At 41.9% G+C, this 56,576-nt stretch carries 65 protein-coding genes (1 of these 65 running past the window's edge); 13 read left to right on the forward strand and 52 right to left on the reverse strand.

Going from position 1 to position 56,576, the window contains the following annotated elements; all coding sequences use genetic code 11:
- Positions 1–585 precede the first annotated feature (585 nt).
- Together pssA and rlmJ are read right to left on the reverse strand one after the other, a co-directional pair.
- Positions 586–1,458: a CDP-diacylglycerol--serine O-phosphatidyltransferase gene (gene pssA, locus Q0895_RS02710; protein WP_299185355.1), complete on the reverse strand. Its 873-nt coding sequence runs from the start codon at positions 1,456–1,458 to the stop codon at positions 586–588.
- 10 nt (positions 1,459–1,468) lie between these two features.
- Positions 1,469–2,353, reverse strand: coding sequence for a 23S rRNA (adenine(2030)-N(6))-methyltransferase RlmJ (gene rlmJ, locus Q0895_RS02715; RefSeq protein ID WP_299185356.1), 885 nt, complete (start codon positions 2,351–2,353; stop codon positions 1,469–1,471).
- A gap of 130 nt (positions 2,354–2,483) precedes the next feature.
- On the opposite strand from rlmJ, the gene Q0895_RS02720 reads away from it, so the two are divergent.
- Positions 2,484–3,236: a 2OG-Fe(II) oxygenase gene (locus Q0895_RS02720; protein ID WP_299185357.1), complete on the forward strand. Its 753-nt coding sequence runs from the start codon at positions 2,484–2,486 to the stop codon at positions 3,234–3,236.
- Between the two features lie 106 nt (positions 3,237–3,342).
- Positions 3,343–4,548, forward strand: a complete 1,206-nt coding sequence (gene dapE / locus Q0895_RS02725; RefSeq protein ID WP_299185358.1) for a succinyl-diaminopimelate desuccinylase — start codon at positions 3,343–3,345, stop codon at positions 4,546–4,548.
- A gap of 180 nt (positions 4,549–4,728) precedes the next feature.
- On the opposite strand, the gene Q0895_RS02730 is transcribed toward dapE, so the two are convergent.
- From Q0895_RS02730 to Q0895_RS02760, 7 genes are all read right to left on the reverse strand, one after another.
- The gene (locus Q0895_RS02730) at positions 4,729–5,871 is read right to left on the reverse strand and encodes a hypothetical protein (protein ID WP_299185360.1); all 1,143 of its coding nucleotides are present in this window, start codon (positions 5,869–5,871) and stop codon (positions 4,729–4,731) included.
- A 26-nt stretch (positions 5,872–5,897) separates the two neighbouring features.
- Positions 5,898–6,392 carry a GyrI-like domain-containing protein gene (locus tag Q0895_RS02735; protein WP_299185361.1) on the reverse strand — a complete coding sequence of 165 codons (495 nt, stop codon included), beginning with the start codon at positions 6,390–6,392 and terminating at the stop codon, positions 5,898–5,900.
- Positions 6,393–6,457: 65 nt separating this feature from the next.
- A complete protein-coding gene (iscX, locus tag Q0895_RS02740) occupies positions 6,458–6,667 on the reverse strand; it encodes a Fe-S cluster assembly protein IscX (protein WP_071003236.1) in 210 nt (69 codons plus the stop codon).
- A 149-nt stretch (positions 6,668–6,816) separates the two neighbouring features.
- Entirely contained in the window at positions 6,817–7,356 is a 540-nt protein-coding gene (locus Q0895_RS02745; protein ID WP_299185365.1) for an acyl-CoA thioesterase, read from the reverse strand.
- 142 nt (positions 7,357–7,498) lie between these two features.
- Positions 7,499–8,899 (reverse strand): NAD(P)(+) transhydrogenase (Re/Si-specific) subunit beta, encoded by a 1,401-nt coding sequence (locus Q0895_RS02750; protein ID WP_299185367.1) that lies wholly within the window; start codon positions 8,897–8,899, stop codon positions 7,499–7,501.
- Positions 8,896–9,243, reverse strand: coding sequence for a proton-translocating transhydrogenase family protein (locus tag Q0895_RS02755; protein ID WP_299185758.1), 348 nt, complete (start codon positions 9,241–9,243; stop codon positions 8,896–8,898). Before Q0895_RS02755 ends, Q0895_RS02750 begins: the two co-directional genes overlap by 4 nt.
- A gap of 97 nt (positions 9,244–9,340) precedes the next feature.
- Complete coding sequence (locus Q0895_RS02760; RefSeq protein ID WP_299185368.1) at positions 9,341–10,498, reverse strand: Re/Si-specific NAD(P)(+) transhydrogenase subunit alpha; 1,158 nt, start codon at positions 10,496–10,498, stop codon at positions 9,341–9,343.
- A 497-nt stretch (positions 10,499–10,995) separates the two neighbouring features.
- Between Q0895_RS02760 and yaaA the strand changes: the two genes are divergently transcribed.
- The gene (yaaA, locus tag Q0895_RS02765; protein ID WP_299185369.1) at positions 10,996–11,796 is read left to right on the forward strand and encodes a peroxide stress protein YaaA; all 801 of its coding nucleotides are present in this window, start codon (positions 10,996–10,998) and stop codon (positions 11,794–11,796) included.
- Between the two features lie 420 nt (positions 11,797–12,216).
- Here the strand turns inward: yaaA and groL are convergent, their stop codons facing one another.
- Both groL and groES read right to left on the reverse strand, forming a co-directional pair.
- Entirely contained in the window at positions 12,217–13,869 is a 1,653-nt protein-coding gene (gene groL / locus Q0895_RS02770; RefSeq protein WP_299185370.1) for a chaperonin GroEL, read from the reverse strand.
- Positions 13,870–13,958: 89 nt separating this feature from the next.
- A complete protein-coding gene (gene groES, locus Q0895_RS02775; RefSeq protein ID WP_057758860.1) occupies positions 13,959–14,249 on the reverse strand; it encodes a co-chaperone GroES in 291 nt (96 codons plus the stop codon).
- A gap of 414 nt (positions 14,250–14,663) precedes the next feature.
- Between groES and Q0895_RS02780 the strand changes: the two genes are divergently transcribed.
- Entirely contained in the window at positions 14,664–15,434 is a 771-nt protein-coding gene (locus Q0895_RS02780) for a DUF3108 domain-containing protein (protein WP_299185371.1), read from the forward strand.
- 155 nt (positions 15,435–15,589) lie between these two features.
- On the opposite strand, the gene Q0895_RS02785 is transcribed toward Q0895_RS02780, so the two are convergent.
- Positions 15,590–16,078: a hypothetical protein gene (locus Q0895_RS02785; protein ID WP_299185372.1), complete on the reverse strand. Its 489-nt coding sequence runs from the start codon at positions 16,076–16,078 to the stop codon at positions 15,590–15,592.
- 55 nt (positions 16,079–16,133) lie between these two features.
- On the reverse strand, positions 16,134–16,751 hold the full coding sequence (gene wrbA, locus Q0895_RS02790; protein WP_299185373.1) for an NAD(P)H:quinone oxidoreductase: 618 nt from the start codon (positions 16,749–16,751) through the stop codon (positions 16,134–16,136).
- 269 nt (positions 16,752–17,020) lie between these two features.
- On the opposite strand from wrbA, the gene Q0895_RS02795 reads away from it, so the two are divergent.
- The 3 genes from Q0895_RS02795 (at position 17,021) to Q0895_RS02805 (ending at position 21,641) form a co-directional block, all read left to right on the forward strand.
- On the forward strand, positions 17,021–18,547 hold the full coding sequence (locus Q0895_RS02795; RefSeq protein WP_299185375.1) for a YihY family inner membrane protein: 1,527 nt from the start codon (positions 17,021–17,023) through the stop codon (positions 18,545–18,547).
- 91 nt (positions 18,548–18,638) lie between these two features.
- Positions 18,639–20,261, forward strand: a complete 1,623-nt coding sequence (locus tag Q0895_RS02800; protein ID WP_299185377.1) for a DUF2254 domain-containing protein — start codon at positions 18,639–18,641, stop codon at positions 20,259–20,261.
- Between the two features lie 114 nt (positions 20,262–20,375).
- Positions 20,376–21,641, forward strand: a complete 1,266-nt coding sequence (locus Q0895_RS02805) for a sodium:proton antiporter (RefSeq protein ID WP_299185379.1) — start codon at positions 20,376–20,378, stop codon at positions 21,639–21,641.
- A gap of 165 nt (positions 21,642–21,806) precedes the next feature.
- Here the strand turns inward: Q0895_RS02805 and Q0895_RS02810 are convergent, their stop codons facing one another.
- From Q0895_RS02810 to Q0895_RS02820, 3 genes are all read right to left on the reverse strand, one after another.
- A complete protein-coding gene (locus Q0895_RS02810) occupies positions 21,807–22,373 on the reverse strand; it encodes a DUF2127 domain-containing protein (RefSeq protein WP_299185381.1) in 567 nt (188 codons plus the stop codon).
- Entirely contained in the window at positions 22,366–23,547 is a 1,182-nt protein-coding gene (locus tag Q0895_RS02815; protein ID WP_299185771.1) for a dihydroorotase, read from the reverse strand. Before Q0895_RS02815 ends, Q0895_RS02810 begins: the two co-directional genes overlap by 8 nt.
- A gap of 117 nt (positions 23,548–23,664) precedes the next feature.
- Complete coding sequence (locus Q0895_RS02820; protein ID WP_299185382.1) at positions 23,665–24,759, reverse strand: aspartate carbamoyltransferase catalytic subunit; 1,095 nt, start codon at positions 24,757–24,759, stop codon at positions 23,665–23,667.
- A 387-nt stretch (positions 24,760–25,146) separates the two neighbouring features.
- Here Q0895_RS02820 and Q0895_RS02825 point away from each other — a divergent pair, with 387 nt between their 5' ends.
- Entirely contained in the window at positions 25,147–26,130 is a 984-nt protein-coding gene (locus Q0895_RS02825; RefSeq protein WP_299185384.1) for a class 1 fructose-bisphosphatase, read from the forward strand.
- 128 nt (positions 26,131–26,258) lie between these two features.
- Positions 26,259–27,053 (forward strand): RNA methyltransferase, encoded by a 795-nt coding sequence (locus Q0895_RS02830; RefSeq protein ID WP_299185385.1) that lies wholly within the window; start codon positions 26,259–26,261, stop codon positions 27,051–27,053.
- A gap of 104 nt (positions 27,054–27,157) precedes the next feature.
- Here the strand turns inward: Q0895_RS02830 and Q0895_RS02835 are convergent, their stop codons facing one another.
- The 8 genes from Q0895_RS02835 to Q0895_RS02870 all read right to left on the reverse strand — a co-directional run bounded on the left by Q0895_RS02835 (position 27,158) and on the right by Q0895_RS02870 (position 34,662).
- Positions 27,158–28,090, reverse strand: a complete 933-nt coding sequence (locus Q0895_RS02835) for an FAD-binding protein (RefSeq protein WP_299185386.1) — start codon at positions 28,088–28,090, stop codon at positions 27,158–27,160.
- A 94-nt stretch (positions 28,091–28,184) separates the two neighbouring features.
- Positions 28,185–28,934 (reverse strand): electron transfer flavoprotein subunit beta/FixA family protein, encoded by a 750-nt coding sequence (locus tag Q0895_RS02840; RefSeq protein ID WP_299185388.1) that lies wholly within the window; start codon positions 28,932–28,934, stop codon positions 28,185–28,187.
- Positions 28,935–29,260: 326 nt separating this feature from the next.
- Positions 29,261–29,845 (reverse strand): YetF domain-containing protein, encoded by a 585-nt coding sequence (locus tag Q0895_RS02845; protein WP_299185390.1) that lies wholly within the window; start codon positions 29,843–29,845, stop codon positions 29,261–29,263.
- A gap of 242 nt (positions 29,846–30,087) precedes the next feature.
- Complete coding sequence (locus Q0895_RS02850; RefSeq protein WP_058025376.1) at positions 30,088–30,300, reverse strand: cold-shock protein; 213 nt, start codon at positions 30,298–30,300, stop codon at positions 30,088–30,090.
- Positions 30,301–30,569: 269 nt separating this feature from the next.
- Positions 30,570–30,998, reverse strand: a complete 429-nt coding sequence (locus tag Q0895_RS02855; protein WP_299185392.1) for a hypothetical protein — start codon at positions 30,996–30,998, stop codon at positions 30,570–30,572.
- Between the two features lie 319 nt (positions 30,999–31,317).
- On the reverse strand, positions 31,318–32,334 hold the full coding sequence (gene ilvC, locus Q0895_RS02860) for a ketol-acid reductoisomerase (protein WP_299185394.1): 1,017 nt from the start codon (positions 32,332–32,334) through the stop codon (positions 31,318–31,320).
- Positions 32,335–32,455: 121 nt separating this feature from the next.
- A complete protein-coding gene (ilvN, locus tag Q0895_RS02865) occupies positions 32,456–32,950 on the reverse strand; it encodes an acetolactate synthase small subunit (RefSeq protein ID WP_058368293.1) in 495 nt (164 codons plus the stop codon).
- Positions 32,950–34,662 (reverse strand): acetolactate synthase 3 large subunit, encoded by a 1,713-nt coding sequence (locus Q0895_RS02870; protein WP_299185773.1) that lies wholly within the window; start codon positions 34,660–34,662, stop codon positions 32,950–32,952. The genes ilvN and Q0895_RS02870 overlap by 1 nt, the downstream gene beginning before the upstream one ends.
- Before the next feature lie 839 nt (positions 34,663–35,501).
- Between Q0895_RS02870 and Q0895_RS02875 the strand changes: the two genes are divergently transcribed.
- Positions 35,502–36,005, forward strand: a complete 504-nt coding sequence (locus Q0895_RS02875; RefSeq protein ID WP_299185397.1) for a DUF4124 domain-containing protein — start codon at positions 35,502–35,504, stop codon at positions 36,003–36,005.
- A gap of 66 nt (positions 36,006–36,071) precedes the next feature.
- Here Q0895_RS02875 and Q0895_RS02880 read toward each other — a convergent pair whose 3' ends face one another.
- Positions 36,072–37,826, reverse strand: coding sequence for an NAD(P)H-hydrate dehydratase (locus Q0895_RS02880; RefSeq protein ID WP_299185398.1), 1,755 nt, complete (start codon positions 37,824–37,826; stop codon positions 36,072–36,074).
- 194 nt (positions 37,827–38,020) lie between these two features.
- On the opposite strand from Q0895_RS02880, the gene queG reads away from it, so the two are divergent.
- The gene (gene queG, locus Q0895_RS02885; protein WP_299185400.1) at positions 38,021–39,223 is read left to right on the forward strand and encodes a tRNA epoxyqueuosine(34) reductase QueG; all 1,203 of its coding nucleotides are present in this window, start codon (positions 38,021–38,023) and stop codon (positions 39,221–39,223) included.
- Between the two features lie 169 nt (positions 39,224–39,392).
- Here queG and lysM read toward each other — a convergent pair whose 3' ends face one another.
- From lysM to Q0895_RS02915, 6 genes are all read right to left on the reverse strand, one after another.
- Positions 39,393–39,902: a peptidoglycan-binding protein LysM gene (gene lysM, locus Q0895_RS02890; protein WP_299185402.1), complete on the reverse strand. Its 510-nt coding sequence runs from the start codon at positions 39,900–39,902 to the stop codon at positions 39,393–39,395.
- Positions 39,903–40,262: 360 nt separating this feature from the next.
- A complete protein-coding gene (acpP, locus tag Q0895_RS02895) occupies positions 40,263–40,499 on the reverse strand; it encodes an acyl carrier protein (RefSeq protein WP_058368288.1) in 237 nt (78 codons plus the stop codon).
- 275 nt (positions 40,500–40,774) lie between these two features.
- Complete coding sequence (gene fabG / locus Q0895_RS02900; RefSeq protein ID WP_058368287.1) at positions 40,775–41,503, reverse strand: 3-oxoacyl-ACP reductase FabG; 729 nt, start codon at positions 41,501–41,503, stop codon at positions 40,775–40,777.
- Complete coding sequence (gene fabD, locus Q0895_RS02905) at positions 41,500–42,468, reverse strand: ACP S-malonyltransferase (RefSeq protein WP_299185405.1); 969 nt, start codon at positions 42,466–42,468, stop codon at positions 41,500–41,502. The genes fabG and fabD overlap by 4 nt, the downstream gene beginning before the upstream one ends.
- Positions 42,469–42,883: 415 nt before the next feature.
- Positions 42,884–43,066, reverse strand: a complete 183-nt coding sequence (gene rpmF, locus Q0895_RS02910) for a 50S ribosomal protein L32 (RefSeq protein ID WP_058368285.1) — start codon at positions 43,064–43,066, stop codon at positions 42,884–42,886.
- Between the two features lie 359 nt (positions 43,067–43,425).
- Entirely contained in the window at positions 43,426–44,016 is a 591-nt protein-coding gene (locus Q0895_RS02915; RefSeq protein ID WP_299185407.1) for a YceD family protein, read from the reverse strand.
- A 157-nt stretch (positions 44,017–44,173) separates the two neighbouring features.
- Here Q0895_RS02915 and Q0895_RS02920 point away from each other — a divergent pair, with 157 nt between their 5' ends.
- Complete coding sequence (locus Q0895_RS02920; RefSeq protein ID WP_299185408.1) at positions 44,174–44,971, forward strand: elongation factor P hydroxylase; 798 nt, start codon at positions 44,174–44,176, stop codon at positions 44,969–44,971.
- A gap of 223 nt (positions 44,972–45,194) precedes the next feature.
- A complete protein-coding gene (locus Q0895_RS02925) occupies positions 45,195–45,815 on the forward strand; it encodes an L-threonylcarbamoyladenylate synthase (RefSeq protein ID WP_299185409.1) in 621 nt (206 codons plus the stop codon).
- Positions 45,816–45,893: 78 nt separating this feature from the next.
- Here Q0895_RS02925 and rplQ read toward each other — a convergent pair whose 3' ends face one another.
- From rplQ to rpsC, 21 genes are all read right to left on the reverse strand, one after another.
- Complete coding sequence (gene rplQ, locus Q0895_RS02930; protein ID WP_021813387.1) at positions 45,894–46,253, reverse strand: 50S ribosomal protein L17; 360 nt, start codon at positions 46,251–46,253, stop codon at positions 45,894–45,896.
- Between the two features lie 19 nt (positions 46,254–46,272).
- Positions 46,273–47,280: a DNA-directed RNA polymerase subunit alpha gene (gene rpoA / locus Q0895_RS02935; protein WP_299185410.1), complete on the reverse strand. Its 1,008-nt coding sequence runs from the start codon at positions 47,278–47,280 to the stop codon at positions 46,273–46,275.
- An 81-nt stretch (positions 47,281–47,361) separates the two neighbouring features.
- Complete coding sequence (gene rpsD / locus Q0895_RS02940) at positions 47,362–48,003, reverse strand: 30S ribosomal protein S4 (protein ID WP_201574040.1); 642 nt, start codon at positions 48,001–48,003, stop codon at positions 47,362–47,364.
- Positions 48,004–48,051: 48 nt separating this feature from the next.
- On the reverse strand, positions 48,052–48,441 hold the full coding sequence (rpsK, locus tag Q0895_RS02945; protein ID WP_058368279.1) for a 30S ribosomal protein S11: 390 nt from the start codon (positions 48,439–48,441) through the stop codon (positions 48,052–48,054).
- 20 nt (positions 48,442–48,461) lie between these two features.
- A complete protein-coding gene (gene rpsM, locus Q0895_RS02950; protein WP_299185413.1) occupies positions 48,462–48,818 on the reverse strand; it encodes a 30S ribosomal protein S13 in 357 nt (118 codons plus the stop codon).
- Positions 48,819–49,070: 252 nt separating this feature from the next.
- The gene (rpmJ, locus tag Q0895_RS02955; RefSeq protein ID WP_011279805.1) at positions 49,071–49,187 is read right to left on the reverse strand and encodes a 50S ribosomal protein L36; all 117 of its coding nucleotides are present in this window, start codon (positions 49,185–49,187) and stop codon (positions 49,071–49,073) included.
- Between the two features lie 30 nt (positions 49,188–49,217).
- A complete protein-coding gene (secY, locus tag Q0895_RS02960) occupies positions 49,218–50,549 on the reverse strand; it encodes a preprotein translocase subunit SecY (RefSeq protein ID WP_178379383.1) in 1,332 nt (443 codons plus the stop codon).
- Positions 50,550–50,568: 19 nt separating this feature from the next.
- On the reverse strand, positions 50,569–51,009 hold the full coding sequence (gene rplO, locus Q0895_RS02965) for a 50S ribosomal protein L15 (protein WP_299185414.1): 441 nt from the start codon (positions 51,007–51,009) through the stop codon (positions 50,569–50,571).
- A complete protein-coding gene (gene rpmD / locus Q0895_RS02970; RefSeq protein ID WP_058368275.1) occupies positions 51,009–51,188 on the reverse strand; it encodes a 50S ribosomal protein L30 in 180 nt (59 codons plus the stop codon). The genes rplO and rpmD overlap by 1 nt, the downstream gene beginning before the upstream one ends.
- A 20-nt stretch (positions 51,189–51,208) precedes the next feature.
- Positions 51,209–51,715, reverse strand: coding sequence for a 30S ribosomal protein S5 (gene rpsE / locus Q0895_RS02975; RefSeq protein WP_299185418.1), 507 nt, complete (start codon positions 51,713–51,715; stop codon positions 51,209–51,211).
- A gap of 2 nt (positions 51,716–51,717) precedes the next feature.
- On the reverse strand, positions 51,718–52,068 hold the full coding sequence (gene rplR / locus Q0895_RS02980) for a 50S ribosomal protein L18 (protein ID WP_058368273.1): 351 nt from the start codon (positions 52,066–52,068) through the stop codon (positions 51,718–51,720).
- Between the two features lie 11 nt (positions 52,069–52,079).
- Positions 52,080–52,613, reverse strand: a complete 534-nt coding sequence (rplF, locus tag Q0895_RS02985; RefSeq protein WP_299185421.1) for a 50S ribosomal protein L6 — start codon at positions 52,611–52,613, stop codon at positions 52,080–52,082.
- A 205-nt stretch (positions 52,614–52,818) separates the two neighbouring features.
- The gene (gene rpsH, locus Q0895_RS02990; protein WP_299185422.1) at positions 52,819–53,217 is read right to left on the reverse strand and encodes a 30S ribosomal protein S8; all 399 of its coding nucleotides are present in this window, start codon (positions 53,215–53,217) and stop codon (positions 52,819–52,821) included.
- An 11-nt stretch (positions 53,218–53,228) separates the two neighbouring features.
- Positions 53,229–53,534 (reverse strand): 30S ribosomal protein S14, encoded by a 306-nt coding sequence (gene rpsN, locus Q0895_RS02995; RefSeq protein ID WP_058368270.1) that lies wholly within the window; start codon positions 53,532–53,534, stop codon positions 53,229–53,231.
- Between the two features lie 12 nt (positions 53,535–53,546).
- Positions 53,547–54,083, reverse strand: coding sequence for a 50S ribosomal protein L5 (gene rplE, locus Q0895_RS03000; RefSeq protein WP_058368269.1), 537 nt, complete (start codon positions 54,081–54,083; stop codon positions 53,547–53,549).
- A gap of 21 nt (positions 54,084–54,104) precedes the next feature.
- Positions 54,105–54,422 carry a 50S ribosomal protein L24 gene (gene rplX / locus Q0895_RS03005; RefSeq protein WP_299185427.1) on the reverse strand — a complete coding sequence of 106 codons (318 nt, stop codon included), beginning with the start codon at positions 54,420–54,422 and terminating at the stop codon, positions 54,105–54,107.
- 8 nt (positions 54,423–54,430) lie between these two features.
- Positions 54,431–54,799, reverse strand: a complete 369-nt coding sequence (rplN, locus tag Q0895_RS03010; RefSeq protein ID WP_010196702.1) for a 50S ribosomal protein L14 — start codon at positions 54,797–54,799, stop codon at positions 54,431–54,433.
- Between the two features lie 181 nt (positions 54,800–54,980).
- Entirely contained in the window at positions 54,981–55,256 is a 276-nt protein-coding gene (gene rpsQ, locus Q0895_RS03015) for a 30S ribosomal protein S17 (RefSeq protein ID WP_021813375.1), read from the reverse strand.
- Positions 55,253–55,450, reverse strand: a complete 198-nt coding sequence (gene rpmC / locus Q0895_RS03020; protein WP_010196696.1) for a 50S ribosomal protein L29 — start codon at positions 55,448–55,450, stop codon at positions 55,253–55,255. The genes rpsQ and rpmC overlap by 4 nt, the downstream gene beginning before the upstream one ends.
- Complete coding sequence (gene rplP / locus Q0895_RS03025; RefSeq protein ID WP_025644399.1) at positions 55,450–55,863, reverse strand: 50S ribosomal protein L16; 414 nt, start codon at positions 55,861–55,863, stop codon at positions 55,450–55,452. Before rplP ends, rpmC begins: the two co-directional genes overlap by 1 nt.
- Positions 55,864–55,866: 3 nt before the next feature.
- Positions 55,867–56,576, reverse strand: partial view of a 30S ribosomal protein S3 gene (gene rpsC, locus Q0895_RS03030; protein WP_299185429.1) — the 3' portion only. It continues 13 nt past the right edge of the window; 710 of the gene's 723 nt are visible here — the last part of the coding sequence; the start codon falls outside the window, past its right edge; the stop codon is at positions 55,867–55,869.

Below are 56,576 nucleotides of genomic sequence, written 5' to 3' on the forward strand. Positions count from 1 at the left end.
CTCAGCAAAAATCCACACAAGTTGTTCTTTAGTTCTGCTTTTAAATAATGCCCTATACTGTCGTCCAGTAGTAGGTTGTTTACTCTATTGAGTAAGACTAAATAGCGCTAAACCTATGTGGTTTATCCTATTTAGCGAGCCGACTATCATATCACAATGGATTGGTTTGTCAAGCTTTTTATTTAATTTGTTTCAGTAAGTTAAGAAGTTGATTTGACTAATATTATTAGTCTTAATCTCGTCCTGTCCCTTAATGAGGTGCGTATTATAGACGCTTTAATTTGGAAGTCAAGAATTAATTTAAAATATTTTAAAGTAATTGGTTAGGCTTCGGTTTTTAGAATAATAAGTCATTCTTTAACCTGCCTTCCCTTTCGACTGGGTGGCATTATACGCGCTTTTAGATGGGGGTCAAGGGGGATATAAAAAATATTTAACATTTTTTTGATATTGAGCTTATTACACTCATTATATCTTTCTAACTGATTGTTATGGCTCACAATTTATATTTACCGTTATACTGCTATAAATCAAAAAGAGTCTACCTTTTGGTAAACCCCTTTTATTGTAAGAACATTAACTGTTTTAACTGCTAGCTTTTGCCCTAATCGTAGTAACGATACCTGACAGCGCATATATAATACCAATCGCTAAAATACCAACTGGAATATCATATAGTATGATGCTCATAACCAATACACCAACGATGAGAACCACAAATGGGACTTTCTTTTTATCAAATTCTTTAAAACTATAGTATTTAATATTACTGACCATCAGCAAACCGCAGATAACAACCCAAGCGGCAAACAAGAACATAACAGCAGTATCATATTGTCCGACCCATTCATTATGATCGACAGCAACCATAACAGCGGACGTGACCAATATAGCGGCCAATGGACTAGCTAAACCGACAAAGTATTTTTTATCGACTTCGCCTATCTGTACGTTAAACCGTGCCAAACGAAAGGCACCACAAGCCGTGAAAACGAAAGCACAACCTAGTCCAAAGCGTCCTAAAGGCTCTAGGGCAAAGCTATAAATTAAGATAGCTGGCGCAATACCGAAGGCGAGCATATCGGCAAGAGAGTCGTACTGCTCACCAAAGGGGCTTTGTGCATTAAGCATACGTGCGACTCGGCCATCAGCCCCATCAAGAATGGCGGATAAAAAAATTGCTAAGGATGCTTTGTAAAATTCACCTTGGGTACTAGCCAAAATCGAATAAAAGCCAGATAACAGTGACAATGTGGTTATCAAGTTTGGCGCTAAATAGACACCGCGGCTGACCACAGGCTTACCTTCTGCAACTTCTGTCTCAATCACCTCAAAAGTTAAGCCATCGTAATTATCATTATCCGCTAAGCGAATATTAAATTCATGCTCATCAATAAAAGGCGGCTGAGTCGCTGCGCTGTCGTTTAGGTTATTGTGAGGTGGCTGCTCGGTCGTCATAATGGTATCCTTATTCGCCAACTAGCCAGCGTACATTGGTTGCACTATCAGGCGTTAAGTTTGGCGCATCAGCTACTTTTAAAGCAGGCTGTAAAAACCGTAATATTTCACGTGCATGATTGTCAAACTGCCACGGCGGATTGATTACCAAAAGCCCCGTTCCATTGAGACCAACGGCAACATCGTTTGGATAAATATTTAGCTCACAGATCAGTTGGCGTCTCATCTCTGTACGCTTGAGTTTTTTGTAAAACAGCTCTACAGCTTCGATGTTTTTGATCGGGAACCATAAGGCATAAGTACCTTGTGGCCACTTGTTATAAGCAGCAACGAGTAAATTGATAAGACGCGTAAAGTCTTTATGCTCTTGTTCATAAGGAGGGTCTAGAAAAATAAGGCCGCGGCGCTCGGCTGGTGGAATCACGGCGGTGACTCCTTCAAACGCATCACGATGATGAATGCCTATTGGTAGTTTATACAATTGGTAGTTGAGCGCGTCATACTCGCTGGCTTTTGCCTCAAACGCTTCACCGCGTACGCCAGTGTCTGGGTTTTTTTCAATATGATGAGCAATCCACCATGGCGAACCAGGGTAGACTTTATTATCATAAGTAGATTTGGCCTGCTTGATGCCTTCCATATAATCTTTGACAGCCGCTGGTGCTTGCGCCATTTCAGCATCATCAAGCTTTAGCAACGCTTTAATGCCACCTTCGGCTTCTCCAGTTTTGCGCGCTTCTTCACTGCTTAGTGAATAAAGACCGCGACCACCGTAAGCATCGAGCGTATAAAAAGGTTTGTTTTTTTGGCTCAGCTGATTAAGCAGTTGTACCAATAAAATGTGTTTCACCACATCAGCAAAGTTACCAGCGTGGTAGGCGTGTTTATAGTTCATAATCTCAAAAGTTTAAATAAGAAAAATTGCATCTATGGTAGCATAGGCAGCGGAAAAGATAATGTGGTTTTGGTAAGCGCTTTTAATAAAAGGGCTTTGAATGCCAGCTAATTGACAATAGCGAGGTGAGATGACTAAGATTATTAGCAACCTAAATGTGACAGAGCTGGTGGTCAATCATCCGATAGGTCCTGACAATCCGCCGCAGCTTGCGCCTTGCACCGATAAAACCAGCGAAAAACCGCTCACTCAAGATGTTTTGCAGATGTCCGACTTTACTGTCAGTTGGGCAGATAAATTATCCGATAAACAGCTAGATAGGTTTGTGACTGATGGCTGGATAGTGGTGGATGAAGTGTTTGATTATGCGGCATTACAGGCTTTGCAAGCAGAGAGTGGTTTTGTTGAATATCGTGATGCCGAACTGACAGCTGGTGTGCGCATCAGTGACATACGCGGTGACCGCATTCGCTGGATCACAAAAAACTTCTTTGCAGGTTATTTTTATCTACAGAGTATCAATGCGCTTGCCACTTTGTTCAATCAAAGCTTGTTCGCAGGTATTCGTCATAGTGAAGCGCACTATGCCTGCTATCCGGCAGGCTTTGGCTATAAATGGCACAGCGACAATCCTGCGGGCCGCGATGAGCGCGTTATCTCAGCGGTTTTTTATCTTAATGATGAATGGACAGCCAGCGATGGCGGCGCGTTAGAAATCATTGATAAACATGGCAGCCATCACAGTGTCATGCCTGTTGCTAATCGACTGGTCATATTTGATAGCGATTTGCAACATCAAGTACAGATCGCTCATCGGCAACGCTACTCTATCGCAACATGGATGCGCCGAGATGGTTTGGTGCCGTTTGTTGAAGAGGGTTAAGTAAGCTATTTATTGTAGGCTGGGTTTTTAACCCAGCTTTTAAACTTCGCAAATGCAGAATGCTGGGTCAAAAACCCAGCCTACGCTCAATTCTGAAAGGTCTATCATGTCTAATAATAAAAATACTTTAACGCAAACTCATCAGCAAGACACACTAGAGTTAAGCATCGCTTTACTTGAGCGCCCTTCCGTCACTCCAGATGATGATGGCTGCCAAGATATTTTGTCGTCTCGCCTAGCGCAAGCAGGCTTTGACTGCGAGTTTATGTACTTTGGTAATAAAGAGCAGAGCGGCGAGCACGCGGAAGTCAAAAACCTCTGGGCACGCTGTGGTACAGCCGACCCTGTGATATGTTTTGCTGGCCATACCGATGTCGTACCGACGGGCGACGAGAAAAACTGGACCTATCCGCCCTTTACGCCAACTATAAAAGACGGCTATCTTTGGGCGCGCGGTGCAGCGGATATGAAAACGGGCATTGCAGCCTTTACCATCGCCGCCGAGCGTTTCGTTGCGAGTCACCCTGAGCACAATGGCTCGATTGCCTTTTTAATCACTTCAGATGAAGAAGGCCCTTCTATCAATGGCACGGTGAAAGTCATTGAAACCTTAGAGGCCCGTCAAGAAAAAATCACTTATTGCTTAGTTGGAGAGCCATCAAGTACTGATACGCTAGGCGATATCATCAAAAACGGTCGCCGCGGCTCGTTGGGTGCCGTGCTGACGGTCATTGGTAAGCAGGGTCATGTGGCCTATCCGCATTTGGCTTGTAACCCTATTCATGCGGCTACCTCCGCGTTAGCAGAACTCACGACGGCAACTTGGGACAGTGGCAATGACTACTTCCCCGCCACCTCTCTACAAATCTCTAATATCAATAGTGGTACTGGCGCAACCAATGTCATTCCCGAAACCTTAGAGGTCGTCTTTAACTTTCGCTTTTCTACCGAAACCAGTGAAGAAGAACTCAAAGCAAAAACCCATGCTATTTTTGATAAGCATTTTGAGAACAGTAGCGCCAGTTATCATATTGATTGGAAATTATCCGGTCAGCCGTTTTTAACCCCTGAAGGAAAACTGGTTTCAGCCTGTCAAAATGCGATCAAGTCAGTCACAGGTACAGACACGACGCTATCGACATCAGGCGGTACATCCGATGGGCGCTTTATCGCACCGACTGGTGCGCAAGTGGTTGAGCTTGGTGTCCGTAACGCCACCATTCATCAGGTTGATGAAAAAGTAGAAGTGGATGACTTGGGCAAATTGGCGCAGATATATGAAGGGATTTTGGAAAATTTATTATTGGATTAGTCGTAAATGATAAAAGCAAAAAAGCGCCATCTCATTTAGATTTGGCGCTTTTCTCTATTTTCGAGTTTGTTATTGCTTTACTATTTTTGCTTATGCATTCTCTTACTTAATAGAACTAAATCTTAGATGATAATCACTACTTTAGGAATATACAATAAAACAATTCTTATTTAATTAGCATTAGCTCTCATCTATATATTCAGGTACAGATATGGTTCCGCTGTCCGTAAGAAAATAAGTTTGACGCATCGGTTTAAATGGTGACTCTTTTGCTACATCCAACGAAAGATTAGACAGTAACCCAAATACAATATGTGCATATTCTAAGCAATCATATTTCCCACGACTATTTAAAGAGTTTTGTCGAAGCTCTGAAAACTGTTCAATGTATTTGTCGAAATGGTTTCTCTTACTACGGTCACTATATAATTCTGAGGGATTATCAGGTAAAGGGAAACGGACTGAAACCATCTCTTTAGAATCTGGTAAAACTAAATATTCTTGAATAGCATATAAGGGAAAGTTAGCCAAATTGATAGGAGCAGAGTGCATTACTAAATCACGATACTGGCCTAACTCATATAACCAACCTCCTTCACTCATCTCAATTTCAAAATAAGATTCTAATTCAGATTGTTTTTCAATTTCTTTTAAAGATTTGAATAATCCACTTGCTGAAGTTATTTCATACTTATAATTTTTACGAATCTCTCTGATTCTTTCTTTTAGAGAGCCTTTGCCAGAATAGTTATACACATACTCACATAAGTAGTCGCGCAGTATTCCAGCATCAAACAAAAAAGAGTGAAATTCCTGATAAACTAAATCAGTGAAACCATCCTGAAAACGTTGTCCATTTTTAAAACTATTTTTCAAAGCTAGCGCATTTAACTGATTATGATAAGCCAAGCAAAGGTTTCTCAAACGGTTATTTATTGAATTTAACTGAAAGTTAATTCTATTAGAAATATCATATGCGAGACCATTTTTATTGTGAAATGCTGATAAAGATAAACTAGCCCACTTATCCATAGCATCCCAATTAGGCCATATAGTGTCCTGTTCGACATAGCCTCTGAACTGCATTGGTGCTTTACCAGTAGCCTCAAGAGGGTTAGTTATAAAATCAACTCCTACAATCAATAAACTACATTTTTTAAGAGCATAATATAATTTACCAAATGTCTCTATTGTGATTTCACATACTTTCCCATCTATAGTTTTAGGCCATAATGTGATCACGTCACTTAGCGGTTCATTAGTAGCAAGAACTCCACCCGACAAATATACGATTCTTCCGCAATATGGCCAATCTTTATTCATAGTTATCCTATAATCTAACGATGGATTTACTTAATACCTATATAAAGGTCGACTTGGTCGTACTCTAAATTCCCATCGATATAGTGCTCAAAGTCTACATCAAAGTTGCGAGTGTGCTCACAGTTTGGATCATTAAAGTACTCCCATGCCTTTTCCCAAGCGTTCATCACCGTATTTGGCATATTGCCTGTTTCAGAGAAAACCAAATACTTGCCTGCAGGAATATTTACCGCGACCAAGCCGCCTGCAGGATTAAGAGCGTTTGATGCCTCAGCTTCACCCGTCACCTCCCAACTGGCCACCACATCAAAAGCGCCGACCAAATCATCGCTCTCATAATTGTGGTAAACGCCATAAATATCTTCACCTTCAGGCAAGTCGCCTATGTGGTTTTGATAAAATTTTTGCCATAAGCGGCCCAGTTTCGCCGTTTCATGGCTAATTTCAGCGTGATTGGTGGTACGAATGCTAATACCCTTACAAGCTATCGCTTCGGCTAACTCTTTAATTTGAGACGTCATGATGCTGCCTGCCCTGTTGTTCTCTGTTATTGTTATTCGATGTACTGTTAAAGAAGAAAATGGCCTTAATCAGCTTCATCTATCCAATTCATCTGAATGGCTTCTAAAATACCTTCGTTTGAGCGCTGCGGATCATCATCAAAGCCTTCAAGCTCAGTCACCCAGCGGTGCAAATCAGTAAAACGAATGTACTGCGGGTCGACCTCTGGAAACTTCTCATAAAGCTCAATGGCGATATCAAGGCTGTCTGTCCATTTTAGTTTTTGCGGGGTCATGGTGGCTCCTTAGCTTGTGTTAGTTAAAAATATTACGTTGAGTGGTGCGATCGCTTGTCGGTTCTTTTATCGATTTAGCAGCCTACATCGTACCAAACTTCGGCAGCCGATTATAGCCATGTTGTTTCGCCAAACTGCCTTAAGGTCAGCTAGTGAGCAATTGGCGCAGACTTTATCGCTACTTGATGCGCATTCCATGAGTCGATGACATCATTGGTCTGCTCGCCGAGCATATCCAATACCGCCGGCGCGCACTTACCTTTTTTATCGGTCAAGACAAACTTCGTCATCCCAATACCCATCAGTTGATGTTTGACAAAAAACCGCGTTTCAAAATACACGTATTTTTTATCCCAACCGACAAGCGCGCTATTTACCGCCATTTTATTAAGAAATTTGATTTCTTTAAGATAAACCATCTCTTGCATGGCGATAATCCAGCCAAGATTTTTCATCCCTTTTTGATGACAGCAAGTCATCAGCCAGTTGGTGATGTTTAATTCTATAAAGGACAAATAACGATAATTGGGCAGATGATCGCGAAACCCCATATCGTGCGGCAAGACACGGTACTGACGTACTATCGGTGCGGCCAACATCTCGGCGCTCAGACGCTGTTTTACTGACTGTTTATTACGCTGCTGTTTTAGCAAACTGATCATAATAAAAAAACGTATCAACATGTTCATAAATGACTCTCTTAATTCTGATTTTGTATAAGATCTAACTGAATAGAAAGATGGCCTACCTTAACGCAAAAAAGCCACCTAAGTGACTTTTTTATTTAAGAAAACATACTTAAAACTTGTGCTAAAAAGCTGATTTTAGCGATTAATGACCGCCGTCATTAATACTACGAACCATCTCTTCCACCATCTTTTTGGCATCGCCAAAGATCATCATGGTTTTGTCCATATAGAAGAGGCTGTTATCAAGACCTGCATAGCCGGTGCTCATCGAACGCTTGATAACCATGACCGTCTGCGCTTTAGTGACTTCCAAAATCGGCATACCAAAGATAGGTGAAGATGGGTCTTCTTTTGCTGATGGGTTGACGACGTCGTTGGCACCGATGACCAAGACCACATCGGTACTGGCAAAGTCGGAATTGATCTCATCCATCTCTAGGATATCGTCATAAGGCACGTCGGCTTCTGCCAATAGTACGTTCATGTGCCCTGGCATACGACCAGCAACAGGGTGAATGGCAAAGCGAACGTTGACGCCTTCGTCTTTTAGTAGCTCATATAGCTCTTTTACCGCGTTTTGCGCGCGGCCTTGTGCCATACCGTAACCTGGTACGATGACCACGTTACTGGCATTGGACATGAGGAACCCTGCATCTTCTGCTGAGCCTGCTTTGTATGTTTTTGGTGCGCCATCATCACCGCCAGCAGCGGCCGCTGACGTGCCCATACCGCCAAATAGGACATTGAGCAGTGAGCGATTCATGGCTTTACACATGATATAAGACAAAATCGCACCTGATGAACCGACGAGCGAACCTGCGATAATAAGCATTGAGTTGCCCAGCGTAAAGCCAATACCTGCTGCCGCCCAACCTGAAAATGAGTTCAGTAACGACACAACCACTGGCATGTCACCGCCGCCGATGGGCGCAATCCACATCCAGCCAAAGATCACTGCAATCACTGCCATCGCATAAAACGCGGGCAAGGAATCAGTGACAAAATACACCCCGCCAAACCCAATCATCGCTATAAATAGCAACGCTTGGACAGGCTTTACCCAGCCGCCCGTGACTGTTTTTGCCCAGCTTTTTGCTGCAAGCTTACCAAAAGCAAAGACAGAGGCAGAAAAAGTAATCGCACCGATAAAGCAACCGATAAATAGCTCAACACGGGCAACCGCGCCATGCTGCTGCTCGGTATGCAGTACCGTGGCCAGCGCAATCGCCACCGCCGCCAAACCGACAAATGAGTGCATCAACGCCACCGTTTCTGGCATTTGCGTCATCGCGACGGTTTTCGCTTTCCACATGCCGACGATGGCACCTAAGATCATCGCACCGATGATCAACCACAGTACAGGGCCTTCTGCTAAGAAAAAGGTAGTGATAACGGCAATTGCCATCGCTGCCATACCAAAGCGGTTACCACGGATAGCTGTCTTTGGACTCGACAATCCGCGTAACGTTAAAACAAAGAGGATAGCGCCGACCAAATAAAACCAATCTGCATTGGTGGCAATAAATTGGGTTAAATCGTTCATGCATCACCTCCGCTTTTCGTCGAACTGGCTTCAAGAGCAGGTGCTTTTTTTGCTTTGGGTTTAAACATCGCGAGCATCCGCTCAGTCACTGCAAAACCACCGAAGATATTGATACTGGCCAAAAATACGGCAAAGGCACCAAGCAAACTGGTCGAGGTAAACATCGAGCCGTCGATATGGACAGTCTGTAGCATCGCACCGACGATCACGATACTTGATAAGGCGTTGGTCACCGCCATCAATGGCGTATGCAGCGCTGGGGTCACGCCCCAGACGACGTAATATCCAACAAAGATAGCGAGTACAAATACGGTAAAAATCGCGACAAATGGTGTGCTACTCATGGCTGCACCGGCAGGCGCTGCCGCTAAAACGGTGGCAATCATCTTATCCTCCTAAAAATTTATTCGTGTCTGGCAAATGCATGGCGACCAGCAAGGGCTAGCGTTTGGCCAAGCGCACTTGATTGTCATGGGTCACTGCCAGTGCACCCTGAATCTCATCTTCCATATCTAAGTTCAGTGCCAGTTTGTTTGCTGACGCGTCATCTGTAGCGGCTGGTGCAATTAAAGTGGTGATAAAGTTGACAAGGTTATTGGCATACAAGTCTGATGACTGCGCTGCTAGCATCGACGGGATATTGGCCGCGCCAACGATACGCACGCCATTGTCTGTAGTGATGGTCTCATTTGGCACACTGCCCTCGACGTTGCCGCCTGTGCCAGCTGCCATATCGATCAGCACCGAGCCGGCTTTCATTTTGGCAAGGGTTGCCTGATGGACTAAGCGCGGAGCTTGACGACCAGGGATTTGTGCTGTGGTAATGACGATATCGGCATTGCTTAATGCTTTGTCGACGACTGCAGCTTGGTCTTTGATATATTGCTCTGATGGCGTCCACGCATATCCGCCCGTCGCCTTAGCTTTTTGTGCTTCATCGTCACTCATCGGCACATCCAGCCACTTACCGCCAAGCGACTCCACCTGCTCTTTTGCAGCAGGGCGCAGATCACTGGCTTCTACCACCGCGCCCAAACGCTTGGCTGTTGCGATGGCTTGTAACCCTGCAACACCGACACCCAAGATCACCACTTTGGCGGGTTTTACTGTCCCTGCCGAGGTCATAAACATCGGAAATGGACGCGAGTATTCATTGGCCGCAAGTAATACGGCTTTATAACCGGCAAGGTTGGCTTGTGACGACAGCACATCCATGTTTTGGGCGCGTGACAGTGTGCGAGGCAATAGCTCCATCGCAAAGGCTGTAACGCCTTTAGCAGCATAAGTGTCTAGCTTCGTATTGCGGTGAGGGTCTAGCATCCCAACGACGATTTGGCCTGCACTCAAACGCTCTGTCACTTCGGCGGGCAAGTCGTGAATGGTGGTAATGATTTGAGACTGGGCAATCACCTCGGCGCTGCTGCTGGCAATGTCGGCTCCTGCCGCCTGATACAGCGCATCAACATAGTAGGCTGCCTGCCCTGCACCTGACTGGATGACGACCTCAAACCCAAGCTTACGCAGTTTTTTGACCGCGTCTGGGGTTAGCGCGACACGGCTCTCGCTTGCGATATCTGCACTGATTACACCGATTTTCATACCGTCTCCTTACTTACTTCTAATGACTTTATTTACGTCTCAATGACTACCTGTAATACCCTCAACGCACATTTAAAAAGCACAGGGGACAAAAAAGCCCTTGGTCGTTGTTGGTTCAAGGTTTATGACCAAAGACTATCATTTTAATAAATGATAACTACGTCATCATCATGTCTTTTTATTATAGAGACATCATCCGCTAACTTTCATCGCCTAATGGTGACCAACAAGTAAAATTAAAAGTTAGGCACTTACACCATCTAGATAACTTTTATTGTTATATTAAAAACTTTTATTTTTCTACGAAAGCTAACCCCTTGCCAAACATAGCCTGCTGGTCATCTTAGCTACCTTTCGAATGTTTACTTTTCGTCGATAAAGCAGCAAAATCCCTCCAACCATGACGTCAAATCACGTTAAAATTGTATATAAGGTATAATCAGAGCACTTGACACCGCGACAGACAGGTCATTGACTTCACAGAATAAGGATTAACCATGTATTTTTTGCTCTCTCCTGCCAAGTCTTTAAATGAGACGGACGATATCCCTATAAATCTAGGCAACTACTATAGCCAGCCTGAGCTGATTGACCACGCGCAGGCACTAATGAAAATACTAAAGACAAAAGAGCCGGTTGATTTGCAAGCGCTGATGAGTATCTCGGATGATCTGGCGCAGCTCAATGCGGCGCGCAACCAGCAGTGGCAATGGGATAATGACAAACCTTTTACCACCGAAAACGCCAGACCCGCCGCTTATCTATTTGATGGCGATGTTTATACGGGTCTGGATATGTATGGTATGGACAAGGACACTGCCATCTACGTCAATGAGCATTTGGGTATTTTGTCGGGGCTATATGGCGTATTAAAACCACTCGACTTAATTCAGCCGTACCGCTTAGAGATGGGCACTAAGCTAAAAAATGAGCGCGGAGATAACTTATACGAGTTTTGGGGCGATGAAGTCACCAAGGTAATCAATGCACGGCTGGCAGATAGCGAAGACAAGGTATTGATTAACTTAGCGTCTAATGAGTATTTTAAGTCGGTAAAAAAGAAAGCGTTAAATGCTAAGGTTATCATGCCCAGATTTGAGGACGAAAAAAATGGCAACTATAAAGTGATTAGCTTTTATGCCAAAAAAGCGCGCGGCCTGATGGTCAAATACGCCGCTGACAATAAGCTGACCAAAGCGGAGCAATTAAAGCAGTTTGATTTGGCGGGATATTACTATGTCGATGAGCTGTCTGACGATAAGACGTGGACATTTCGTCGTAATGAGGCAGATGCGTAATCTTTTATAGTCGATGCACTCTAAAAAGAGCATAGCGCTACTGGGATGCTGTTTTTAAATGTAGGTTGCGCAGCCTCTGGGAACGCAGCACGCAAGTAAAATTTATACCAGTAGCGCGTTTAAATTTATCTAACAGTTTTATTTTCAACTGACCCTAGCTAAAACATACTTATTTTATATAGAAAAACCCCGATAAGCTTAGCCTATCGGGGTTTTATTTAGGAAAACTGGACTTAAAACCTTCATCAAAAAAGCCCTGCTATCTTAACGATAACAGAGCTCTTAATAGTCAAACAGACTTTATGACGTCAATCATACTTCTAGCGAAAAGCGATTTGTCGAGGAAGACGAGCGAAAATAGTACCTATTGTACATTGAGCGCGTCTGACAAAGAGAAATCGCTTTGTAGCAGAAGTAAAATTACATCATGCCGCCCATTCCACCCATACCGCCCATTCCACCAGCAGCGCCGCCCATAGCAGCCATTGGATCATCGCCTTCTGGTAGATCAGTAATCATCGCTTCAGTCGTTAGCATGAGGCCTGCAACAGAGGCTGCGTTTTCTAGCGCTGAGCGTGATACTTTGGCAGGGTCAAGGATACCCATCTCTAGCATATCGCCATACTCGCCACTCGCAGCGTTATAGCCATAGTTACCGCTACCGCCTTTCACTTCGTTGACGACCACTGAGGCTTCTTCACCTGAGTTGGTGACGATTTGACGAAGTGGAGCTTCCATTGCGCGGCGTAGAATGTTGATACCTGCGTTTTGGTCGTCGTTGTCGCCAGTTAAGTCAGACAAGGCACTCATCGCACGGACTAATGCAACACCGCCACCAGGGACGACACCTTCTTCAACCGCAGCGCGAGTGGCATGTAGCGCATCGTCAACGCGGTCTTTTTTCTCTTTCATTTCTGTTTCAGTAGCCGCGCCGACTTTGATAACTGCTACGCCGCCCGACAGTTTGGCCACACGCTCTTGTAGCTTTTCTTTATCGTAGTCAGAGGTAGACTTTGCGATTTGACGGTTGATAGACTCAACGCGATTATCGATGTCTGCTTTATTGCCAGCACCATCGACGATGACGGTGTTTTCTTTACCAACAGTGACTTTTTTCGCAGTACCCAATTGCTCTAGAGTCGCAGTCTCAAGGCTCAGACCAATCTCTTCAGAGATGACCGTACCGCCAGTGAGCGTTGCGATATCTTCTAGCATGGCTTTACGGCGATCACCGAAACCTGGTGCTTTAACGGCACAAGTTTTTAGGCCGCCACGCATGTTGTTGACCACTAGCGTAGCCAATGCTTCGTTTTCTACGTCTTCAGCAATGATTAGCAATGGCTTGCTTTGCTGCATGACTTGCTCAAGTAATGGCACGATTTCACGGATGTTGCTGATTTTTTTGTCAACCAATAAGATATATGGGTTTTCAAATTCAGCAGTTAGGCTGTCTTGCTTGTTGGCAAAGTATGGGCTGATATAACCACGGTCAAACTGCATACCTTCGACAACTTCTAGGGTATCTTCAAAGCTTGAGCCTTCTTCAACTGTGATAACGCCTTGCTTACCGACTTTTTCCATCGCTTGCGAGATCAGCTCACCGATTTTGGTGTCTGAGTTGGCAGAGATAGAGCCTACTTGGGCGATTGCTTTGTGATCATCAGCTGGCGTAGATAGGTTATGAATCTCTTTAACCGCTTCGCGTACTGCTTTGTCGATACCGCGTTTTAGATCCATTGGGTTCATGCCAGCAGCGACAGATTTCATGCCTTCTTGCAAGATTGACTGAGCCAATACGGTTGCCGTCGTGGTACCGTCACCGGCGACATCGTTGGTGCGGCTCGCGACTTCACGAACCAATTGTGCGCCCATGTTTTCAAATTTGTTTTCAAGCTCGATCTCTTTGGCAACCGACACACCGTCTTTGGTGATGGTTGGCGCGCCAAAAGACTTGTCGATCACCACGTTGCGACCTTTAGGGCCTAGCGTGACTTTTACGGCGTTTGCCAAAACGTTGACACCGTCCATCATTTGTTTACGAGCATCAATGCCGAATTTTACATCTTTTGCCATGTTAATTTACTCCATTATTATAAGTATAAAAATACAATCAAATAAGTCGATACAGTAATGTGCTAAGGGCTTAATATTACCTAAAAGAATTAACCTTCTAGCACACCCAATACGTCAGACTCTTTCATAATAAGTAGTTCTTCGCCGTCAACTTTTACCGTTTGACCAGCATATTGACCGAACAAAACTTTGTCGCCAGCTTTTACATCTAACGCGCGAGTTTCGCCGTTGTCACGAACCTGACCATTACCAACAGCCAGCACTTCACCTTGTGAAGGTTTTTCTTGCGCTGAACCAGGTAACAAGATACCACCAGCAGTTTTTGTTTCTTCTTCTATACGGCGGACGACGATACGGTCATGTAAAGGACGAATGTTCATCGATATGACTCCAAAAGTTGGTTATTTACGTTAAAAGGGTTTATTTGAATTAATGGTCTCAAGACCAGTATCTATAAGAAATACGTCTAAAAAGTACTGCCTTATAGATAAGCGTTGAGCTTGTATCAAAAAGTGGGGGCAACAGAAGATAGCTTCAAGTGTAAATGCAAAAAATTTATCAAAATGTGAGAGTAGATATCTTATAAGTTCGTCATGGCGAGTAACCTTACTCACAAAGCGTTACTTACGGCGTCAGCTTAAGGAGTCTTGGCAACATAGGCTACAAGAGCTGAACACCCGTGTATGTTAACACCCTTGAAAATGTAACAACATATGACCATTATAAGCTTTGAGAACATAATAATAGTTATAAAAAAGATGACACATTTATCTTCTATCTATTAAGGAAAATCCATGAGTATTTTATCGACAAATAAAAAGTTATCAGTAACTGACAATCGAAATCTTAAACATAATAAATCAAAGTTTCTCACCGCCCTAAACACAGGCGCTAGTATCGCTATTATCGGAGCTTTAAGTATGACCGCCCCTACTCTTGCCAACGCAAAAACCATTCAACCATCAAGCGCTGATTATAGCTTTACGGTTGAAGATAAATATAAAGGCACGGCAAACCGTACCTTAAAAAAGTCTGGTAATACTTGGAATTATAAGGTAAAAGCTCGTGTGGCTGGTGTCGCTAGCGCTTCGCAAGACAGTACCTTTACCATCAATGGCAATAATGTCAGTCCGACGCAGGCCAGCACTACTTATAAGTTGCTAGGTCTTGGGCGTACGCATAAACTAAGCTTTAACCCCAGCAGCAAAAAAGTCACCAGTACTTATAAAGGCAAAACCACGACCATGGATATGGCGCAGCAAGCTTTCGATGATTTGAGCCTTGAGGTGCAAATCCGTCAAGATTTATTGAACGGTGATTTCTCTGGTAATTACTATATGGCTAAAAAAAATAAAGTAGAAAAGACGCCATTCAAAAAATTTGGTAACACCAAAATTACTGTACCAGCAGGAACTTTTGATACCGTCCGTGTTGACCGTATTCATGACGACAATAGTCGCTCAACCAGCTTTTGGTTAGCACCAAGTCTTGATTACTTACCGGTCAAAGTAAGCCAAGTCAACGATGGTAAAAAGATGGATTTAGAATTAACGAAAGCCAACTAAATCCTAAGCCGTTACTAACTTAGCTGACCGCTACGTTATTCTTGCTAATCTCTTTTATAAAGACCTAACTATAATAAAAAAGCGGCGCTCTCATCCAGAGCGCCGCTTTTTGTTATCTAAGCTTTTTTATATCAATAACAGAGGTAAAAACCAATCTAGCGAGAGCGCGGCTTCTTGACGACATTATTCATCGAAGGCAGACGCTTCAATAAAATAAACAGCCAAACGTTAATCACCAATAGCAGCAAAAAGTCGAACAGATACACCACTATCTCAGACCAACTGCTGCCATAGATGCGAGTAAACAACACGACCCCACTTGCGCCCAAATACACAAGAGTAAACATACTGCCGACCAATAAGGCATAAGGTGAGCGCCCACGCACAACCCATGGCGTCAGTATAAAAGCTGGCAAAAGCCATAGTGCCTGCCACGCAATACCACCCACAATATCAGGGCTACTGACATTAAATACACTAATGAGAATGGGCAGCCCAAGCAGTCTATAAACCAACCAAACAAGCCATGTCAGCATTAAACGCTGACGAATGGGCGCAATAGGTTTGCCGGATTTGACGGGCTTACTAGCTTTTTTTGCTGCTGGTTTTGCCTGAAGGTTATTATCGGGGCGATTAGTAGCCATTAGATACGTTTGCTTCCTAGTTTAGTAGCATTGTGCTGCACGATATAAAAGCAGCTTAGCGGGTCCAGTTAGCTTGTGCTAACGCTTTGGCACTAATAGCCAGACGTCGACCTTGAGCGATACCTAGCTCGCGCTCATCATCATTTACAGGTTGGTCATGTAATGCACCGCTCACGTGACTGGCGCCATAAGGCGTACCGCCGCGATGAGTACGATTCAGCGCAGGCTCTGCATAAGGTACTCCGACAATTATCATACCGTGATGCATCAGTGGTAACATCATTGTCAGTAAGGTTGTTTCTTGGCCGCCATGCATCGAACCTGTCGCCGTGAACACTGAAGCAGGTTTGTTTTGTAGATTGCCTGCCAGCCACAAGGTGACCGTATTGTCCCAAAAGTACTTCATGGGCGCGGCCATATTACCAAAGTGCGTTGGGCTACCAAGTGCAAGGCCGCTACAGTCTTTAAGATCATCCATAGTGCAATACAGATCACCCTCATCAGGAATCGCAGGCTTGCTCGCTGTGGTCTCAGGTGCCACAGTCGGTACCGTACGGATACGCGCTGTCATGCCAGCGTCCTCGATACCTTGAGCGATCGCATACGCCAATGTCTTAGTTGTACCGTGGCTAGAATAATATAGTACCAAAACATAAGGGTTGTCTTGACTCATGAGCAACACTTCCTTTTAAAATCATTAACGTTATGAGATGCAACAGCTTGTGTATCATATAAGCTTTGCACCAAGAGATTGATATCACTGACAGATGCGCACATTATGCCCGACTCATTCACTGACATGCAAACAAAGACTTCCTTACCTTGTTGTAGTTATAACCTTGTAACGCATGCTGTTATGTATTTTGACACAATTAATTGGCAGATGCTTATAGCACATTTTTGTTACACTACTGTCACTCTTATCCTTGCTAAATGGTCGATATGGAAAACTTACTGAAAAAAATCCCGTTTGCACATCAACGCTGGTTTCAATTTTTGCGATTTTTGACGCGGCACTTTTTTGAAGATAACTGCCAACAAAAAGCAGCATCATTGACTTATACCACCATGTTATCAATCGTTCCTATGTTGACCGTATTACTGATGATTTTATCTTCAGTTCCAGCGCTCGCTTCAGTTAGAGCGCAGATTTATGAGGTGATATACAGTAATTTGTTACCGCAATCGAGCATGCAGGTCAGTGAGTATATAAATAGTTTTGCTGAAAAATCGTCTAACTTGACGGCCATCGGGGCGATGATCTTATTTGTCACAACCATTATCACTTTGACGACTATTGAACGAGCTTTTAATCAGATTTGGCGAGTAGATGATCGTTCTGGCGGTATCAAAAGTATGCTGCGCTATTGGACCATTATTACTATGGGACCGTTAGTATTGGGTACCGCATTTATTGCATCTAGTACGGTACAGAGTTTGAGCTTTTTGAACCGTCAAATAGGTGGCTATGGTATTGATTGGTCGTTTTGGGTACAGATAGTTTCCATCAGTGTAATGGTTGCAGGCTTTATCGGGATGTATTGGTTCATTCCCAAAGCCCGCGTACCTGTAAAAAACGCGGCTATAGCTGGTATATTTGTTGCAATAGCATTTGAATTACTAAAGCATATCTTTGGTATGGTCATGAGCAACTTTACTAGTTATGAAGCCATATACGGTGCGTTTGCCGCCTTACCTATCTTCTTATTATGGATTTATTTATCATGGAACTTAATCTTATTAGGCGTTGAGGTTAGCTATACTTTAACTATTTTTGAGACTGAGGAAGTCTATCCACGTCATCCGCTGTTAAGCTTGCTTGATATGTTAAACCTAGTCTATATCAACCATTTAAAAGGCGATACCGTGAGCGAGCAGGAGCTACGTAACGTATTAGGTCGTAAGGAGCTGCCTAAATGGTATACCTACATTAATTACTTAAAAGACAGCAAACTCATCACCGTGACTGAAGATGACGAATACGTACTCAAAAAAGATCTTAGCAGACTGACATTATGGGACTTCTACCGTACTCTGCCTTACCCGTTACCTATAAAGGATGAGCTTGATGAGATGAAGAGTGACAGCCAACAACCATGGCTTAGTCTACTGATACGCCGCTTTATCAATACTGAAGCCTTTGCTCAAGAGCAACTTAACTTACCGTTGTCTGCTATTTTTTCTCATAGCCAGCCGCGCAAAATAACCTCTACAAGCAATGAAAAAGAGTCTTTTGGCAAATACGGTAAGCGCAATACACAGCACCATAAACATAAGCGCGAGCAAGACACACCGCATTTTGAAGCAGCAGCCTATGATAAAGACAGTGACGTCATATGCGATAACAATCGCAATGAGATTTTGATTCCAAATGACCCGATTGAAGACGATAAAGACGCAAACAACGACAGTAACAATCACAAAGGCAATATCATTACTGAAGCGGACAACCCAAAAGTAAACAGGTAAATGCTATAACCTTAATCTTGTCAGACGATACTATAAGATAGCCTTCGCCAGAAGATATGAGCCAAATTATATTCCCAACCCTTTGGAGCCTATGGCAGTGACTGAAAACAATAAAAATAACCTGCCCACACGCCTACTGACGACCAGTCTTCACGCACTAAAAAAATTTGCACAGTTATGGTCACTACAGACCTTAACTGACTTACCTGATCGATTAAGGAATCTATGGCAAAAGCTTATTGGTTCTTATTGGTTTATCCCAACCGCTTGCGTATTGACGGGCATACTTTTAGCCCCTTTGTTCATCGCTATCGACCAGCAGTTTGATCGTGCAACCGTGAGAGATATTCGGTTTGCTTTTACGGGTGATGACTCTTCTGCAAGAGCTATTATGACGACGATTGCAGGAGCGGTATTAGGTGTGGCTGGTACTACTTTTTCGATTACCATTGCCGTTCTTTCTATGGCCTCATCACAATTTGGCCCTAGGCTTTTACGTAACTTTTTGACTGATACCTCAAATCAGTTTGTACTTGGCGCTTTTATCGGTACATTCAGCTATAGCTTGCTGGTCTTAAAGGCTATTCACAAGCATGATGTCGATTTTGGTGTGCCTCAACTGTCCGTCACTTTTGCTATCGTGATGGCGGTTGTCTGTGCCTTACTGTTGGTCTATTTTGTACAACATATGGTCCATGCTATTCAAGCCTCACGCGTCATTCAAGGGGCAAGTGACGATGCTATTAAAAATATTGATTACTGGTACAGCGACAACTGCAATATTGAGCATCAGCATAACGTCATGAATAGTGACGATATTGCACAATATCATTCTTGGTGTGCCACTCCTATTTACGCGCCAACCTCAGGCTATTTACAACAGATTTACTTTGAGTCGCTTATCACGTTGGCGCAAGATTATGGCGGTGTGGTGCAATTACATACCAATCTTGGCGACTTTGTCACTGATAGAAACATCATAGGGCATTTTTATCAGCGCCCAACAGCGCATATTAGTAACCTAAAAAAGACCAAAACTTCTCAGCTTGTAGTATCCTCGCGTGCCCCTGATGGAGTTTTTTGGCAACGCTTTGCTGCTTGTCTTCATTTTGGACGCCAATCCGCGTACACCAATGATATAGCATCAAGCCTAGGACAAGTCACTGAGATCGCTGTACGGGCACTATCGCCTGGGATTAATGACCCCAAGACAGCTGTCAATTGTGTACAGTCTTTAACTATTTGTCTAAGCCTAATGTTACGTCGGCAGCCACCTAGCCCCTATCATTTTTATACGCCACCAAAAGACAAAGATGAGTCTAATATTACGGTCAATCGGCCGCACATAGCAATACTGGCGCTTGTTACCAGAACACCAAAGATATCTGATTTTATTGAAACGTCACTAGGTGAAATACGTCGATATGCTATTGCAGACTTAATGGTATTAAAGGCGCTTTGTCAGGCGGTGACTGACTTAAATTATGCTCGAGTCAATACCGCACAGCGTCAGACTTTATTACGCGAGCTGACTTTAATCGAACACGCAGGTCAAGCGAATCTAAGTTATACAGAGCTTGTAGAGGACCTGCTAGCCATGTGTCAACAAGCACGGCAATTTATTCATGATGATAATGCGCAACATCGACACTTTGAGTATATCAGTGAATTTGATGCCCATATTTATAAAGCCTTACAGACGCAATCAAGGTAGATAAATAAGCTGTAGCTGAGTTACACGCATAGATTTTAGGCAATACTAATACTGCCTATCAGCTCAATACCTGTTATCCTTTTAACAACTTTTATATTCATTGAGACTGCTTTTATGGCATCTGCAACCAGCCTGACTATACTTGAGATTAGCGCTATCTTTTTATCAATGACTGCGATATTGGCTTACATCAATCATCGCTTTATTGGTCTACCAACTACGATTGGAGTTATGGTTATCTCCATTGTGTTATCCATGGTAGCGATCTTTTTAGGGTTTTTAGGGTTTGATCAGCTCATTGACTATGAAGTTAGTTTGTTAGATCAGTTGGACTTCACTGAAGTCTTGCTAGATGGCATGCTATCTATGCTCTTGTTCGCTGGTGCTTTGCACGTCAATATTGGTGATTTAAAGCGTTATAAGCTCCCCATTGGCGTTCTTGCATGTATTGGCACGCTAGTATCAGCTGTACTGATCGCTACTGCCCTCTACTTTATGCTCCCACTCCTTGGTTTTGGACTCCCTTTTATTTGGTGTCTACTATTTGGTGCTTTGATATCGCCTACAGATCCTATTGCAGTTATGGGAATACTAGCATCAGCGGGAGCGCCAAAGAGCATCGAAACTGTCATCGCTGGCGAGTCATTGTTCAATGATGGCATCGGTGTTGTCATATTTGTTCTATTGCTCGGCATCTTATCTAGTGGTGATATACCAACGGTTAATTATGTGGCCCATACTCTAGCTGTTGAAGCTGGTGGTGGCATTATTTTTGGCTTGGTACTTGGTGCTATTTTGTACTACTTACTCAAAAGTATTGACAGTTATCAAGAAGAAGTACTGTTGACACTTGCAGGCGTGATAGGTGGTTATGCATTAGCCAGTCATTGGCATTTGTCCGGGCCACTTGCTATGGTGATGATGGGCCTAATGGTCGGCAACCGTGGTCGCGAGCTTGCGATGAGTGACAAGACCCGTCACTATATTGATCTGTTTTGGGAGCTGATAGATGAGATTTTAAACGCGATTTTATTTGTGCTAATCGGTCTTGAGGTTGTCATCATTGCATACTCAGGCAACCTATTTATTGCAGGAGGCTTGAGCATTATAATTGCCTTACTTGCCCGTCTTATCGTCGTAGGTATGACTACCAAGACCTTAAGCAGACAGCTACAATTACCTGAGGGTGCGTGGAAAGTATTGACCTGGGGCGGATTACGGGGCGGTATTTCAGTGGCCTTGGTACTACAGCTGCCGACAGGGATGGAGCGCGATATTTTACTGGCACTCACCTATGCTGTCGTCGTCTTCTCTATCTTGGTACAAGGGTTAAGCATCGGCAAAGTCGCCAAAATGATTCAGCCTGTTGCGCATAAATAGCGATGCATTCAAATGACTAACCTATCAAAACTAGACAATTAACGTTATAAAACTATCAAAGTAGTCAGCGAGTCATAGTAATTTTGCAACTTTATATCTCACTGCTCACCTCTTACGCCAATCTCTCAACAGCACAGCTGCTCTAAAAAGGTTTGATATCAGACGTTATATCAAACCTTTACGTTTCATATTACGATAGACGACGATAACAATGATAATATTTAGTAGTAAAATTCCCAGTTTAAACCAATCAAATGGACTCACTATTAGATAGTAAATCTCAATAGGAATAAATATCCCATAACCGATAACGCTAAACCAATATGCCCATGTTTTATCTTGCCACAACCCATAAGCTTCAACAAAACGCAAACTAACGTAAGCAAAAATAAATAACAGAAAAAGTGACCAGTTTTTACTTGCTTGCTGGGCAATTTGGACAATACTCTCTATTTGCGTGGACAGCAGGTTGCCAAAGTGTTGTTGCCATGAATCCGATGCTTGGGCCAGCCAGCGCTCGAGATTGGCATGCCAAAACCATAATGCAAAAGCCCCTGTCAGCGCGCCCGCTCCTTTGACGATCTCGTACACTGCGACTGCTTTGATCGATTCGCTAGACTCGCTGTTTTTGGTCACTTTATTCGACAGACTATCGTCATCATCCAATAACTGATGACTTTCACTCGCTATAGAAGGTCGTGAATTGTCATTATGCTGAGATGGATTAACCAAAGAAGGTCTCCACGACTCGGCCTTGTAGATGTTGGTTAAAGAACGGGGTGTTCTTGCCATTCGATAACATGGTATCTACTGTCACCTGCCACTCAAGGTTAGGATCGACCAAGATTGCGCCGCCTAGACTTTCATACTTGGTACTGATTCCCGCAATTTGAGCCGGGTTGATACAAATTTTATCTACCAGTTGCTCTACTGTTAGCACCTCATCTCGTACCAGTTGACAAGCTAGCGCCATAAAGGTGTCGAAATTGGAGATACCAGGGGTACTTTCAGCGAAAGGGGCTTTTTTGGCCGTAGAATTTAAGGGTTCATGATGACTACAAATGGCATCAATAGTCCCATCTTTGAGGCCACGCAATAGTGCTTGCTGATCAGTATTACTACGTAATGGCGGTAACACATAAGCTTGTGCATTAAAACCTTCTAGATTGTCATCTGTCAAATACAACTGATGCATCGCTACATCACAGGTTACGGGCAGTCCTTTGTCTTTTGCCCAGCGCATCAGCTCCACTGAAGACTTACATGATAATTGACTAAAATGGGCGGAAATACCGGTCTCCTCTACCATCAGCAATTGGGTAGACAAGGCTACTGTCTCAGCGATCCAAGGAATACCTTGCAGGCCATGATAAGAGGCAATGTAGCCTTCATGCGCAACCCCATTACCAGACAAATTTGGCTCGTTGGGATAAAAAAATACTTTCATACCAAAGGTTGCTGCATACTCTAACGTCCGTAACAACACCAGATCATTATCAAAAGGCCGACGCGCATTAGAAACAGCAATACAACCTCCTTTTTTAAGACCTGCAATATTGGAGGGACGCGTCCCTTCTAGACCTGCTGTTAATGCGCCAAGAATATGCAGATAAATACCGCCATCTTCGAGTGCACGCTCACGCAGACCTTTAAGTAATGAGCCATTCTCCAAGATAGGGCTGGTATCAGGCGGAGTCACCACATGCAAAAAGCCGTTGCCACGGGCAGCCCGACCTTCAGAGGACAATGTCCCATGTTGCTGTTGTCCAGGTTCGCGTAGGCGTGCACACAAGTCTACTAATGGTGGTAGCAACCAAGTTTCACGACCAGTCTCAAGGTTTGCAAGTTTATCAATCGCTTCACTCGATAAAGACTTTTCAAATACGTTAGGAAGTAAATTTGTTATCTGCGCATCAGTAGTAATAGGGTCAGTCATGAGCTTGTTACCATATCAGTAATTAAATAAATAGAATCGAATAATCAAACGTCTAAAGCGTACACCACAAAGTATCAGTTGCTAACTTCATTGGTTATGCGTCTTTTGTGAGTTTCTTGCCGCTTGATGAGCGCGTTGGCCTTCCATGGCGAGTGATAATACTGCCATACGAATCGCTACACCATTACTCACCTGCTCTAAAATAACGGACTGCGGGCCATCAGCCACACTTGAGGCAATCTCAATACCTCGGTTCATGGGACCTGGGTGCATGATTAGAGCATCAGGTTTCGCAAGCGCCACCCGCTCAGGCGTAATACCATAATGTTTATAATACTCACTTGATGAAGCCAGTAGCGGCGAGCCAATGCGCTCATTTTGTATTCTTAATCCCATGATGACATCACAGTCTGTGACGCACTCATTCATGTTTTCATAAACATTCACACCGTAGCGCTCAATCCCCTTAGGCAATAGCGTACGTGGCGCGCAGACGCGAATATCTTTGACACCTAAAGTTTGCAGCGCACTGATGTCAGAGCGTGCGACTCTTGAATGCTTGATATCACCGATGATAGCAACTGATAACGCTTCAAATGGACGCGGTGCGGCGCGATGAATGGTCAGCATATCTAGCATCCCTTGGGTTGGATGCGCATGCCAGCCATCACCGCCATTGATAATGGCGATATCTGGCGTCACCTCAGTCGCCATAAAATGCGCGGCCCCTGATGCAGAATGTCTTACTACAAAGATATCAGCTGTCATGGCTTGTAAGTTCCACAGTGTATCGCGTAAACTTTCGCCTTTTTTTGTACTAGAGCGGGCAATGTCAATGTTCAGTACATTGGCCCCAAGACGCTTTTCTGCCACCTCAAAGGTAGTACGAGTACGAGTTGAGGGCTCAAAAAACAGATTCATAACTGTACAGCCTTCAAGCTCAGGCCGATTGATCAGCTGACCATTTTCATCAAAGAAAGTTTCAGCTTTAGCAATAATTGCTTGTAGTTGTGATTTATTTAGCCCTTCTACGCCCAAAAAATGACGCAAACTTCCATCTTGGTTTAACTGTGGACGACTAAGGGAAGTGTTGAGTCTCTGATGGACAGTATCGTGGTCAAATGTGGCGTATTTGGATGGTGATACAGTATTTGTAGATATATTTTTTTTGGAAGTTGGCATAATGGCAAGTCTTTATTATGGGTTTATATCAAGTCAATCATAACGATTTTTTCGTTCATGACTATGACCAGGTGTACAGACACGGGGACATTTTGACACTTATTTGCTACACTTTACCGCAGTAGCATATGGCATCTTACTCGCTTTTATAAATAACCCAATATTTACTATAATAAGCAGTAAGTCTGACCAAATTATCAATAATAATAGACATAGTGTAGCTGATTTTGCATGCAGGACAAAGATAACGAGCCTGCTATTTGCATATTTACTCATTCAACCAACAATTTAGCGAAACGCATTCTAAGTCATCATCTCAATCTAACGTATTTATAAAGCTTATAATTTTTTATCTTATATGAATCCTCTCATTTATTAGGAACTACTATGACGACCTTAGCACATTATTTAAAAGCACAAAAAACTGACCCTGCCGTAAGCGATGTCATCACCACTGTCACAGAAGTGGGTAAAACCATTTCGCAATTGCTTAGAAAAGGAGCGTTAGCAGATATTTTGGGAGAAGCAGGCAATCAGAATGTCCAAGGTGAAGAACAAAAAAAGCTAGATGTATTGGCCAATGATTTATTATTAGATGCTTTGGCACAAAACAAACACTGTGCAGGCGTAGCGTCAGAAGAGCTAGATGATGCAACGCCTGCCAATGCGGATGGCAACTTACTCGTATTGTTTGATCCGCTTGATGGCTCATCAAACATCGATATCAATATGGCGGTAGGCACGATCTTCTCTATTTTACCCTACCAGCGTCAAGGCCAAACAAGTGAAAATAGCGACTTTTTACAAGCGGGCAACGCACAGCTGGCGGCAGGTTACTTACTGTATGGTACATCAACTATGCTGGCACTGACGGTAGCTGACAACGTAGTGATGTTTAGCTTAGATCCAGATAGTAACGACTACATACTAGTAGAAGATAACGTACAAATCGATGCCGATACCAGTGAGTATGCCATTAACAGCTCAAATTATCGCTATTGGCGTGCTCCTATGCAGCAGTATATTGATGAGCTGGTCGCTGGCGATACAGGGGTCCGTGGTCGTAATTTTAATATGCGCTGGGTGGCAGCTATGGTGGGTGACGTGCATCGTATCTTACGCCGCGGTGGGTTATTCACTTATCCTTTTGACACCAAGTATCCAAACAAAGCTGGTAAGCTGCGTTTAATGTACGAAGCCAATCCTATGAGCTTACTCATTGAACGCGCAGGCGGCAGTGCGACTGATGCCACCAATCGTATCTTAGATATAACTCCAACCGACATTCATCAGCGTGTCCCTGTCGTCCTTGGTAGTAAAAACGAAGTCGATTATGTCAGAGACTTACACCTCAAACATGACAATAAATAGTACGCTTTATCATTACTTATTTATAATGTAATCCTACATACTAAGCATGACCAGTCCAATATTAAAAAGTATTTTGGACTGAATTGTTTTCGATGTCATTTATTTTACCTTTTTTTAAGCAGTCAATTATGTCAATAGACTCTACCGAGCTGATCACTTCAGATAAAAACCCTTCAGTGAAGCTTGTAAAAGCACTGTTATCACAAGCTCGTCAACGTAAAAAACAAGGACAGACCGTACTTGAAGGCGTGCATCTTATAGATGCTGCTCTACGTAGTGATTATCCATTTGTTCAAATACTCCTGGCACAATCAGCTCACCAGCATCATGAGGTTCAGCAGGTTTTAATGCGCCTACCCACTTACACTAGTGTTTTGACGCTATCAGATACACTTTATGAGAGCATTCGAAGTCTCGGTACAGGTATCGATATTATGGCGGTCATAAACGCACCTGCGCTAAACTTGACGGTGATAGACTACGACTGCTTGATTTTAAATGATGTACAAGATAGTGGTAATGTTGGCACGCTACTACGTACCGCCGCCGCAGTTGGTATCGAAGCAGTACTCTGTACTAGTGGCACGGCCCAAGCTTGGTCACCCAAGACACTACGAGCAGGAATGGGCGCTCAGTTTGCGCTCACTATTTATGAAGGTTTGAGTGCTCAAGATATTCTAGACTGTGTAAAAGTCCCTTTACTAGCAACCAGCTCACATACTGACACTTTGATTTATGAGCATGATCTTACCGCTCCTACTGCGTGGATTATGGGCCATGAAGGTCAAGGCGTGTGTGATGAGCTGATGCAATGTGCAACTCCTATCGCCCTACCGCAGCCTAATGGTCAAGAGAGCCTCAACGTTGCGATTGCAGGTTCGCTTTGTCTTTATGAGACGCTACGTCAACGCCATTACAGTTAAATTTGTATATAGTCAAAATAGAATAGCTATATTAGCTTGGCGTTTAAACATAAAAAATCCCGCTATCAATGATAGCGGGATTTTTTATAGATTGTCTGTCAAACTTAGACCTTGCTAGTTAGCTCAGGAATTGCTTCAAATAGATCAGCTTCTAAGAAGTAATCAGCAACGCTTGCGATTGGAGATTCTGGGTCATTGTTAATGGCGACAATGACTTTTGAGTCTTTCATACCTGCCAAATGCTGAATAGCACCTGAGATGCCAGCCGCGATATATAAGTCTGGCGCAACGATTTTACCCGTTTGACCGACCTGCATATCGTTAGGAACATAACCTGCATCGACCGCAGCACGCGATGCACCAACTGCAGCGCCTAGCTTATCTGCCAATGGTTCGATGTATTTAGTAAAGTTCTCACCATTTGCTAAAGCGCGACCACCAGATACGACGATTGAGGCTGATGTTAATTCAGGACGATCAGATGCTGCCATCTCTTCATTAACAAAGCTCGATTTACCAGCGTCTTGTACATTGTCGATTGTCTCAATAGTAGCAGAACCACCTTCGGCAGCCACTGGATCAAAAGCCGTCGTACGCACGGTCAATACCACTTTATCTTCTGTCGTCTTAACAGTAGCAGTCGCATTACCAGCATAGATAGGACGCTCAAAAGTCTGGGCATCTATGACAGCAGAAACCTCTGACAACATACTAACATCTAGTAAAGCTGCTGTACGCGGCATGAAGTTTTTACCAGTGGTCGTTGCTGGCGCAACAATATGACTATAGTCTGCAGCAATATCTGCAACCAATAACGATATATTTTCTGCCATTTGATGTTCGTAAGCTGCGTTATCTGCTAATAGTACTTTACTTACGCCTTCAGCTTTTGCTGCTTCATCCGCCGCTGCCTGATTACCACTACCAGCAACCAATACATGAATGTCATCACCAATCTGCTTAGCAGCTGCAATAGTACTTAAAGTTGCCTTTTTTAGACTGGCATTGTCGTGTTCTGCATATACCAAAATTGCCATTTTTTTGTCCTTTATTTATTTGTTCATGTCGTCAGATAGCATTTCAAATACGGCATTTACAGCACTAACACTCTATAAATGCGTCAGCGAAGTCTTAGATTACTTTCGCTTCATTTTTTAGCTTATCGACCAATTCATCAACTGAGGCTACCGTAATACCAGCCTTACGTTCAGCAGGTGGCGTAACTTTAACGATTTCTTGCTTAGACGTCATCTCAACACCGAAGTCTGCTGGCGTTTTTTCATCAAGAGGCTTTTTCTTAGCTTTCATGATGTTCGGCAGTTTTGCATAACGTGGTTCGTTTAAACGTAAATCAGTTGTAATCACTGCAGGTAGTGATAGCGCAACTGTTTGTAGGCCACCGTCAACTTCACGGGTCACGTTTACTTTATCACCTTCGACTTTTACTTCTGAAGCAAACGTACCTTGACCAATACCCATCAAAGCGGCAAGCATCTGTCCTGTCTGATTATTATCATCGTCAATCGCTTGCTTACCCAATAGAATAATATCTGTGCTTTCTTGTTCAGCAACGTTTTTTAGAATTTTAGCGACTTGTAGCGGATACGGTTTGGCATCAGTTTGGACCAAAACGCCACGATCAGCACCCAATGCTAACGCTGCACGAATCTGCTCTTGTGATTCTTTTGGTCCGATAGAAGCGACAATAATTTCGTCAATAACGCCAGCTTCTTTTAGACGCACTGCTTCTTCGACGGCAATTTCATCAAACGGGTTGATAGACATTTTAGTGTTCGATAAATCCACACCAGAATTATCAGCTTTTACACGAACTTTTACGTTGTAATCAATGACACGCTTGACCGCGACTAATGCTTTCATACGTTCCTCGTTTATTAATGTTATGAATTAAAAAATATAAATCAAAAACTATTGATTTATTTGATGCAAAATATTACTTAAATAGTATAACTCGGTTTGTCAACGATTTTTCATCAGGCTTGACTTATTAGACCTAACTATCTTGCGTGAGCATCTCGGTAAGGTCAAGACAACGCCGTGAATAATGCGTCATAAATTTGTCACTATTTATATAAAACATGACATATTACGTGTGATATATATGATTTCGTCATTTAAAACTGAATCATTCTTACTTTTATTGAACTATTAAGCTTTTTGCTCAAAATTTATTATTACATACTTAGCTAAGCATTGTTCAAAGTTTCTTTTTTTACTGACGTTTTAGTAGCATCAACCAGCAGATCGCTGTCACGTATATCATCGAACAATGACCAATCTGGTGTTACATCGTTATTTTTAATAACACTCATATCAGCGGTGGTTTCCATAATGACGGCAAACACCTCAGATTTAGATTTGATACCATTTTTACGCAAGATTTGCTTGATATCATTGATGCTGATATTAGCCTCTTTTAAATTATCATGAAAATACTGCCCACGTGCCATCAAAATAATAGGCTGATTATCCAATAACGTTTTTACCGACTTTATTTTCCGTCTTAAAAAAGACACAAGTGCTTGCAAGACAAACAACATACCGACTGCAACCAGTCCTTGTAGTAGCGAGCTTGACTTAGACAGAACGGTAGAAGCTAAAATACTACCAATAGCGATGGTCATAGCAAAATCATAACTCGATAGTTTTGAGAAGCTACGCAAGCCATTGAGCCTAGTAAACAGTATCAGACAAAAATAGAAGCCAATGACCGATAAGCTAATACCAATCACTTGCTGCCAGTCAATAGCAAACCACGCTTGCCAATCCATACTTACTCCTACATATCGCTATCAGATAAATAATTATTATTGATGAATGATAAATTATAACGGATAGTGGAACTTAGCATTGTTGCGTTTTTTTGACAAAAAAAAGCAACCTGATAAGAGGTTGCTTTTTTATAGATTCTAAACAATATTTTTGTTGTTATACAACAAACCAATCTTAGCTTTTATATAATCTTTTAAAATGAGAAGTGTTGATCAACCGACCAAACTCAACATAGATAAGATTAAAGCGCTTCGATTTGCTCAGCTTGTGGTCCTTTCTTACCTTCACCTAAGATGAAAGACACTTTTTGACCTTCGGCTAGAGTTTTGAAACCGTTACCTTGGATAGCGCTGTAGTGAGCGAATACGTCTTGTCCACCGTTGTCTTGAGCGATAAAACCAAAACCTTTAGCTTCATTAAACCACTTTACAGTGCCTTCAACTTTATCTGACATAAATTTTCCTAACTCTTTAACTGTTGATGAGACTTGTGTCTTCACCGATTAATTGACAAATACTCAGTCGAATTTTAAGCAAATGCTAAGACTAAAACCAGTGTTATATCTTAACGATATGAGACTATTTTCGTCTACAACTCCCTAAGTACGAGTTTAGTATAACAGCTTTTATTGTGGTCAGGATGTTAAATTGCGAGTTTTTGTAAAGGTATAGTTATTCGTTTAGTAAACTTGTGTAACCGAATATAGTAGTTTTAATAATACATTTACGAATCAAATATAGGTAGCCAAGGAAGCGCTAATACAAATAAGCATAAACCAAAGAATATTAAAGCAAATGATTGACTATAAGCGATATATTTAGAAGGTATTACTAAATCTTCAGGAGAGTCTGGAATACCACGCAGTTTAAGCAAGCGTGTGCCATAAATCCAACCAAAAACCGTATAGAGACCATAGGCTACTGGTACAGTGGTTGCTAATGGCGTTAAATCAATCATATATATCATGACTACAGAAACGAAAAACCACGAAGTATCTAATAGTGAGCTGAATTGAAAAAATAAAGATTTAGGCAATTTACCGTTGCTACGCTTAAGCATCTCGCCTTCCATCCAAATCAGAACGGCAACGACAGCGCTGAAAGTAATATATGCGAATTGCGGCGTTAGCCAGTCTGGAAAAGATATTTGCACAGCATATAACCTATAGTATAAATAAGAATAAAGAAAAACGATCGAACACCCTTATGTCTAAGCTTTTTATTTTTAAAGATCAACTTTTACATAAGTGGTATATCGGTTGTTTACATTGGGTGATGATTGTAAGTTTTCAAGCGTTATTTTTATTACTTTAAAATTTAATGGCGTATCTTATTATTTTAATTCCAATATTTTTCGTTTATCCTCATAAAAAGTAGTTATTTTAACGCCTCTATAACGATTATGTGCCAATAAAAAACCCATGTTATCTAACGACAACATGGGTTTTAATAATGACTTAGTAGATGACTATTTAGTTTTTGTCTTTATCGATGATTTTATTGCCACCAATCCAAGGCATCATACCGCGTAGCTTCGCACCTGTCTTTTCAATCTCGTGTTCAGCGTTGTTACGACGACGCGCTGTCATAGATGGATAGTTTGTAGCCCCTTCAGAAATAAACATTTTAGCGTATTCACCAGACTGGATACGTTTTAATGCATTACGCATGGCTTCGCGTGATTGCTCGTTGATAACCTCTGTACCAGTCACATACTCACCATATTCTGCGTTGTTACTGATTGAATAGTTCATATCAGCGATACCGCCTTCATACATGAGGTCGACGATAAGCTTAAGCTCATGCAAGCACTCAAAGTAAGCCATTTCTGGCGCGTAACCGGCTTCTGTCAAGGTTTCAAAGCCCATTTTGACCAGTTCAACAGCACCGCCACATAGTACGGCTTGCTCACCGAACAAGTCAGTTTCAGTCTCGTCCTTAAAGGTTGTTTCGATAATACCTGAACGTCCGCCACCAACACCAGCAGCATAAGACAATGCCAACTGCTTGGCTTGACCTGACGCATCTTGGTAGATAGCGATAAGATCTGGGATGCCGCCACCTTTAACAAACTCAGAACGTACCGTATGGCCTGGTGCTTTTGGTGCTACCATGATGACATCTAAATCGCTGCGCGGCACTACTTGGTTGTAATGAATGGAAAAGCCATGGGCAAAAGCGAGCGTCGCGCCTTCTTTGATATTTGGCTCAATCACATCGTTATAAAGCTGCTTTTGAAATTCATCTGGTGTCAAAATCATAACGACGTCAGCGGCTTTTACTGCCTCTTCTACTTCAGAAACTTTTAGGCCCGCGTTTTCAGCTTTTCTCCACGAACCAGAATTAGCACGCAGACCAACTGTTACATCCACACCAGATTCTTGTAAGTTCAAGGCATGAGCATGTCCTTGTGAGCCATAACCAATAATAGCCACTTTTTTACCTTGGATGATGGATAGATCACAATCTTTATCATAAAAAACGTTCATAGGTAGAGTCCTTTTCCTCAATTATAGGAAGCCATGGGTAGTAAATACTTATATCGTGATTATTTCTTAAAATAGTAAACAATATAAGCCTAGTGATAAATTGATTTAAAATAGAATAATATTAAACGCTCAAGGTCTTCTCGCCGCGAGCAATACCAATTACGCCTGAACGTACCACTTCTAGCACACGCTCACGACCGATAGTATCAATAAAACCATCAAGCTTAGCGGTATCGCCAACGATTTGAATAGTATATAGATTTGCATTCACATCGACGATTTGAGCACGGAATATATCAGCACTACGCTTAATTTCTTCGCGCACACTGCCAGTGGCACGAACTTTAATCAGCATAAGCTCACGTTCGACGTGTACATTTTCAGATAGATTCAATACTTTAATTACTTCAATCAGTTTATGCAACTGCTTGGTAATTTGCTCGATTTTTTCTGGTGAAGTAATCGTCGTTACTGTCAGGCGTGAAATAGACGGATCTTCTGTTGGCGCGACGTTTAAGGTCTCAATATTGTAACCACGTTGAGAAAACAAGCCGACCAACCGCGACAACGATCCCGCTTCGTTTTCTATTAATACCGAAATCAGATGTTGTTGCATTAGGTACGCTCCCCTTTTGATAACCACATATCACGCATCGTTTGACCTGCGACTTGCATCGGATATACATGCTCATTACGATCGACGTAGACATCGATGAATACAAGCTTGTCTTTCATTGCCATTGCTTCAGCTAACTGTTCTTCCATTTTTTCAGGGTCAGTAATTTTGATACCAACATGACCATAACTTTCAGCCAACTTAACGAAGTCAGGTAACGAATTCATATAAGAATGAGCATGGCGACCCTCATATAGCATATCCTGCCACTGCTTAACCATACCCAACTGAGCGTTATTAAGGTTCAAAATCTTAACTGGTAAATTATACTGTAGACACGTTGATAGCTCTTGAATATTCATCTGAATTGAGCCTTCACCTGTAATACAGACGACATCACGCTCTGGTCTTACAAGCTTCGCTGCCATAGCGTACGGCAAGCCAACACCCATGGTGCCAAGGCCACCTGAGTTGAGCCATTGACGCGGCTCATTATAAGTATAATAAAGCGCAGCAAACATTTGATGCTGACCGACATCACTGGTGATAATCGCATTACCTTCAGTGATTTTGCACAAGGCCTGTACCACGTTTTGCGGCTTGATACCATTTTCAGTATCAGTGTCATAACGTAGCCCATGACGCTTGCGCCATTCGTTAATCTGAGACCACCAATCTAACAATGCATGTTGTTCTAGCTCTTTATCTTCCCCAATAATAGATAGCATATCGCTAAGTACAGACTTTACATCACCAACGATAGGAATATGTGCAAAGATAGTTTTTGAGATAGAAGCTGGATCAATATCTATATGAATGATTGTCGCATTTGGACAAAACTTTTTGACATTGTTGGTTACGCGATCATCAAAACGTGCCCCAACTGCTAAAATGACATCTGCATGATGCATAGTCATATTGGCTTCATAGGTGCCATGCATACCAAGCATTCCTAAGAACTGACGATCAGAACCAGGGAAGGTACCAAGACCCATCAAAGTGTTGGTAACTGGCAAGTTTAAGCGATGAGCAATATCTTTTAACTCTTCGTGGGCCTTACTCCAAATAACGCCGCCACCTGCATAAACGACGGGACGCTTCGCTGCGAGTAAAGTCTCAACAGCTCTTTTGATCTGACCACTATGACCCTTAACAGATGGCTGATAAGATCTTACAAACACATCTTTTGGAAATTTATAGGCATACTTTTCGCTGGGTGCAGTCATGTCTTTAGGCACATCAATGACGACCGGCCCTGGGCGACCAGACTGAGCGATATAGAAAGCTTTTTTGATGATTGACGGTATTTCGCTGGCATGACGAACTTGAAAGCTATGCTTAACAATAGGACGCGACACCCCGACCATATCAGTTTCTTGAAAGGCATCTTCACCGATCAAACTGCTTGGCACCTGACCTGAAATGACAACCATCGGCACTGAGTCCATAAACGCTGTCGCAATAGCAGTCACTGTATTCGTAGCGCCAGGCCCTGATGTCGCCAATACGACGCCAGTATTACCAGTTGTTCGCGAATAAGCATCGGCCATGTGACCTGCTGCTTGCTCATGACGGACTAAAATATGTTCAATCTTATCCTGTTGGAACAGCGCATCATATATATGCAAAACCGCGCCACCTGGATAGCCAAAAATATATTCGACGCCTTCATCAGTTAGCGATTGCACCAACATTTCTGCACCAGATAGCATCACAGGCTGGGTGTTATCTTCAGCAATACGTTGTTGTTTCTCATCGAAATGCTTGGCGGCATTACCCGTTTGAGTATGGCCGGTCATGTTCGGACTTTGCGTAGTTTGCGTCACTGTCATCACCTTATCAATAATATGTGATCACTATGTCAGAGCATAACTGTATGAGAAAACAGCCAATCACTCAAACATAGCAATTTATATGGTCAGTTTTGATAGGATTTTTCGATGTACATGACAAGGTGCAGGTTAAAGCACTTTTAATAGAAGCTTATTATTCATAAGACATGTATAAATATTAAAACAATCAGATATCCACACTAACGACAATATAGATTGCTTAAATACAAGCAACATACCGTTAAGACGGTTGCACTCTGTATTGCATATAACAAGGTGAATATGCAGTATTTTATTTTTAATATTCAAAAATAATAAGTTTATCTTAGTCATTGTAGACCGATAAGTCCGGAGACAGTAAGTACAGTTAAGAATAAAGACTGTGGCAGACATTATTCATACTACACTGTGCTACTGTCACAAAGAGCATAAAACTGTAGAGACTGCTGATAAGCAGTAACCAGTAATTATCCTCAAGTGCTACGGCAATATCATAAAAGCCGCTCACTGACCAATCAACTGTTCTTATATTCGGTGGTTTAAGTCCTATTGTCAAGAAAAACTTGTGAAACCCACACTTAACTATTAGTTATTAAAAAATATACATTTGTCATTATTTTTTGTTAGAATCAACATATATTGTATAAACCTTGTAATTTATACAATGATATATTTACGCTCACATATGAATATTTTTATTCATTAAAAGGATTGCTAGCATGGCATATTCATCCATGATTCATACTGTCAATAAACTACTGATTGGCGTTATCACCACTTGTATGTTCGTTCTACCTATGAGTGCAAGTCATGCTATCCAAGTTTACAAGTCCATCGGTACGCATGGTGAAGTCAAATATAGCCAGTATGCACCGCAAAATGCTCGTAATGTTGAGGTGATTGAGTTTCGTAATGATGGCAGACAAGCGAATGCAGGGCAAATGGCAGGTAAAACCGATGCCAATCAGCACAACGATACTCCAAGTGCTGAAGAACAACGTGTCGCACAGCTTGAGGCGCGTATCCAAGAGCAAGAGGCGCAGGCAAATGCTCAGCGCTGTCAATCACTACGTAACAACTTAACCAATTTAAACGTTGGCGGCCGTATTTACGAGATGGATGCAAACGGTAAACGCCAGTACTTAGATAGTCGCGAGATTGAACTTAAGCGAGAGCGTGTACAACAAGCGATTGAACAGTATTGTCAAAGTACAGAGACTTAAGCACAGCTAGCTTTAGTAATAAACCTATCTCATTACCAAAGATGTCTTCAACGAAGTTTATATTACTTAGTAGGTTAGTTTTTGCATAATATGACGTATGGCTGCTGGCATATCTTGTGCTTGTAAGCCGCGTTGTCCAACCAATAGCTGTTCTTTACTTACATGCTTGTATGTGGCAGCATCATGTGAATTTTGGTGAACCAACATATCACCTGCTAATGCATGGATCATCACTGCTTGACGCAAGTTACTCTGCTCATTCTCTAAGTCTTCTTGCGCCAATAAACCTGCAACCACTCCAGATAGTATATCCCCCATTCCAGCTGTTGCCATCCCAGCGTTACCAGCACCGCAAACATAGATACTCTCTCGCTCTAAAATGAGCGAGCCTGCGCCTTTTAGTACCCAGCTCCCACCATACCTATCCGCGCATCGTTGTATAGCTGACAATCTGTCGTTTTCTATCTCACCAATCTCTTTATTTAATAATTTGGCTGCTTCACCACTATGCGGTGTTAAGCAAACCTTATGCGTCTTACTATACTCCCGTAGTTGAGTAACAACTTTGTGTTTTTCTATGTGTAGCGCTGCTAAATGATAGAGACCGTCGGCATCGATTACTAGCGTGCTGTTATGCGCCATTACTGCTTGCACGTAACGGATAAATAGTATTTTTGCTTTTTCATCGCGGCCAAGCCCTATACCAATAGTAACGACGCTTGCACTTTCAATTAAACGCTCAACGCCCTCCTGATCGTGTAGGTCAATCGTCATCGCATCAGGTAACGAGGTCAATAACGCGCCGTGAAATGCTTGATGACAGGCAACGGTTATTTTACCAGTCCCAGTTGCCATCGCACTAGAAGCCGTTAGAATCGCGGCACCGCCCATACCTTGAGAGCCTTCAATACGATTGCCTCCAATCACTAAGACATGGCCATAGCTACCTTTATAACTGTTGTGACGACGCGGCGTTAGATGTTGGGCATCTTTAAGCAGTATTGCAACAGGTTCAATAGATGCATAAGGTATCAACGGTATATCAATTATTTCTCCACTGTAATCCATACCATCTTTGGTATGCAGACCAAACTTACGCGCAATTAGACATAAGGTAATATCCGCCTGTATGGCTAATTTTTCAAATACTTGACCGGTAGAAGCAACGAGACCACTTGGAATATCAACGGCAATTGTTAAAGCGTCAATCTGCTGAGCTGCGCTATTAAATGTTATAATTGCTTGTTCATACAAACCTTTTGGCGCACGATCTAAACCAATACCAAATAGTGCATCAATATAGATATCAGCCTGCAAAGCCATATCCAATTGCTCATTTTTATTTTGATAACATTGCATATCCTCAAAGCGTTGATAAGGACAGCTCATGCTTAAAGCCTTACGCTGAGCCTTTATTGCATCATTGACTGAGGTTTGGCTCTTTTGACTGTTATCTGCCCGATTATCCATTTCTACGCCGACTGTTATCACTTGTACTTGCCAGCCCGCTTGCTGTAGATAATGAGCAATTAACCAACCATCTCCGCCATTATTACCTTGCCCTACCCAAACACACGCACTAGGCTGACGAGCCATATAATGATGATGTCTGGCGTAGCGCTTCGTTTGCGCCTTGACTCGTTCATAAAGCGGTATAATACGTTGTGCCATTTGCCAAGCAGCTTGTTGCATCAAACCAAAGCTATCATATCCTTGTGCAAACCATGCTTGTTCTATAGCATAAACTTGTTCGCTAGCGTATAAAGCGATAGGCAATGACGAGTACGGGCACTGTGCTGCTGATTGTATTGATGATTGCATAATATTCCTTTTTCTTATTTTATGAGTTTATAAACTGCTAGGTTATAAATATAACAAAAACATATCTAGCTTTATGTATCAATACTAACCACCCAATATTTAATTTTTATGGTTGCATTGGCAATAAACTGGCCTATCATAGCCGCTACAAAATCACTATCGATATATAAATTCACAAACTAGTACCCTCTAATATGAACAATAAATCGTCCATCAAACAGCATTCAGTGCATTCCTCTAATCAGCAAACGAGCGTTGGTATTGAAGTTACCAATACTCCTGTATTTGCTACTGCAGTAGAGGTAAAACAATGGATTAAGTCTGAGGCACAAGCTTTAGGGTTCGCTGACTGTGGATTCTTATCCGTCCATCACCCTTTATTTGCACAACAGATTGAGCAGCTACAACAGTGGTTAGACAAAGGATATGAAGGGCAATTGCAGTTTATGCATAACAACCATGACTTAAGGGCACATCCTGCTAAGCTCGTTGCAGGCGCGCAAACCATCATCAGCGTACGTATGGACTATCTAACCCAGACACCAGTGCCACGCACTGTCACCGATAACGACTACCCTAATCAAGGTATCATTGCACGTTATGCACGAGGCCGAGATTATCATAAGACGATGCGTAGCCGTTTAAAGCAATTGGCTCTTAAGATCGAAAACAAGCTTCCTGAATGGCAGCATTTAAACATTGGAGCCGAGTCAGATTTCGTTTTTCGTCCGTTTAGTGATTCTGCTCCTATTTTTGAGCGACCAATAGCAGATGCAGTCGGTCTTGGCTGGACAGGCAAGCATACTTTACTTCTGAATAAATCGGCGGGCTCTTTTTTTGTGTTAGGCGAGTTATTTATCAGTCTTAACCTGCCTGATGACAAACCAGTCAATGCGCATTGCGGCAGTTGTAGCGCTTGTATTGATATTTGTCCCACGCAGGCGATCGTCGCTCCTTATAAGCTTAATGCCGCTGCATGCATCTCATATTTGACCATCGAACACGAAGGGGCAATCGATATAAAGTACCGGCGTGCCATAGGCAATCGGGTATTTGGCTGTGATGACTGTCAGCTTATTTGTCCTTGGAACCGTTACGCCAATCTGACATCGGTAAATGACTTCGCCCCTAGACACAATCTTGATAATATTGGCTTAATTGAGCTTTGGCAGTGGCAAGAGTCTGACTTTTTAGAATATACAAAAGGTAGTCCAATTAGACGGACAGGATATGTTAATTTTTTACGAAACATTGCTATCGGACTGGGTAACGCTAATCCTAGTCTAGACATTATTAGTCAATTAGAATCTAGATTAGGGTATAGCAAGATGCTTGATGAGCATATTAATTGGGCAATTGCAGAGCAGATGGAAAAACTTGGTAATAGTAATGAATAGCATTTTTTACGCTATCGAAAAAGCACAATAAAACTAAGAAATACATAAGAGTCAGACAATAAAAAACGCCTCTTATACTAAAAGGCGTTTTATTTGCACCAACTATACTATTCCTGGTTAATACAATCTAAGTCATTGTATTTATAAAAATCATTCTACTTTATTTCAACTATGGCTTAGGAATACGTAATACTTGCCCTGGATATATCTTATTTGGATCAGATAACATAGGCTTATTGGCCTCAAATATCTTCATATAGTCACCAGATGAACCATACACCTCTTCAGCAATCTTAGATAAGCTATCGCCAGATTTCACAGTGTACATCGTGGATTCAGGCGCATCTTCTTCGATGTCGATATTATCAATAACCTTTGCTACATTCTGCACATTACCAATCGCGATAATGGCTTTTTCACGGTCTGCTTGAGTTTTAGCATTACCGCTAATCTCAGCTGTATCAGTTGAACCATTATATTTAACTTTTAAGTTATCAATATTGAGATTCTGTTGTTGAATACGGCGCAATAGTATATTGGCAACCGATTGAGCAGAAGGCTCCGTGGTTTTTACTGGCGTATTGGCATCTGCTTTGGTTTCTGATTTTGCATCATGTTTGTCATCATCACGATTAAAAATCTTATCTCCAATATCTTTTGCAAAACTAAACATACCCATATACATACTCCTTCAAGTTTTATTGTTAGTCATTTTTATATTTTAAAATTATGATCGGTGACAGACTAATTCTAGCTGCTGCCATCACAATAAGTATAACAAAGTGAAAAAAGTAAAAAAGCGTTAGATAGTAAAAGTATGTTGGATAATGTTACTCCCATATAGATTGTGTTAATGATATGCGGTTACAGATTGGATGACATAAGTTCTAGCAATATAAGACAAGCTATTCACATCATAGATAAACCATAGTCTTTAGACCTTTTTTAAAATATAAAAAAACCGTTTATCAATAAAGATAAACGGTTTAGCAAATCTTGCTGTAGTCATATTATAAATAGACTATAAAGCAGCAGTGGCTTACAGTTGAGCTTGAACGTAATCGATTGCTTTTTGTACAGTAGTCAATTCTGCTGAATCTTCATCAGGAATAGTAATGCCAAAATCACTTTCGAAAGACATAACAAGCTCAACCAAGTCTAGTGAATCTGCACCTAGATCTTCCATGAAAGAAGCGTCGTTGCTGATGTCTTCAACATTCATGCCCAACTGCTCTGCTACTGCAGATTTTACTCTTAACTCAGTATCATTACTCATATAAACTACTCCTTTATCTATTAATTTTAAAAACTATCATCTAGCTATTTTTTGAGCTGATAATGTCTGGTCGAATACGGTATTTTATCTCAGAGATAAGACTCTAACACAGTTTGACCCGTCTCGATTTATTTAATGCTTTATGAAACCCTTTATAGCACAGGTCTGAAACATAAAAATATGCGTCATTATAACACCATTAAATACAGTTTACACTCGTTCACGCAGGTTTTTATTATACGAGTGTAAACGATGTTTTTATACTACTTATGGTATTACATGTACATACCACCGTTGACGGGTATAACGGCTCCAGTAATATAACTCGCTTCATCACTAGCCAAGAATAATGTTGCGGCTGCAATATCTTCTGGCTGTCCCAAACGTCCGATAGGTACAGCATCCAACATAGAGTTTAGTAAGCGTTCGTCCAGCTCATCTGTCATATCAGTCTCAATCAGTCCTGGTGCCACACAGTTGATAGTTACTTGACGAGAGCCAATCTCACGCGCCAAAGTACGACTAAATCCTTCTACGCCTGCTTTTGTAGCAGCATAGTTAGACTGTCCAGCATTGCCCATTTTTGCAACCACTGAACTGATATTAATAATACGGCCACGACGCGCTTTCATCATGCCACGTACTGCTCGTTTACTCATGCGATAAACTGAGGTTAGATTGGTGTCAACCACACTGTCCCAGTCTTCATCTTTCATACGCATTAACAACCCATCTTGGGTAATACCTGCATTATTTACTAATACTTGTACGGCACCATATACACTTTCAATCTCTTCAAACAGTTTATCAATTTGTGCCGCATCACGAACATCTAAAACTCGGCCTATACCACCTGAATCATGCAGATAATCATCGATAAGAGCAGCCCCTTTCTCTGTGGTCGCTGTTCCAATGACGAAATGTCCTTCTTTCGCAAAACGTTTGGCAACAGCTTTACCGATACCGCGACTTGCCCCACTAACTAATACAATCGTACGACTCATGATAACACCTCCATCAATTTTTCCATGCGAGCAGGCTTGTCTACTGGATAACTTGTAATCGGCTGCGTTTGTCGCTTAGCGAGATTACTCAGCACATTACCACTACCGCACTCAATTAATATATTTATTTGTTTGTCTGCTAGCTCTTGCATGGTCTTTGACCACAATACAGGCTCACTAAGCTGTTCTGTTAAGGCTTGTTTAATACTTTGAACACTGGTCTCAATACGAGCATGTCGGTTCTGGATAACAGGAATGTTGGCTTGATCAAATTTAATAGCAGCCAATTCTTCTGCCAGTGCTTGGCTTGCTGGTTCCATTAATGCGCAGTGTGATGGAACGCTAACTTTTAGAGGAATCGCCTTTTTGCCAGTATTTTGCACCTTATCAATAACAGCCGTTACCCCAGCAGCATTACCAGATATAACAACTTGGCCTGGACTGTTAAAGTTAGCGGCACCCACAACAGCGCCATCAACATGTTCAGTCGCTTGCTCACATAACGTTTCAACGCGACTGTCTTCGAGTCCTAATACTGCTGCCATTGCAGTATCAATATCGGCTACTGCCTCTTGCATCAGTTTGCCGCGCTTATGCACCAGTTGCACAGCATCGGTTAATGATATAACACCAGCAGCACAAAGTGCACTATATTCACCTAACGAATGGCCTGCTAAATAAAGAGGCTCTTTGTCTAGTTTATCTTGCAAGATACGCCATATAGCAATGCTAGCAGCTAATAACGCAGGCTGAGTATATTGAGTCTGGTTCAGCTGTTCTTCATTTTGACATATTGCCCATAAGTCTTCACCCAAAGCCTTGCTGGCTTCAGCAAAAGTGTCGTGTATTTGTGGGTATATTTCTGCAAGCTCAGCAGTCATATTGACCGCCTGAGCCCCTTGTCCAGGAAAGATTACTGCAATACGATAGGGTGAGGTTACTACTGTATCAGGTGCAGATGCCATAGCCAATATTCCTTAAGTAATTGAAGATATTCTTAAAATAGACTGAGGATAATTATAAAACAAAATTCTAATGTGTCACTTATTACAGCGAGTTATTATAAACTATACACTGCTATGCATAATTATTATAGCGAGTCATAAAATCACAGTAATACAAACTGAATAAATCACCGAAAATACTATCAACAAAACTTTATGACTATTAAACCATTGTTATAAGCGCTTCTTAACAGAGATAGACTCATAAATGACACATAATAAAAAACCAAGCTATCCAGCTATCTTACATACGATAGCGAAATAACTTGGTTTTCGTAAGCTCAATATGAACTGTTTAACAATAAATATATTGGATAGCAGTAAATAAATAAAAGTACTACCACCACCGTATACCAACTATCAAACAGACAATAATTTAAGCTTCTTGACTAACCTTAAACAGTTGACGACCACGATAAAAACCATCTTTAGTCATATGATGACGACGATGTTTTTCACCAGTAGTCGCATCTACGCTTAGCTCAGCCACGCTCATATGGTGGTGTGAACGGCGCATGTCACGACGAGAACGGCTTTTACGACTTTTTTGAACAGCCATGATATAGCTCCTATACTTAAAGGGACAAGCTTGAAATTCAGCTTTAATCGATACTGACAGAGGCTATATAATCACAACAACCTAAGTCTTACGCATCATCAAATATTTTACGATATGCATCAAACACTAACTAATTATAGAATCTATAGATAATTTGGTTAATTTTTAACTGCATATAGTATGTTGCCAGAATGCAATAAACCGGACATTATACGCATGTTTAGACGAATAATAAAGCATTGACTTCTATTCTTATGTACAAAGAAGATAAAAAACCATTGTTAATAAGAAAACCACTCATACAACTTCATGGTTATGATTAATGCTTCAAACTACTCGCTATCTTTATATAGCTACTGCTATAATTTACCTTTTAAAGCTGCTAATGCTGCAAAAGGATTTTCACTCTCTTCTTCCTCAGGTATTTCACCAAATTGTTCAACCACCATTTCACAATCATCATGTTTTGGTGCCAATGGTGTCTTTAATAATATTTCATCTTCTATCAGTTTTTTGAGAGGTAACAAACGCTCAGGTATTTGCTCAGTAATAATCTCATTTAACAATAAATAGTCTTGCTCATTATCAATCAACCTTACTTGGTTCTCATCATCAAGCAAAGCAATATCATAGTTATCCGTAAGATCAATTTCAACAGGTTGCAAACAGCGCTGACAGGTCAACCAAATATTACCTGTTAATTTAAAAGCAAAATGTAAAACATTATTATGACGGTATAAATTAGCATCCAAGTTTAATTTTGGTTGCTCATGTTCACTTGTTAAAAGTTTGGCTAGTCGCTCAAAACTTGCAGGCGCAACCTCACCTTGCCAATCAAATCCGCTATCTGCCCATTTATCTAAGGAGATCTGTTCTGGCATATTTACAGATGTAACCGTGCTAGTTTCATTATTCTGAGTAGTTTCAAGGTTCTTTGAAGTACTTGACATATGGCGCCTCGTGGTTCAAAACGGTGTATAATATTGCTTGCCATACTAACGGAAAGCCCAATACGACGCTAGCGCTAGTATGTTACGATTTTTGTTACCAATCAAAATACTTTCTAAAAAAATATCTTTCTTGCCTATTTAATTGATTTGCTTATCTATGAACAACCAGTCTCAACACATCGATTTTTCTACAATATTGACCCCTACTAATTCTGCCACACTTTTGAATCAACTAACCACCCTAGAAAGTCTACCTATCGAGGACTTTGATAGTGAAAGTTTGTCTTTATCTGATAGAAAAGTTATTACCTCTCAAAACAAGCTGATCAGTTATTTAATAATCTCACAGCAGCAGTGGCAATGGTTAAATAGTATTTGCACTGACTATCAGAGTAATGTTGACAGTCAATCTGTAAACACTTTACAAACTTACAAGGATTTTGAGCACACTCTTACTGATTGGCTGATATCACTGTTTAATACTTTGTTTTTAGAGCAAAAGGTAGAGTTAGTACGCGGTGAGCAAGAACCAGAATATTTTCCAATACAAGGGGGTCAGCCTGCACGTATTGAATTTGCTCATGGTTTTTTTGCAAGCGCCTTGCACGAAATCAGCCATTGGTGCGTCGCTGGTCGTAAGCGTAGGCTATTAAACGACTTTGGCTACTGGTATGCCCCAGATGGACGAACAGTAGCACAGCAGCAAGCTTTTGAGCGTGTAGAGATTAAACCGCAAGCACTAGAATGTTTATTCACCCTTGCCTGTGGACACTCTTTTCAAGTCTCACAAGACAACTTATCTGCTGACTTTGATACCAGTACGAGTACATTTGCTTACGATGTATATATGAAAGCTAAAGAGTACGTTGCCAAACCCCATACTCTACCGCGCGACGCAAAGACATTACTGGCTGCATTACTTTTAATTTGTACGTCTAACCAAATCAATATGTAGTTATAATTTGCATTGGTGTTCAAATGATGAAGCGATATTACGTTAACGATTTTCTACCGCTCTTAACGCCTTACTACTAAATATAAAGTAACCTTACGCTATACTATATAAACAATCACCCTTTTATCTGGTAATAAAAGCTCTAAAAGTTTTATTATTAGAGATGATAAACGTTATTGTTAGCTGTTCACTAAAACGTATAATTATAAAGTAAGGAGTAATCATGCAAGTATTCTATATTCACCCAGATAATCCACAGCCGCGTCTCATCAATCAGGCAGCTGAGCTGCTACGTAAAGATCAACTAATTATCTATCCGACCGATACCAGCTATGCTTTTGGCTGTCGTTTGGGCGCAAAAGACGCTCTAGAAAAGTTAAAAATGATACGCGAACTTGATGATAAGCATCAATTTACCTTACTTTGCCGTGACTTAAGCGAAATCGCTAACTATGCTACGGTGGATAATGTTCAATTCAAACAGCTTAAAGCACATACTCCAGCGCCCATTACTTTTATTTTAAATGCTACCAAAGATGTACCCAAAAAACTGGCTCACGCTAAGAAAAAAACCATCGGTATTCGAGTGCCCAGTAATTCAATCGCCCAAGCGCTTTTAGAAGCAATGGATGAGCCTATTTTAACCAGTTCATTAATACTGCCTAACCGCGAAGATATACTTGATGATCCTTTTGAGATTGAAGAATTACTGGGTAATCAAATCGATGGTCTAATTAATGCAGGTGTAAAGACTACTAAGCTGACTACTATTGTAGATATGACTAGCAGTCAGCCTGAGATTATTAGACAGGGTGCTGCCAATGTCGATTCGCTGCTATTGTAATTAACCAAAAACTTAACATAAAAAAAGGCTCCAATTAAATTGGAGCCTTTTTTTGTATATTAAATCGTCAATATAGAATTAGTCACGATCAACTAGTTCTACATAAGCCATTGGCGCGTTGTCACCATCACGGTAACCGCATTTTACAATACGCAAATAACCACCTGGACGAGTTTGGTAACGAGGACCTAACGTGCCAAATAGTTTGCCTACCATAGCTTTGCTACGCATACGACTAAATGCTAAACGACGATTTGCAACGCTGTCTTCTTTAGCCATAGTGATTAATGGCTCAGCAACGCGGCGTAGTTCTTTAGCTTTTGGTAATGTTGTTTTGATCAGTTCATGCTCAAATAATGAGTTGGTCATGTTCTGAAACATTGCCTTACGATGACTGCCGGTACGACCCAGCTTGACTCCACTCTTACGATGGCGCATAGTCAGATATCCTTAAAGTTTAACGGCTACGATAAGAAAAGCGATCATCAACACGTAAATCAGCTGGTGGCCAGTTGTCTAGACGCATCCCAAGCTCTAAATCTTTAGACGCTAGTACGTCTTTGATTTCGGTCAATGATTTCTTACCAAGATTTGGGGTTTTTAGTAGTTCAGTCTCTGAACGTTGTACCAAATCACCGATATAGTAAATGTTTTCAGCTTTCAAGCAGTTGGCTGAGCGAACCGTTAGTTCAAGATCATCCACAGGGCGTAAAAGCACTGGATCAACCTCTTCTTTTTCTTTCACAGGCTCAGGCGCTTCTTCAGCTTCTAGGTCAACAAAGATAGAAATCTGTTGTTGCAAAATAGTGGCTGCTTTACGAATTGCTTCTTCTGGATCTATAGTGCCATTAGTTTCAAGCTCAACGATAAGACGATCAAGATCAGTACGCTGCTCAACGCGAGCGTTTTCAACCTGATAAGCAACACGTAGCACAGGACTAAAGCTTGCATCAAGCTTTAAGCGTCCAATTGCTTTAGTATCACCATCTTCACGGCGCTGGTTTGCTGGCTCATATCCACGACCCATTACTACGCGCAAACGCATCTTAAGATGACCACGATCACTTAACGTACCCAACACCAAATCTGGATTGATGATGTCCACGTTGTGCGGTAACGCGATGTCTGCAGCAGTAATAGTGCCTGGACCTTGTTTATCCAAGGTCAAGAATACTTCATTTTGGTCATGAAGCGTAATTGCTAAGCCTTTTAAGTTCAAAAGCAAATCAAGCACGTCTTCTTGTAGTCCTTCAAGCGTTGAGTATTCATGGTCAACACCATCAATCTCGGCTTCAATGACTGCAGCACCAGGTAATGAAGATAATAAGATGCGACGTAGAGCATTACCTAAAGTATGCCCAAAGCCGCGTTCTAACGGTTCGAGCGTGACTTTCGCAATCGTTTCATTAACCGTATCCACGTTAATGGCGTTCGGCGTTAGAAACTCAGTTGCATTTAGCATCATGATGTCACCTCGATTTATTAAACTGGTTTAATTAACGTTAATTGCTCAACGCCATGATCATGACATTGAGCGGTACGTCATTTACTTAGAGTATAGCTCAACGATCAAGCTTTCATTGATTTCAGCAGGTAGATCAATACGATCAGGTGCTTGTTTAAACGTACCTTGTAGTTTGCTGTGATCAACATCTAGCCATTCTGGAATACCACGTTGTGACGCTAATTCAATAGCGTTTTTGATACGTAGCTGTTCGCGAGATTTCTCTTGGATAGCGATGACATCACCATCTTGAAGCTGAATTGATGGAATGTTCACACGAACAAACTCATCACGGCCAGCTTTTTTTACCATAACAGCGCGGTGGCTGACTAGCTGACGTGCTTCGGCGCGAGTTGAGCCAAAGCCCATGCGGTAAACTACGTTGTCTAGACGACTCTCTAGCATAGCTAGTAGGTTTTCACCAGTAGCACCACGCTTACGAGCAGCTTCTTTATAGTAATTAGCGAACTGACGTTCTAGTACACCGTAGATACGCTTAACTTTTTGTTTTTCACGTAGCTGCAAAGAGTACTCTGAGCTTTTGTTACGGCTCACACCGTGTTGACCAGGTGGACGTCCAGCTTTCTTTGTTTTTACGTCATATGGTTTAACACCAGACTTAAGGCCTAAGTCTGTACCTTCACGACGTGATAATTTGAGTTTTGGTCCAATATAGCGGGCCATTGTTATGTCTCCTATAAGCTCTTATAATAAAAAGCTTCGTCTTTAATATTAGACGCGGCGCTTTTTCGGCGCACGGCAACCATTGTGTGGGATTGGGGTTACATCAGAGATGCTGTTCACTTTATAACCCAATGCACCTAGTGCTCTTACCGCAGACTCACGACCCGGTCCTGGTCCTTTGACCAAAACATCGATATTCTTAACACCATATTCTTGAGCTGCTTTGCCAGCAACTTCAGCTGCAACCTGTGCTGCAAATGGTGTAGATTTACGTGAACCACGGAAGCCTTGTCCACCTGAAGTGGCCCAAGCCAGTGCATTACCTTGACGATCGGTAATCGTAACAATGGTGTTATTAAAAGACGCATGGATATGGGCTACGCCCTCCGATACTGAACGACGAGTCACTTTTTTGCGACTACGAGTGTCTTTAGCCATCTTTTAGCTTCCTAAGTTAATTATCTTTTGAGAGGGCGTGTCGGACCCTTACGAGTACGAGCGTTGTTTTTGGTATTCTGACCTCTAACTGGTAAGTTACGACGATGACGAATGCCACGGTAACAACCAAGATCTACCAAACGCTTGATATTCATCGACACTTCACGACGAAGGTCACCCTCAGTCGTGTAATTTGCAATTTGTGCACGGATAGCATCTAACTGTGTATCATCTAACTGACTAACTTTAGTAGTAGGGGCAATGCCAACTGCTTCTAGAATTTTCTGAGCAGTGGTACGACCTATACCAAAGATGTAAGTTAGTGAAATAACAGCATGCTTATTATCCGGAATGTTTACGCCGGCAATACGAGCCATTGATTTCTCTCCATTAAAGAAAAATAAGCGTTACTTGTTAATAAGGCATTATTTTTCAGATTTGTTGCTGTCAATACGAAAACTTTTATGATAATTATCACTGCTTTGACTCTATAACAAGTCTATTCATTAACGACATTATAAAAGTTTTGCATAAACTACGGCAAGTGGCGGATGATATCGCATCCGCCGTTATAATTCAAGTATTAATTTCATTTATAGTAAAGCTATGTTCACCTAAACTACTATTTATTAACCTTGACGCTGCTTGTGGCGTGGTTCTGCTGTGCAAATAACATGTACACGACCTTTACGGCGCACAACTTTACAGCTACCACAAATCTTTTTAACTGATGCTTGAACTTTCATAGCATACTCCTTGAAATATCACACTACTCTTTAAGATTGAGTAGGCGACTGAATTAACGTCTGATCATGATATTGATGGGTCATCAAATGCGCTTGAATTTGCGATATGAAATCCATTACCACAACCACCATAATCAGTAACGATGTACCGCCAAGATTGAATGGCACTCCAAATGATGATTGAATAACCATTGGCATTAAACAAATAACCGTCATGTATATCGCACCAATAAAAGTCAATCGGTTTAATACATGATCGAGGTAACGCTGAGTTTGCTGTCCTGGGCGAATACCTGGAATATACGCACCACTACGCTTAAGGTTTTCTGCAACTTCACGCGGACTAAATACCAATGCCGTATAAAAATAACAGAAGAAAATAATCATCGCACCAAACAATACAAGATACAGTGGCTGTCCAGGAGACAATACCAAGGCCATATTTTGTAGTATCTTTTGAGTAAAAGTAGGATCAGTTGAGTGACCCACCCACTGTCCTAAACTCGCTGGAAACAACAACAAAGAGCTAGCAAAAATAGCAGGGATAACGCCTGCCATGTTTAGCTTAAGCGGCAAATGTGACTGCTGCTGAGCATAGATTTTACGACCTTGTTGCTGTTTTTGAGCATAGTTCACTGGTACACGGCGCTGAGCTCGCTCAATATAAACAATACCAGCTGTTACCGCGACTCCTAAGACCACAAAAATAAATAGCACAATCAAGTTCATTTGTCCTTGATTGACCTGTTCAATAGATTGCGAAATCATACCTGGCGTACCAGCCACAATACTTGCAAAAATGAGCATTGAAATACCGTTACCAACCCCGCGCTCTGTAATCTGCTCACCTAGCCACATCAAGAACATAGCGCCTGCTACTAATGAAGTAACAGCAGGAATATAAAAGGTAAGGCCAGTAGATAATGTCAAGTTCTGACTGATTAAGCCAGCACACATTCCTAACGACTGTACTAAAGCCAAAGCAAGTGTTCCTTGGCGGGTATACTTGTTTAGCTTACGTCGTCCTGCTTCACCTTCTTTTTTGAGGGCTTCTAGCGATGGTACTACTGCCGACATCATCTGTACGATAATTGACGCTGAGATATATGGCATAATACCAAGTGCCATAATCGACATACGCTCTAAGGCACCGCCTGAAAACATGTTAAACATGCTCAGTATGGTATTTTCGTTACGCGAAAACAGATCAGCTAAGTTGACCGGATTAATACCTGGTACTGGAATATGTGACCCTAAACGATAAACAATCAATGCGCCGATTAAGAATAATAAACGTGTCCAAAGCTCATCATATTTACGGATGAAGGCAAATGGATTAAGTGGTATACCAGACGATGACATTGATTGTTTTGACACGTTACTACTCCTCGATGCTACCACCAGCAGCTTCGATTGCAAGCTTGGCGCCTTTAGTTACTTTAATACCTTTGAAAGTATAAGCTTTAGTAACTTCGCCTGATAACATAACACGGGCACGCTTCATATCATGACGGATAAGGTTAGCCGCTTTAAGCGTTTCTAGACTAACTACATCACCTTCAATTTTATTCAGTTCAGACAGACGAACTTCAGCAGTCGTCATTGCCATTTTACTGGTAAAACCGAATTTTGGTAGGCGACGATATAAAGGCATTTGGCCACCTTCAAATCCTGAGCGAATGCTAGAACCTGAACGCGATTTTTGACCTTTTACACCGCGGCCACCAGTCTTACCAAGACCTGAACCGATACCACGACCACGACGTTGGGCAGTTTTCTTTGCGCCAACACCTGGTGATAATTCATTTAATCTAAGTCCCATTACGCTTCCTCCACTTTTACCATGTAGTTGACGCGATTTACCATACCACGGGTTGAAGGAGTATCTTCAACTACCACACTATGATTAATACGGCGTAAACCCAATCCTTTCAAGCTCGCTTTGTGGCTCTTTAGGCGATGGGCACCCGATTTAAATTGAGTGACTTTCATTTTTTTCATCGTAACTCACCTAGTTTAAGTTAACCCAAGATTTCGTCTACAGATTTACCACGTTTCGCTGCCATCTTCTCTGGAGTTGACATATCACGTAAACCGTTAAACGTTGCACGAACAACATTAGCAGTATTGGTAGAACCATAACATTTAGTCAAAACATCTTTGACACCCGCAACTTCTAATACTGCACGCATTGCGCCACCAGCGATTACACCGGTACCTTCAGATGCAGGCTGCATAAAGACTTTACTTGCACCATGACGTGCTTTGATTGGATGATATAAAGTTGCATCATCAAGCTCAACAGTGATCATATTGCGTTTAGCAGCTTCTAGGGCTTTTTGAATAGCGGCTGGCACTTCACGTGCTTTACCACGACCAAAACCAACGCGACCATTACCATCACCAACTACAGTTAGTGCAGTGAATGAGAAGATACGACCACCTTTAACTACTTTTGCAACGCGATCAACAGTTACTAAACGTTCTACTAGACCATCGGTCTGTTCATTTTTATCATTTCTCGCCATGATTAAAACTCCAATCCATTTTCGCGAGCTGCTTCAGCTAAAGCTTTCACTCGACCATGATATTTAAAACCACTACGGTCAAAGGCAACTTTAGTAATACCAGCTGCTTTTGCGCGTTCTGCGATCAATTGGCCTACAGACGTCGCTGCATCAGCGTTACCAGTTGCGCCCGAGCGCAAGCTGCCGTCCAAGGTAGATGCCTGAGCAATCACTTCACCACCGTTAGGAGAGATAATCTGGGCATATATGTGCTTTGGCGTGCGATTAACCGTTAGACGATGAACGCCCAAAAAACGGATATGCGCGCGGGTTTTCTTAGCTCGACGCAGACGAGCTGCTTTTTTATCAAACATTTCAACTCACCTTATTTTTTCTTAGCTTCTTTACGAACGATACGCTCGTCGCTATAACGAATACCTTTACCTTTGTAAGGCTCTGGTGGGCGGAAACCACGGATATTAGCTGCTGCTTGACCAAGCTGCTGTTTATTGTTTGATTTTAAAACAATTTCAGTTTGCGTTGGCGTTTCAGCTGATACACCTTCAGGTAATGTATACTCTACTGGATGAGAGTAACCAACGTTTAGGGTCACTTTATTACCAGTAGCTTGTGCACGATAACCAACACCAATCAACTGAAGACGTTTTTCAAAACCTTCGTTGACGCCTGTAACATAGTTATTAATTAAGGCGCGCATAGTGCCAGTATGCATCATAGCTTCTTTTGAATCGACTGTAGGTGAGAGAATGATATTATCATCTTCCTGTTTCAGCTCGACCAATTCATGCAGGCGTAAAGACATAGTGCCATTTTTGCCTTTAACTTCGACCTGCCGATCGTTCAAAGTAACGCTTACACCACTAGGTAGCGTCACTGGGGCTTTAGCCACACGAGACATAGGAATATTCCTTGAAAAATTAAAACTTATATTAGCGAAAAAACTAACAGGCTAAAAAGCCTGCTAGTTTAGCATAATTGATCCAGTTAAACACCATCCAATTTTTGTAAAATTGTCAGATACTCGACTTTCTTTAGTTTGAATTATCTTTTATAGATTAATCAAACTAAGTAGGATTCAAATAGGTCTTATCGTTACCTTGTTTTTATGCAACAAATGCAACGATCTCGCCACCGATACCAGCAGCGCGAGCAGCACGATCACTCATGATGCCTTGACTGGTTGATACGATAGCAACACCCATACCTTGTTTAACAGTAGGGATAGCGTCTTTGCCGCGATGCTGGCGCAAACCAGGACGACTATAACGCTGAATGGTTTCGATGACAGCGCGGCCTTCGAAGTATTTTAATTCAATAGTAAGTGTCGCTTTATTGTTGTCTTCTTCAGTCACAACAGCACTTGCTACATAACCTTCACTAACTAATAAATCAGCAATTGATTTACGTAGCTTTGAACTTGGCATCGCTACGGATACTTTGTTAGCCATTTGTGCGTTACGGATACGGGTTAGCATATCTCCAACGGTATCTTGCATACTCATGTAATTACCCCTTACCAGCTTGCTTTACGAACACCAGGCACATCGCCTTGCATGACTCGTTCACGCAACATATTGCGTGATAAGCCAAACTTACGGAAGTAGCCATGAGGACGACCGGTGATAGCACAACGATTGCGCAGACGTACTGGCGATGAATTACGTGGTAGAGCTTGTAGCTCTAACATTGCATCCATACGCTCTTCGTCACTTGCATTCATATCACTGATGGTTTCTTTTAACTTAATACGCTTTTCTGCATATTTAGCAACCATTTTTTCGCGCTTTAATTCGCGGTTAATCATGCTCTTTTTTGCCATAACGTCTTTACCTTATTTAAATGGGAAGCCGAATGCTTTAAGTAACGCACGACCTTCTTCATCAGTACCAGCTGACGTAGTGATAGTCACATCCATACCACGAATACGATCAATCTTATCAAAGTCTACTTCTGGGAATACGATTTGTTCTTTGATACCCAATGAGTAGTTACCACGTCCGTCAAAGGCTTTAGGTGAAAAACCACGGAAATCGCGAATACGAGGAATTGCAATGGCAATGAGACGATCTAAAAATTCGTACATTTGCTCACCGCGTAGCGTTACTTTACAGCCAATCGGCCATTCTTCACGAATTTTAAAGCCAGCAACTGACTTACGCGCTTTGGTGACAACAGGCTTTTGACCAGCAATTGCAGTCATGTCAGATACAGCACCTTCAAGCAATTTCTTGTCTTGAGACGCACCGCCTACACCCATATTAAGTGTGACTTTAGTGATTTTAGGCACTTGCATCACGTTGTCTAAACCAAGCTCTTCTTTAATTTGCTGCTTTAGTTTATCGTTATATAAAGATTTTAATCTTGCCATTACCATTACACCCTTAGTGTCTTACGCAGTCGCCACTACTTCACCATTCGAACGATAGACGCGTTGTTTTTTGCCGTCTTCGCCGAATTGATAAGCAATACGGTCTGCTTTTTGGGTTTGCGCATTTAAGATTGCGACATTTGAAATATGCAAAAAAGCTTCTTGCTTAACGATACCACCTTCAACGCCAGTTGCCTGATTTGGCTTCTGATGTTTAGTGACAATGTTAATGCCTTCTACTTTAATACGATCATTTTTTACAGCTTGTACAGTACCTTGCTTGCCTTTATCTTTCCCAGCAATCACGATAACTGTATCGCCTTTACGTAATTTTGACATGGATTACCTCACAATACTTCTGGTGCTAGTGATACAATTTTCATAAACTGATCACCACGTAGTTCACGAGTTACCGGTCCAAAAATACGAGTTGCAATCGGTGCCTTGTTTTGGTTGAGCAATACCGCAGCATTGTCATCAAAACGTAGAACTGAACCATCAGGACGACGAACGCCTTTCTTGGTACGTACAACTACTGCATTCATCACGTCGCCTTTTTTAACACGACCACGAGGAATGGCTTCTTTAACCGTTACTTTAATAATGTCGCCAACTGATGCATAACGACGATGAGATCCACCCAGTACTTTAATGCACTGAACTCGCCTTGCACCGCTATTGTCTGCAACTTCCAGCATTGACTCAACCTGAATCATAGCGTTACTCCACACGTATGAGCAAAAAAACCAGTTGCTGCCGCTAGCACAGTATGAGTAGACGGCATTTTAATGTAAATAGCCGCACCTAACCCTTAATGTGAGTGATATACGACGGGCGCAATCAGCATCCTTAAAAAGGCGGCTATTTTAACAGCTTCTGGCCTTTAATGCAATTTACTTAGATTTTTTCTACTTTTTCAACCACATCAACTAAAGTCCAAGACTTAGTTTTTGAGATTGGACGCGTTTCTTTGATGCGGACAAGGTCGCCTTGTTGGCAAACATTATTCTCATCATGGGCTTTGATTTTCGTAGAACGACGAAGCTGTTTGCCATACAAAGGATGACGAACCAGACGCTCAATCAAAACCGTGATGGACTTGTCCATCTTGTCGCTGACAACTCGTCCTGTCAATACGCTAGCATTAGTAGCTGTTTGATTGTTATCGCTCATGAGTCGCCTCGTTGTTTCTCGTTAATCAAAGTCTGAATCTGAGCAATCGTACGACGATTGCCTCTGACTTCATGGGTATTACCCAACTGACCAGTTGCTTTAGCCATACGAATACGGAAAGCATCAAGTTGCTTTTCATCAAGTAACTGGGTCAGTTCTTCTAATGATTTATCACGTAATTCACTGATCTTCATTACATTATCGTCCGCTTAACAATGGTAGTTTTAAAGGGCAGTTTTGCTGCAGCAAGCGTTAAGGCATCGCGAGCAAGCTCTTCTGAAACCCCTTCGATTTCATATAGCACTTTACCAGGCTTGATTTCACATACCCAATACTCGACAGGACCTTTACCTTTACCCATACGTACTTCTAATGGCTTGTTGGTAATTGGTTTGTCTGGGAATACACGAATCCAAATCTTACCACCACGTTTAATCTTACGAGTAATGGTACGACGTGCTGCTTCAATTTGACGAGCTGTCATACGACCACGCGTCAATGATTTTAGACCAATTTGTCCGAATGCAACGGTGCTTCCACGATGAGCGAGCCCAGTGTTACGACCTTTGTGCATTTTACGAAACTTGGTACGTTTTGGCTGTAACATAGTTTAACCTCTGTCTGAGTTTCGACGGTTTCCACGACCACGGCGTTTTGGCGCACGAGGCTTCTCTTCGTTGACGGGATTATACACACTGTTCATACCGTCAAGGATCTCTCCGCGGAAAATCCAAACTTTAACACCGATGGTGCCGTAAGTTGTCTCTGCACGAATTGACGCATAGTCAATATCAGCACGGAGTGTATGCAATGGCACACGACCTTCACGGTACCATTCAGTACGAGCAATTTCAGCACCGCCAAGACGGCCAGACAGCTCAACTTTAATACCTTTAGCACCAGAACGCATGCTGTTTTGTACAGCGCGCTTCATCGCACGACGGAACATAACACGGCGCTCAAGCTGGCTACCAATACCGTCTGCTACCAAACGTGCGTCAAGATCAGGCGATGTGATTTCTTCAATGTTGACCTGAGCAGGTACGCCCATAATTTTGGTCAATTCTTTTTGAAGTTTTTCGATATCTTCGCCTTTTTTACCAATCACAATGCCAGGACGCGCAGTAGAGATTGTAATCTTAGCAGCACCAGTAGGACGCTCGATCATAATATTACTGATCATAGCATTGTCTAGCTTTTTGCGAAGATACTCACGAACTTGGATGTCGTTGATTAGGTATTCTGAGTATTGTTTAGGGTTAGCATACCAATTTGCATTATGCTTTTTTACAACACCAAGACGAATTCCGATTGGATGTA

This window comes from uncultured Psychrobacter sp. (assembly GCF_947495825.1).
Taxonomy (GTDB): Bacteria; Pseudomonadota; Gammaproteobacteria; order Pseudomonadales; family Moraxellaceae; genus Psychrobacter.

Excerpts from the sequence above, each read along its gene's own strand:
- Q0895_RS02750 (WP_299185367.1), bottom strand. The coding sequence starts at position 8,899 with ATGAACGATTTAACCCAATTTATTGCCACCAATGCAGATTGGTTTTAT.
- rpmF (WP_058368285.1), bottom strand. The coding sequence starts at position 43,066 with ATGGCTGTTCAAAAAAGTCGTAAAAGCCGTTCTCGTCGTGACATGCGC.
- rpmJ (WP_011279805.1), bottom strand. The coding sequence starts at position 49,187 with ATGAAAGTTCAAGCATCAGTTAAAAAGATTTGTGGTAGCTGTAAAGTT.
- rpmD (WP_058368275.1), bottom strand. The coding sequence starts at position 51,188 with ATGAAAAAAATGAAAGTCACTCAATTTAAATCGGGTGCCCATCGCCTA.
- rplN (WP_010196702.1), bottom strand. The coding sequence starts at position 54,799 with ATGATTCAGGTTGAGTCAATGCTGGAAGTTGCAGACAATAGCGGTGCA.
- Q0895_RS02870 (WP_299185773.1), bottom strand. The coding sequence starts at position 34,662 with ATGCTATCTGGTGCAGAAATGTTGGTGCAATCGCTAACTGATGAAGGC.
- rpsN (WP_058368270.1), bottom strand. The coding sequence starts at position 53,534 with ATGGCAAAAAAGAGCATGATTAACCGCGAATTAAAGCGCGAAAAAATG.
- yaaA (WP_299185369.1), top strand. The coding sequence starts at position 10,996 with ATGTATTTTTTGCTCTCTCCTGCCAAGTCTTTAAATGAGACGGACGAT.
- Q0895_RS02780 (WP_299185371.1), top strand. The coding sequence starts at position 14,664 with ATGAGTATTTTATCGACAAATAAAAAGTTATCAGTAACTGACAATCGA.
- secY (WP_178379383.1), bottom strand. The coding sequence starts at position 50,549 with ATGTCATCGTCTGGTATACCACTTAATCCATTTGCCTTCATCCGTAAA.
- Q0895_RS02785 (WP_299185372.1), bottom strand. The coding sequence starts at position 16,078 with ATGGCTACTAATCGCCCCGATAATAACCTTCAGGCAAAACCAGCAGCA.
- rplO (WP_299185414.1), bottom strand. The coding sequence starts at position 51,009 with ATGGGACTTAGATTAAATGAATTATCACCAGGTGTTGGCGCAAAGAAA.
- Q0895_RS02830 (WP_299185385.1), top strand. The coding sequence starts at position 26,259 with ATGTCAATAGACTCTACCGAGCTGATCACTTCAGATAAAAACCCTTCA.
- Q0895_RS02720 (WP_299185357.1), top strand. The coding sequence starts at position 2,484 with ATGACTAAGATTATTAGCAACCTAAATGTGACAGAGCTGGTGGTCAAT.
- Q0895_RS02805 (WP_299185379.1), top strand. The coding sequence starts at position 20,376 with ATGGCATCTGCAACCAGCCTGACTATACTTGAGATTAGCGCTATCTTT.
- acpP (WP_058368288.1), bottom strand. The coding sequence starts at position 40,499 with ATGAGTAATGATACTGAGTTAAGAGTAAAATCTGCAGTAGCAGAGCAG.
- groES (WP_057758860.1), bottom strand. The coding sequence starts at position 14,249 with ATGAACATTCGTCCTTTACATGACCGTATCGTCGTCCGCCGTATAGAA.
- dapE (WP_299185358.1), top strand. The coding sequence starts at position 3,343 with ATGTCTAATAATAAAAATACTTTAACGCAAACTCATCAGCAAGACACA.
- Q0895_RS02850 (WP_058025376.1), bottom strand. The coding sequence starts at position 30,300 with ATGTCAGATAAAGTTGAAGGCACTGTAAAGTGGTTTAATGAAGCTAAA.
- rpmC (WP_010196696.1), bottom strand. The coding sequence starts at position 55,450 with ATGAAGATCAGTGAATTACGTGATAAATCATTAGAAGAACTGACCCAG.
- wrbA (WP_299185373.1), bottom strand. The coding sequence starts at position 16,751 with ATGAGTCAAGACAACCCTTATGTTTTGGTACTATATTATTCTAGCCAC.
- Q0895_RS02760 (WP_299185368.1), bottom strand. The coding sequence starts at position 10,498 with ATGAAAATCGGTGTAATCAGTGCAGATATCGCAAGCGAGAGCCGTGTC.
- Q0895_RS02800 (WP_299185377.1), top strand. The coding sequence starts at position 18,639 with ATGGCAGTGACTGAAAACAATAAAAATAACCTGCCCACACGCCTACTG.
- Q0895_RS02875 (WP_299185397.1), top strand. The coding sequence starts at position 35,502 with ATGGCATATTCATCCATGATTCATACTGTCAATAAACTACTGATTGGC.
- Q0895_RS02835 (WP_299185386.1), bottom strand. The coding sequence starts at position 28,090 with ATGGCAATTTTGGTATATGCAGAACACGACAATGCCAGTCTAAAAAAG.
- lysM (WP_299185402.1), bottom strand. The coding sequence starts at position 39,902 with ATGGGTATGTTTAGTTTTGCAAAAGATATTGGAGATAAGATTTTTAAT.
- Q0895_RS02735 (WP_299185361.1), bottom strand. The coding sequence starts at position 6,392 with ATGACGTCTCAAATTAAAGAGTTAGCCGAAGCGATAGCTTGTAAGGGT.
- rlmJ (WP_299185356.1), bottom strand. The coding sequence starts at position 2,353 with ATGAACTATAAACACGCCTACCACGCTGGTAACTTTGCTGATGTGGTG.
- Q0895_RS02915 (WP_299185407.1), bottom strand. The coding sequence starts at position 44,016 with ATGTCAAGTACTTCAAAGAACCTTGAAACTACTCAGAATAATGAAACT.
- fabD (WP_299185405.1), bottom strand. The coding sequence starts at position 42,468 with ATGGCATCTGCACCTGATACAGTAGTAACCTCACCCTATCGTATTGCA.
- Q0895_RS02825 (WP_299185384.1), top strand. The coding sequence starts at position 25,147 with ATGACGACCTTAGCACATTATTTAAAAGCACAAAAAACTGACCCTGCC.
- rplE (WP_058368269.1), bottom strand. The coding sequence starts at position 54,083 with ATGGCAAGATTAAAATCTTTATATAACGATAAACTAAAGCAGCAAATT.
- iscX (WP_071003236.1), bottom strand. The coding sequence starts at position 6,667 with ATGACCCCGCAAAAACTAAAATGGACAGACAGCCTTGATATCGCCATT.
- rplR (WP_058368273.1), bottom strand. The coding sequence starts at position 52,068 with ATGTTTGATAAAAAAGCAGCTCGTCTGCGTCGAGCTAAGAAAACCCGC.
- ilvN (WP_058368293.1), bottom strand. The coding sequence starts at position 32,950 with ATGCAACAACATCTGATTTCGGTATTAATAGAAAACGAAGCGGGATCG.
- Q0895_RS02820 (WP_299185382.1), bottom strand. The coding sequence starts at position 24,759 with ATGCCAACTTCCAAAAAAAATATATCTACAAATACTGTATCACCATCC.
- rplQ (WP_021813387.1), bottom strand. The coding sequence starts at position 46,253 with ATGCGCCATCGTAAGAGTGGAGTCAAGCTGGGTCGTACCGGCAGTCAT.
- ilvC (WP_299185394.1), bottom strand. The coding sequence starts at position 32,334 with ATGAACGTTTTTTATGATAAAGATTGTGATCTATCCATCATCCAAGGT.
- rpsQ (WP_021813375.1), bottom strand. The coding sequence starts at position 55,256 with ATGAGCGATAACAATCAAACAGCTACTAATGCTAGCGTATTGACAGGA.
- rpsK (WP_058368279.1), bottom strand. The coding sequence starts at position 48,441 with ATGGCTAAAGACACTCGTAGTCGCAAAAAAGTGACTCGTCGTTCAGTA.
- rplF (WP_299185421.1), bottom strand. The coding sequence starts at position 52,613 with ATGTCTCGTGTGGCTAAAGCCCCAGTGACGCTACCTAGTGGTGTAAGC.
- rplP (WP_025644399.1), bottom strand. The coding sequence starts at position 55,863 with ATGTTACAGCCAAAACGTACCAAGTTTCGTAAAATGCACAAAGGTCGT.
- Q0895_RS02920 (WP_299185408.1), top strand. The coding sequence starts at position 44,174 with ATGAACAACCAGTCTCAACACATCGATTTTTCTACAATATTGACCCCT.
- Q0895_RS02745 (WP_299185365.1), bottom strand. The coding sequence starts at position 7,356 with ATGAACATGTTGATACGTTTTTTTATTATGATCAGTTTGCTAAAACAG.
- rpsD (WP_201574040.1), bottom strand. The coding sequence starts at position 48,003 with ATGGCCCGCTATATTGGACCAAAACTCAAATTATCACGTCGTGAAGGT.
- rplX (WP_299185427.1), bottom strand. The coding sequence starts at position 54,422 with ATGTCAAAATTACGTAAAGGCGATACAGTTATCGTGATTGCTGGGAAA.
- rpsH (WP_299185422.1), bottom strand. The coding sequence starts at position 53,217 with ATGAGTATGCAAGATACCGTTGGAGATATGCTAACCCGTATCCGTAAC.
- Q0895_RS02795 (WP_299185375.1), top strand. The coding sequence starts at position 17,021 with ATGGAAAACTTACTGAAAAAAATCCCGTTTGCACATCAACGCTGGTTT.
- fabG (WP_058368287.1), bottom strand. The coding sequence starts at position 41,503 with ATGAGTCGTACGATTGTATTAGTTAGTGGGGCAAGTCGCGGTATCGGT.
- queG (WP_299185400.1), top strand. The coding sequence starts at position 38,021 with ATGAACAATAAATCGTCCATCAAACAGCATTCAGTGCATTCCTCTAAT.
- Q0895_RS02845 (WP_299185390.1), bottom strand. The coding sequence starts at position 29,845 with ATGGATTGGCAAGCGTGGTTTGCTATTGACTGGCAGCAAGTGATTGGT.
- Q0895_RS02730 (WP_299185360.1), bottom strand. The coding sequence starts at position 5,871 with ATGAATAAAGATTGGCCATATTGCGGAAGAATCGTATATTTGTCGGGT.
- Q0895_RS02840 (WP_299185388.1), bottom strand. The coding sequence starts at position 28,934 with ATGAAAGCATTAGTCGCGGTCAAGCGTGTCATTGATTACAACGTAAAA.
- groL (WP_299185370.1), bottom strand. The coding sequence starts at position 13,869 with ATGGCAAAAGATGTAAAATTCGGCATTGATGCTCGTAAACAAATGATG.
- rpsE (WP_299185418.1), bottom strand. The coding sequence starts at position 51,715 with ATGGCGAGAAATGATAAAAATGAACAGACCGATGGTCTAGTAGAACGT.
- pssA (WP_299185355.1), bottom strand. The coding sequence starts at position 1,458 with ATGACGACCGAGCAGCCACCTCACAATAACCTAAACGACAGCGCAGCG.
- Q0895_RS02925 (WP_299185409.1), top strand. The coding sequence starts at position 45,195 with ATGCAAGTATTCTATATTCACCCAGATAATCCACAGCCGCGTCTCATC.
- rpoA (WP_299185410.1), bottom strand. The coding sequence starts at position 47,280 with ATGATGCTAAATGCAACTGAGTTTCTAACGCCGAACGCCATTAACGTG.
- Q0895_RS02755 (WP_299185758.1), bottom strand. The coding sequence starts at position 9,243 with ATGAGTAGCACACCATTTGTCGCGATTTTTACCGTATTTGTACTCGCT.
- rpsM (WP_299185413.1), bottom strand. The coding sequence starts at position 48,818 with ATGGCTCGTATTGCCGGCGTAAACATTCCGGATAATAAGCATGCTGTT.
- Q0895_RS02880 (WP_299185398.1), bottom strand. The coding sequence starts at position 37,826 with ATGCAATCATCAATACAATCAGCAGCACAGTGCCCGTACTCGTCATTG.